Source organism: Streptomyces sp. AB3(2024) (assembly GCF_041862025.1).
Lineage (GTDB): Bacteria > Actinomycetota > Actinomycetes > Streptomycetales > Streptomycetaceae > Streptomyces.
This window is the reverse complement of sequence record NZ_JBGWAB010000021.1, coordinates 1-56612: the sequence shown is the minus strand read 5'-3', so window position 1 is coordinate 56612 and position 56612 is coordinate 1. Positions and strand designations below refer to the sequence as shown.

Sequence of the window (56612 nt, the reverse complement as noted above, 5' to 3'; positions counted from 1 at the left end):
TCCACGACGACTGCCGGTGGGCCGAGGGCCCGCTCTACCTGCCGGCCTGGCGCCAGCTGGTGTGGAGCGACATCCCCAACGACCGGATGCTGCGCTGGGACGAGGCCACCGGCGCGGTCTCCGTCTTCCGCTCCGCGGCCGGGCACTCCAACGGCAACACCCTGGACCGGGAAGGCCGCCTGATCACCTGTGAACAGGGCAACCGGCGCGTCACCCGCACCGAGCCCGACGGCCGGATCACCGTCATCGCCGACCGCTACGACGGCAAGCGGCTCAACAGCCCGAACGACGCGGTGGTCCGCTCCGACGGCTCGGTCTGGTTCTCCGACCCCGACTTCGGCATCACCAACGACTACGAGGGCCGGCGCGCACCGAGCGAGATCGGCGCCTGCAACCTCTACCGCGCCGACCCGGCCTCCGGCGAGGTCCGGCTCGTCGCGGACGGCTTCCTCGGCCCGAACGGCCTGGTCTTCTCCCCCGACGAGAGCGAGCTGTACGCGGCCGACACCCGCGCGGGCCACATCCGCGCCTTCAAGGTCGGCGACGACGGCACCCTCGGCGGGGACCGGGTCTTCACGGCCTGCCCCTCGGTGGACAACATCCGCTTCGACGACGAGGGCCGGCTCTGGGCGGCCGCGATGGAGTCGGGGGTGCACTGCTACGCGGCGGACGGCGACCTGATCGGCCGCCTGCGCGTCCCGGAACCCGTCTCGAACATCGCCTTCGGCGGCCCGAAGAACAACCGCCTCTTCATCACCGCCACCACCTCGCTCTACTCCCTGGTGATGTCGGTGACGGGCCTGCCCCGCGTCCTGCCCGCCCGGCCGTAGGGGGCCGTCGCGGTCGGCGCCGGGAGCCACCCGTCACCCGGACGGCCCCCGGCAGCCGCCCGCCGGGGCCAGCGGGCCACGAACTGCGTCAGGATCGCCTGCACCTCGTAGATGTCCACGCCCTTGGTGAAGGTCTTCTCGATCGGTGCCGCACTGCCCGATATCCAGATCTTCAGCCCTTCAAAGGTTCAAACGACCATCTGACCGCGAAAGCTGTCGACCGGGGTGTGAGGACAACGCAAGAGGCCCCCCGGTGAACCGGGGGGCCTCTTCGGCTGTGCACTCGGCAGGATTCGAACCTGCAACCTTCTGATCCGTAGTCAGATGCTCTATCCGTTAAGCTACGAGTGCTTGGGCTTCCCGGTGTTTTCCGCCCGGTTGGCCTTGCGAGAACAACAATACATGGACCTCGCCGGGACGCGAAATCCATTAGCCACATGGCATCTGACCTGCGAAAACGCCCCGGAAGAAGATCGTCCGCCCGGATCCTCGGCCGGTCTGGAGCCCGCCGGGTTACCCACCGGGGGCAGCCCGAAACCCCGAACCTCCGAGCCCGGCGGTACGGGCCCCGCGTCCGAGCCCTGAACGCACCGAAGCCCCGGTCCGTGAGGACCGGGGCTTCGTGAGTGCGGAGGCGGAGGGATTTGAACCCTCGATGGGGTGTAAGCCCCAAACCGCATTAGCAGTGCGGCGCCATAGACCGGACTAGGCGACGCCTCCAGCACACCCTCGCGTACGAAGGTGCGTGCAGATGATGACACAGCCGCGGGGCCGGTCACCAATCCGCTCCCACGGTACAAGGCGCCGGGCCCACAGGGCAAAGCCTTAAAACACGAAACGTCGGAGCGGGCGCGTCGTTGGTGAGGCGTACGACGTACGGACGACCTGGAGTGCCCCATGCTGCGTCTCGCCGCCTTCGCCGTCACCTCCGCCCTGGCCACCGCGGCCGTCGGCCCGCTGCCACCGCTGCCCCTCGGACGGCTGCTGGCGTCCCCCGACCGCCTCACCGTCGCCGTGTCCGACACCGGCAACCGCCGGATCGACGGCGAGTACCGGCTGGAATGCCGCCCGGCCGGCGGCGACCACCCCGAGGCCAAGGAGGCCTGCGACCGCCTGGAGCAGCTCTCCCGGGAGGGCAAGGACCCCTTCGCCGCCGAACCCGACCGCCGGCTCTGCACCTTCCAGGACGGCGGGCCCGCCAAGGCCCGCATCACGGGAACCTGGCACGGACGGAAGGTGGACAGCACGTTCCACCGGAAGAACGGATGCGACATCGCCCGTTGGAACGACCTGGAACCTGTGCTTCCGAGTGCGCGTTCCTGACCTGGGAGGATGCGGCGGATGCACGGTTTCCCCCGTCCATCCGCCACCTCGCCGCGGGACGGTGCCCTTAGACTCCTCCCGTGACATGCCGGTAGTCGTGGTCAGGGAGGAAGCTCGTCGTGAGCAGCAGGCCATCCCGAGGCGCTGCTCGCCTCGCAGCAATACTCGACGCGCTTCCGGACGCGCTGTTGCTCGTCAACGCCAACGGCACGGTCGTCAACGCGAATTCGATCGCCCTTGAGGTCATGGAGAGCCCCGGCACGGGTCTCGTCGGCCGTGGGGTGCTCGATCTCCTGCCGGAGTTCGACTCCAAGCTGATCCCCGGTTCGATGCGCCGTCCCGGTGACGACGAGGACGGCCGCGCCCGGCCCAAGCGGATGACCGCGCGCCGCACCGACGGCAGCGAGTTCCCCGTCGAGGTCACCAGCGCCCACCTCGACGGCCGTGACGCCTACCGCGAGCCCCAGCCCGCCTACACCGGCGACGAACTGCTGATGCTCGTCGTACGGGACCTCTCCGAGACCGTGGACACCGAGGCCGAGCTGGCCCGTTCCCAGCGGCAGACCGAGATGATCCTGCGCGCCGCCGCCGAAGGCGTCGTGGGCACGGACACCGACGGCCGGGTCGTCCTGGTCAACCCCGCCGCCGCGCAGATCCTCGGGTACCGCGCCACCGACCTCGGCAACCGCGAGCTCCACGGGCTGATCCAGCACTCGCGCGCCGACGGCTCCCCCTTCCCCTTCGACGAGTCCCCGCTCGCCGACACCCTGCGCAGCGGGCGCAAGCACCGGGTCCGCGGCCAGGTGCTGTGGAACAAGGCCGGCCAGCCCGTCGCCGTCGACATGACCACCTCGCCCGTCCGGGACGGGGAGCTGCTCGTCGGCGCCGTCATGACCTTCACCGACCGGCGCCCCTACGACGCCCTCGCCGCGCGCCACGCCCAGCTGACCGCCGTCCTCGGCGAGTCGCTGCGCGGCCCGCTGGAGGAGCTGCGCGGGGAACTGGCCACCCTGGCCGCCGACGACGCGGGACAGCTGTGGCCCGAGGCCAACCAGCTGCTGCACCATCTGGCCGCCGGCTACTCGCGCATGACCACCCTGGTGGACAACGTGCTCGGCTACCAGCGGCTGGACGCGGGCAGCGACAAGCTCAAGAAGAAGAACGTCCTGATCAACACGGTCGTCGCGGCCGGGATCGACGGGGCCGTCGAGCTGATCGGCCCCGGGCGGGTGCAGTTCGCCGTCCACGCGCCGACCATCGAGGCCGAGGTGGACGCGCAGCGGATCTCCACCGCCCTCGCGCACCTGGTCGCGGACGTCGCGGGCGTGGACGCCACCGGCAAGACCCCCCAGGGCAGCGGCTACACGGACTCCACGATCGTGGTGGCCGCCGCGCAGCGCGGCGACGTCGTACGGATCGAGGTGCGCGGCCCCTACGAGGGCGGCGACCCCGTGCACGAGCCGATCGTGCGGGGCGTCGTCGCCGCGCACGGCGGGGTCCTGCAGACGGTGGAGGTGCCGGGCGCGCCCGGCGGGGCGTTCGTACTCGAACTGCCGCTGGGTTCGGGAGCCGGGACGGTGACCCTGCCCGAACCGGAGCCGAAGCCGGAGCCGGACGCGGCCGACGGCCGCGAGGAGGCCTCCGGGGAGGGCGGACCCGGCCGGACCGGTGACCCCGCCGGACGGCGGGCCCGGCGCGGGGTGGACGCCTTCCTGGAGGACGACGGCGACCGGGAGGAGCCCTCCGGGGCCCGTGAGCCCGGGGGCGCGCTGGCGCTGCCGTCCGGGCGGCGCCGCGCCGACGGCAGCCCCGCCGAGGCCCCCTCCGGCCCCGCGGAACTCGCGCAGTCCCCGGTGAACCCGGCCGGGCTCGGCACCGGGCGCCGACGGGGCCGCGACGGCGATGGCAGCGAGACCCCGGGCGGGCTCGAACTGCCGGGCGCGGGGCGTCCCGTACCGCCGCAGGGCACCGCCATGCCGGCGCTGCCGCCGGTACCGGCCGTGCCTCCGGTTCCGGTGACCGAACATCCCGCCGGGCGCCGCCGGGCGCTGGGGACCGCCGCCGCGTCGGCGCGGCCCGGCACCGGTCCGGTGCCCGCCTCCGGGCTCGGGGCTCCCGTCGCGCAGCGGCCGGTCGCTCCCGAGGGCGGCTTCGCGCTGCCCGCGGGTCCGACTCCGGCCGGCCCTGCCGGCCCTCCCGCTTCTGCTTCCCCTTCTGCTTCCGCTTCCGCTTCCACTCCCGCGGCGGCGTCCCCCGGCTCCGGTGAGGCCGACGGGGACTCCGACGGCCCGGGCGGGCGTCGGGGCCGACGGGTGCTCGGCGCGCCCGGCGGCAGCGAGCCGCAGACCCCCGCCGCCACCGCGGACGAGGGCGGGGCCGTACCTCCGACCGGGCGTCGGCGTGCGCTGCCCGCGGCCCCCGCGTGGCCCGTTCCGGCGGCCGGGACCGCCCCCGAGGACACCGACGGCGCCGGCCGGCCCGCGGCCGTTCCCGCCGCCCGGCAGGCCGCTGACGCCCCGGCGGGCGCGGGGCAGCCGATCAGCGTGCGCGCGCTCGGCACCCTGGGCCAGGGCATCTCCGTGGACCCCTCCGCCTCGGGCACCGGTGGGTCCGGGTCCGGCCGTCGGCGCCGGCTCTCCGAACCGGCCCCCCAGGGACGCACCTTCGCCATAGGGGCCCCCGAGGCGGGCTCCGCCGAGGGGCCCGAGCCGCTGGACGGCCCCGGTGGCGCCGTCGAGGTGGTCAGCCGTCCCGTTCCGCTTCCCGTGGACGACGAGCTGCCGCCCGAGCCGCTGGACAACCCGCGCCGGCTGCTGGTGTGGCCCGCGCCGGACGCCCAGACGCAGCAGGCGCTCAGCGACCGCGGCTACCGCCCGGTGATCGTGCACTCCCGCGAGGAAGTGGACGCGCAGATCGCGGCGTTCCCCGCCGCGCTGTTCGTCGACCCGCTGACCGGGCCGATCACCCGGACCGCCCTGCAGTCCCTGCGCCAGGCCGCGGTGGCCGCCGAGGTGCCCGTACTCGTGACGGCCGGGCTGGGACACGCCACGCGGGAGGCCGCGTACGGCGCCGATCCGGCCGTGCTGCTGAAGGCCCTCGCGCCCCGCGACAGCGAGCAGCACCCTTCCCGGGTACTGCTCATCGAGGAGCACGAGGAGATCGCGACCGCGCTGACCGCAGCGCTGGAGCGGCGGGGCCTGCAGGTCGCGCGGGCCGGCGCGGACACCGACGCCGTGGAGCTGGCGACCCGAATGCGGCCCAACCTGGTGGTCATGGACCTGATGCAGGTGCGACGGCGGCGGGCCGGAATCGTCGACTGGCTGCGCGCCAACGGGCAGCTGAACCGCACCCCGCTGGTCGTCTACACGGCCACCGGGATCGAGCCGGACCAACTGCCGCGGCTGGCCTCCGGCGAGAGCGTGCTGTTCCTCGCCGAGCGGGCCACGACGGCCGACGTGCAGGGCCGCATCGTGGACCTGCTGGCCAAGATCGGGACCAACTAGTCATCCTGGTCCGATGGCCATCACCAGCACGTCCGAGCAGACCGTACCCGCCGACAACGGAGAGGTGAACCTGCTCATCGCGCGGCAGGTGGAGCCCGGGCACGAGGAGGCGTTCGAGGCCTGGGCCCACGGGATCCTGGAGACCGCCGCCGGTTTCCCGGACCACCTCGGGTACGGACTCTTCCGGCCCGCGGCGGAGGGCGGGCCCTGGTTCCTGGTGCACCGCTTCCGCAACCAGGCGGCGTTCCAGCGCTGGCAGGACTCCCCGGAGCGGGCGCAGTGGTTCTCGAACTGCCTCGGCCACCACCACACCGAGATAGCCCGGCGCGAGCTGCAGGGCATGGAGACCTGGTTCGCCAAGCCGGGTACGACCCGGCCCGCGCCGCCGCGCTGGAAGATGGTGATCAGCTCGGGGCTGGCCATCTTCCCGATCTCGCTCGCGGGCAACGCGGTGCTCGGGCCGTACCTGGTGGACGTGAACTTCGTGCTGCGGACCGCCGCCTTCGCGGTGGTCTTCAGCACCCTGATGACCTACGTGGCCATGCCCGCGGTCAGCAGGCTGCTGCGGCCCTGGCTCACGCGCGGCTGATCAGGCCAGGGTGGTGACGTCGAGGTCGCCGTCGGCGTACTGCTTGCGGATCACCTTCTTGTCGAACTTGCCGACGCTCGTCTTCGGTACCGCCTCCACGACCGTCCAGCGCTCCGGCAGCTGCCACTTGGCGATCGACTCGGAGAGGAAGGCGCGCAGTCCCGCGTAGTCCACCGTGGCGCCCTCCTTGAGGACCACCGTGGCCAGCGGGCGCTCGCCCCACTTCTCGTCCGGGACCGCGACGACGGCGGCCTCGGCCACCTCGGGGTGCGCCATCAGCGCGTTCTCCAGTTCCACGCTGGAGATCCACTCGCCGCCGGACTTGATGACGTCCTTGGCCCGGTCGGTCAGGGTGAGGAAGCCGTCGGGGCTGATCACACCGACGTCCCCGGTCTTGAGCCAGCCGTCGGCGCTGAACTTGTCGTCCGGGCGCAGGGGTTCCCCGGCCGCGCCACCGTAGTAGGTGCCCGCGATCCAGTTGCCGCGCACCTCCAGCTCGCCCGCTGCCTCCCCGTCCCAGGGCAGGCGGTCGCCTCCGGGGCCGATGAGGCGGGCCTCGACGCCCGCCGGGAAGCGGCCCTGGGTGACCCGGTACGGCCACTCCTCCTCGGCGCTCAGTCCGGCCGGCGGGTGCGCCATGGTGCCGAGCGGTGAGGTCTCCGTCATGCCCCAGGCGTGGCAGAGCCGTACGCCGAGCTTGTCGTAGGCCTCCATCAGGGAGGGCGGACAGGCTGCGCCGCCGATGGTGACCTGCCTCATCGAGGTCAGGTCGCGCGGGCGGGCGGTGACCTCGGCGAGCAGGCCCTGCCAGATGGTCGGGACGGCCGCGGCGTGCGTGGGCTTCTCCCGCTCGATCATCTCGGCGAGCGGGGCGGGCTGCAGGAACCGGTCCGGCATCAGCATGTTGATGCCGGTCATGAAGGTGGCGTGCGGCAGGCCCCAGGCGTTCACGTGGAACTGGGGGACCACGACGAGGCTGGTGTCCCGGTCGGTGAGGCCCATCGACTCGGCCATGTTGACCTGCATGGAGTGCAGGTAGATGGACCGGTGGGAGTAGAGGACGCCCTTGGGCTCCCCGGTGGTGCCGGAGGTATAGCACATGGCCGCGGCCTGGCGCTCGTCCAGCTCGGGCCAGTCGTAGTGGTCGGAGCGGCCCTCCAGGAGCTCCTCGTACTCGTGGACCCGTACGTCGAGTCCGTCGAGGGCGGAGCGGTCGCCGATACCCGTGACCACCACGTGCTCGACGGTCGGCAGGTGCGGCAGCAGGGGGGCCAGCAGCGGCAGCAGGGTGCCGTTGACCAGCACGACCCGGTCGGCGGCGTGGTTGACGATGAAGACCAGCTGCTCGGGCGGGAGCCGCAGGTTGAGCGTGTGCAGGACGGCGCCCATGGACGGGATCGCGAAGTACGCCTCCACGTGCTCCGCGTTGTTCCACATGAGGGTGGCGACCCGCTCGTCCTGCCGGACGCCGAGTTCGTCGCGGAGTGCGCCCGCGAGCCGGGTGGCGCGGACACCGATCTCGGCGAAGTTGCGGCGGTGCGGCTCGGCCTCCCCGGTCCAGGTCGTGACCTGGGACTTCCCGTGGATCGTCATCCCGTGCTGCAGTATGCGGGTGACGAGGAGTGGTACGTCCTGCATGGTGCTCAGCAAAGCGTCCTCCCGGTGAGCGCTGCGGCGCTGCGGCGGCTGTCGGATGCTGCCGATTCTGTGCACATACCGGTCGGCATGTCACTACCCGGAAGTACACCAGCGGGACGGATCACTGTCCGGGGCCGCGGGCGGATCGGTGTTTCACGTGAAACATCGCGGGGCCGGGCGGGTCGGGGTCAGCGGACCGGGGTCAGTTCCGGGTCCTCGCGGAGCTTGACGAGCGCGCGGGAGACGGCGCTCTTGACCGTTCCGACCGAGACCCCGAGGAGCTCCGCGGTCTGCGCCTCGCTGAGGTCCTCGTAGTAGCGCAGGACGACCATGGCCCGCTGCCGGTCGGGCAGCCGGGTCACCGCGCGCCACATCGCGTCGCGCAGCGCCTGGGCCTCGGCGGGGTCGGCGGCCGGCGGCTCCTCGACCTCCGGGATCTCGTCGCAGACGAACTCGTCGACCTTGCGCTTGCGCCACTGCGAGGTCCGGGTGTTGACCAGGGCCCGCCGGACGTAGCCGTCCAGGGCCCGGTGGTCCTCGATCCGGTCCCAGGCGACGTAGGTCTTGGCGAGGGCCGTCTGGAGCAGGTCCTCGGCATCGCAGGGATTGGCGGTGAGGGACCGCGCCGTGCGCATCAGGACCGTGCCGCGCGTCCGGACGTACGCCGAGAACGACGGGTACGGCGTCGGGTTCGAGGCGAGTGTGCACACAGGCGTGGTCATGACTCCACGCTAGGAGCGGACGGCGCCCCTGGGATCGGCCGCAGGTGCCGAAGGCGGGTCCATCTCAGGTTGTAGGACCGGGCCGCGACCTACCTCCTGTAGGTGGAGGAGGCGGGCGCAGACCGGGACCTCGGTCAGGCGTCGGCTCCCAGGATCAGCCCGGAGGTGGGCACCCCGGTTCCGGCCGTGACCAGCACGTGCCCGGCGCCGGTGACCTGGTTGACGGAGGTGCCGCGCAGTTGGCGGACGGCCTCGGCGATGCCGTTCATGCCGTGCAGGTACGCCTCCCCGAGCTGGCCGCCGTGGGTGTTGAGCGGGAGCGCGTCGGCGGCGACGAAGTCGGCGGCCTCGCCCGGTCCGCAGAAGCCGAACTCCTCCAGCTGCATGAGCACGAAGGGGGAGAAGTGGTCGTAGAGGACGGCCACGTCGATGTCCGCGGGGCTCAGGCCACTGGTGCGCCACAGCTGACGGGCGACCACGTCCATCTCCGGGAGCCCGGTGAGGTCGTCGCGGTAGAAGGAGGTCATCGCCTCCTGGCGGCGGCCGGCCCCCTGCGCGGCCGCGGTGATCACGGCGGGGCGTTGGCGCAGGTCCCGGGCCCGCTCGGCGGTGGTGACGACGAGGGCCTGGCCGCCGTCCGTCTCCTGGCAGCAGTCCAGGAGCCGCAGGGGCTCCACGATCCAGCGGGAGGCGGCGTGGTCGGCGAGGGTGATGGGCTTTCCGTGGAAGTAGGCGGCGGGGTTGTTCGCCGCGTGCCGTCGGCCGGTGACCGCGACGTGGCCGAAGGCCTCGGGGGTCAGGTGGTGGGCGTGCAGGTAGCGCTGGGCCGCCATGGCCACCCAGGAGGCCGGGGTGAGCAGGCCCCAGGGCAGGGCCCAGCCGAGGGCCGCGCCCTCCGCCGAGGGCTCGCGCTGCTGGACCCCGGAGCCGAAGCGGCGCCCGGAGCGCTCGTTGAAGGCGCGGTAGCAGACCACCACCTCGGCCACCCCCGTGGCGACGGCGAGGGCGGCCTGCTGGACGGTGGCGCAGGCCGCGCCGCCGCCGTAGTGGATGCGGGAGAAGAAGGAGAGGTCCCCGATGCCGGCCGCCTGGGCCACCGTGATCTCGGGGCTGGTGTCCATCGTGAAGGTGACCAGGCCATCGACGTCGGCGGGGGTGAGACCGGCGTCGTCGAGGGCGGCGTGGACCGCCTCGACCGCGAGCTTGAGCTCGCTGCGGCCGGAGTCCTTGGAGAACTCGGTCGCGCCGATGCCCGCGATGGCGGCGCGGCCACCGAGGCCGTCCCGGGTGCGGACGCTCATGCCCCGGCCCCCATGGTGACGGTCACGGTGCCCGTGACGTGGTGGCCGATGCGGTTGGCGCCGACGACCCGGATCTCGGCCGTGTCCCCGTCGAGGGCGCTGACGGTGCCGGTGAGGGTCATGGTGTCGCCCGGGTAGTTGGGGGCGCCCAGTCGGATGGCGACCTTGCGCAGGACGGCGTGCGGGCCGAGGTGGTCGGTGACGTAGCGGCCGACCAGGCCGTTGGTGGTCAGGATGTTCATGAAGATGTCCGGGGAGCCCTTCTCGCGGGCGAGTTCCGCGTCGTGGTGCACGTCCTGGTAGTCACGTGAGGCGATGGCGCCCGCGACGATCAGGGTGCGGGTGACCGGGATCTCCAGGGGCGGCAGTGCGTCGCCGACGTTCATGCGCTCTCCTCCTGCGTCGCGGCGAGGGTGTCGCCCAGCTCGGCCAGCAGTGCGCTGCCGCAGCCCAGGTAGGCGTCCAGCTGGCGCCCCCACAGGAAGTGCCGGTGGACGGGGTGGTCCAGGTCGGCGCCCATGCCGCCGTGCAGGTGCTGGCCGGTGTGGACGACCCGCTTGCCCGCTTCCGAGGCCCACCAGGCCGCCGTGAGCGCGTGCTCGCGGGCCCCGAGCCCCTCGTCGATGCGCCAGGCCGCCTCGTACGCGGTGACCCGGATCGCCTCGGTGTCCATGTACGCGTCGGCGGCGCGGAGCATGACGCCCTGGTTCGTGGACAGCGGCCGGCCGAACTGCTCGCGGGTGGAGGTGTACTCGACCGCACGGGCCAGCGAGCCGGCGCAGACACCCGCCTGGAGGCCGGCGAAGGCGGTGCGGGCGCCGGCGAGCACCCTGTCGTAGGCGTCCTCGCCGCCGAGGCGCTCCGCCGCGGCTCCGGTCAGGGTCAGCCGGCCCGCCGACCAGGGGGCGGTCGTCTCCACCGGCGCCGTGGCCACGCCGGGCGCGTCCGTCCGTACGATCCACAGGGCCCGCTGCGCGTCGGGGACCAGGACGTGCGTGGCGTCGCGCAGCCAGGGGACGGCGGGCGCGGTGCCGGTGAGCCGGCCGTCGGGCGTGGCGGTGATCCGGCCGCGGTCCGGGAACGCGCCGGTGGCGACGGCCTCGCCGGAGCCGAGGGCGGGCAGCAGGGCTGCGCGCTGGGCGGGGCTGCCGTGGGCGGCGACCGGCAGGATGCCGTACGCGCAGGTGGCGGCGTACGGGACCTGCGCGGTGGTGCGGCCCTGTTCCTCCAGCAGCAGGACCAGGCCGAGGAGGCCGACCTCCTCGACGGCCGCGGTCAGTCCGGCGGAGGTGAGGGCCTTCCACAGCTCGGGGTCGCTGCCGGTGCCCGCCGCGGCGAGGCGTTCGTGGGTGGCCAGGTCGCGGAAGATGCGGGCCGCGAGTCCGGCCGCCGCGGTCTGTTCCTCGGTGGGGTGGAAGTCCACGTCAGCCCGCCTCTCCGCGGAAGACGGGGAGTTCGAGCGTGTCGTCGACGCGCAGGAACTCCAGCCGGACGGGCAGGCCGATGCGGACCTTGTCGTAGGGGACGCCGGTGATGTTGCCGATCACGCGGACGCCCTCGGCGAGCTCGACGAGGGCCACCGCGTACGGCGGGTCGAAGGCGGGGAAGGGCGGATGGTGCATGACGACGTAGCTGAAGACCGTGCCGGTGCCGGCCGCCTCGACGGTGTCCCACGCGGGGGAGGCGCAGGCGTTGCAGCCGGGCAGCCAGGGGAAGCGCAGGGTGGCACAGGCGGTGCAGCGCTGGATCAGCAGCTTGTGCTCGCGGACGCCGTCCCAGAACCCCTGGTTGTCGCGGTTGATCACGGGACGGGGGCGCGGCGGCTTGGGCGGGGCCTGTGGGGGCGCGGCGGCCGGGGCGTACTTGAGGATGCGGAAGCGGTGCGTACCGGCGGGCTCGCCGTTCGCGTGGACGTCCGTCCTGGTCGTCACGAAGTGCCCGGTGCCGAGTCTGGTCGTCTTGCGCGGGGAGACCGATTCGATGACGGCGTCGAAGGTCACCGTGTCCCCGGGTCGCAGCGGGCGCAGGTACTCCTGCTCGCAGTCGGTGGCGACGACGGAGGTGCAGCCGGCCGCGTCGAGGAGCGAGAGGAGCTCGTCATAGGCGGAGGAGCGGTCGGTGTGACCGGAGAGCCCGCCCATGATCCAGGCCTGGAGCATGGTGGGCGGGGCGATGGCATCCGGGCCGGCGTAGGCCGGGTCGGTGTCTCCCATCGCCTCGCACCAGTGGCGGATCATCGGCTCGTTGACGGCGTCCTTGGCGCGGCCGGCGGTGGCGGCGGGGCGCCCTTCGAAGGTCTTGAGCAGCTGGTGGAACCGGCTGTCGTCCCGCTCGGGGCCCCCGGTCGCCGCTTCCCCGGTCGCCACTTCCCCCGTCATCGCTTCCTCCCCTTCATGCCGAGCCGCATCATGGCGACGATCTCCCGCTGTACCTCGCTGACGCCGCCGCCGAAGGTGTTGATCTGGGCGGCCCGGTTCATCCGCTCCAGCTCGCCGCCGGCGAACGCGTCCGGGCCCCTGAGCAGGGCTTCCTCGCCCACCACCTCCTGGCAGATCCGGTACACCTCGACGGTGGACTCGGTGCCGAGGAACTTCACCCCGCTGGCGTCGCCGGGGGCCAGGGTGCCCGCGCCGACGTCCTGGACGAGGCGCCAGTTGAGGAGGCGTACGGCGGCCAGGCGGGCGTGGGCCTCGGCCAGCCGGGACCGTACCCAGGGCCGATCGGCCGAGCGCTCGCCGGTGGCGGGATCGGGGGTGCGGGCGTGGGCGAGCGCCCCCGCGTAGAAGTCCTCGGCCTGCATGCCGATGGCGGCGAGGGCGACGCGTTCGTGGTTGAGCTGGTTGGTGATCAGGCCCCAGCCGCCGTGTTCGGGGCCGACGAGGTGACCCACGGGGACGCGGACGCCGTCGTAGTAGGTCGCCGTGGTGGTGAGGCCGCCGACCGTCTCGATGGGGGTCCAGGCGAAGCCGGGGCTGTCGGTGGGCACGAGGACGATGGAGATGCCCTTGTGCTTGGGCGCCTCGGGGGCGGTGCGGCAGGCCAGCCAGATCCAGTCCGCGTTCTGGGCGTTGGAGGTGAAGATCTTCTGCCCGTCGATCACCCAGTGCCCGCCGTCGCGGACGGCGCGGGTGCGCAGCGAGGCGAGGTCCGTGCCGGCCTCGGGCTCGGAGTAGCCGATGGCGAAGACGATCTCGCCCCGCAGGATCCGGGGGAGGAAGTAGTCCTTCTGTTCCGGGGTCCCGTACTTCATGAGGGTGGGGCCGACGGTGTTCAGGGTGACCATGGAGACGGGGGCACCGGCCCGGTAGGCCTCGTCGAAGAAGACGAACTGTTCGTCAGGGCCGCGGCCCCGGCCCCCGTACTCGACGGGCCAGCCGAGGCCGAGCAGGCCGTCGGCGCCGATGCGGCGCAGGAGCGCGCGCTGGGCGTCCGGGTCCTCGGGCACCCCGTCCGGCAGCAGGTTCCGGAAGTACTCACGCAGTTCGGTGCGGAGCCTCAACTGGCCTTCGGACGGGGCGAGGTGCACGGCACTGGCCTCCCGGCATCGCGTCGGACGAGTGGATCTGACTGTCCGTCAGATCTACTGCCGATGTCAAGGTCGGGAGGGGCCGGGACCGGCGCACGCGGAAGGGCACCCGCATCACCGGACCCCAGCCGGTCCGGTCGTACGGGCGCCCTCGTCGGTCGGCGCTACTCAGCCGACTCCTACCACCAGGGGCGGAAGTTCACCGCAATGTTGGAGCTGGCCTGGTGGATCGCCGTGAGGGCCGATCCGTTGACCTGCGCGCTGTTGTTCTGGTTCGAGGCACCGGATCCGGTGGCCACCTGCTGCGAGGTGGAGGAGTTGCCCTGGTTGTTGCCGCCCACACCGCTGCCCACGATGTCGGCGACGCTCGCATTCGATCCGTCGTTCGCGAACGAGCCGTTGTCGGCCGAGGCCACGCCGCCGAACAGGGCGACGGCGAGGGGGAGAGCGGCGACGGCGGCGATGACGCGGGCGGTACGGATGCTTGCCATGTCTGAATCCTCCAGAAAACCGAAGTCGGGTGTTCCCCGAGGCAGTTGGCCGACCGCCTCGGTCGTTCCGTGGTGCGGACGACGTCGCGAGACCAGAGTTGCCCACCGAATCCCCGGCGAACCACCCCGCAGCCAGCCATTCCCCCGCAAGCATGACCAACATTGGATAAACCCGATTCGCGCCCCTGCTGCCCCACATCAGCACACGCGTCCCAGCCGAAACCCTTGCCACATGGAAGGCGAATCGTTCCGTCAAACCGGCCCGTCCCGGACATGCCGAAGAGGGCCGCGTCGTCCGGGAACCCCGCCGTCTCCCGGTCCTACGGCCCTGCCCTACCAAGCTTCACGCCCCCCGCACGCCCCCGGCGCCCGCCGGGGCCATTCCACCGTGCCCCACTCCCGGGGGCACTCCGCGGCGCGATCCACGGCCACGACGACCGGGCTCCAGCGCCTGCGCACCTACGTCTCGTACGTTCCCTACCGGCCGTACCGGCCGTACCGGCCGTACCTGTCCCGCCTGCCCTGCCTGTCCCGCCTGTCCCGCCGGGCCACCGCAGGTCCCGCCACTACGCCGCGAGCGCCATCCGCCCCTGCTCCACGCCACCACCGCGCACACGCACCACATCCGCGCCCACACCCGCACCCACACCCGCACCACTCACACCGTCAGCACGTACCGCGTCGGCCGCGAGCGCTGCCGCGGTGGTGGAACGCCGGACGGAAGGGTTCTTGCCGTGCGCCTCGGCGCGGATCCGCTGCTTGATGGTCGGCGGGAGCGAACCGCCCCGCATCATCGCCCGCCACGTCCGTCGCGCCACCGGAACCGGCGGGCGCACGGCGGGGGCCATCGGAGTGGTGACGGCGGTGGCGGCCTCGACCGGGGCCGCCTTCCCGCCGAAACCGAGGGCGGTCAGGACCGCCACGAGTGCTGCGAGGAGGGTGGTCCAGATCGACGTGATGCTGCTGCGGTGGGTCATGACGAGCGCCTCATTCCTCGATGTTCCGACGGGCGGATCTGCATACATTCGTCATGATGTGGTCGCAACCGCACCGCCCCCACCACGCGCGCCGTTCTTCTGACAAACACCACTCGTATGAACCAAAGCCGCGTTCCGGCCGCTGAAAGGATCATGCGAAAACCAGCACCACCGGAACGCGCAGAGGGCGGGCCCCACGCCGGGGCCCGCCCTCTGACCTGGGGATCAACCGCCAGGGAACTCGGAAGGGTGGAGGAACCGCGGGGCCGCCCCCGCACTACGGCTGCGGCGGCTTGTCTTCCCCTTCGGGGCGCCCCAGCTGGTCCTTGATCTTGTCCTGGGCCGTGTCGACCTGCCCGGCGTACTTGCCCTGGGTCTTCCCGTCGACGTAGTCACCGGCCTTGTCGACGGCCTGGCCGGTCTCCTTCTCGTGGCCCTTCAGCATCTGCTTGAGCTTGTCCATCATGGACATGGATGCTCCTTCCGCTGTGTTCCGTCCCCTCCAGCATCACGGCCCACCCCGCACACCGCATCCGCGCGACACCCCGCCCGACGGCGTGCCCGGAAGCGCCCCGCCATGAAGACCGACCTGCTCATTCACGGCTCTCTGTGCTGTTCTCCTATGACTGCGGTCCACACCTGGCCCAATGGACTGTCGGCGCCCGATGCGTTCTGGGGCGACTGGCCGGTTCCCTTGTGTATGGCTGGCCGCCGGCTCGCGGTCGGGCCCGAAGCCGGCTGTCGTTAAGTCTGGCTCTGCGATGCTGGAGGCCGATCGAGAGGGGTCTCGGCGATGCGATGGAAGATCCACGGGGAACGTCCGATCTACGAAAACAAGTGGGTGAACCTGTGGCTCACCGACATCGAGACGCCGGATGGGCACCGCTGGGAACACCACGTCGTCAAGCTCCGTCACCTGGCCGTGGCTGCCGTGCTCAACGATCGCCAAGAGGTCCTGCTGCTGTGGCGCCACCGCTTCATCACGGATGTGTGGGCCTGGGAGCTGCAGGGATGATCAGGAACAGCATTCACGGCCGTCGTCCGCGCTTCCATGACGCGGACCGGGGAGCCCCACGGGGTCAGAGGCTGTCCCGCTCTACCAGCGAGCCGTCAGGGCCAATCGTGTAGATCCGCGGCGGCCCCATTCTTTCCATGGCCTTCTGCAGTGCCGCTTTCGTCTCCGCGGGGTCGGGAGCCTTCGGGTCCGACATGCGAAAGCCGAGCATTTCGACCCTGTCGGCGTCCACGTCCTCCGGCTCGGGACGGCCCTCCTGGATGAAGCCGCAGAGCGAACGTAGCGCGTCTTCTCCAAGCTCCAGGGGGTGGAAGGGCAAGGCGTACGGCTCCTCTTCCTCACCAGGCCAAGGAATGATGTCCGCCGGGCGGTCCCCAGCCCAGTAGGGAAGCTCGAAGGAGAGCGGTTCCCCGATGTTCTCGATGATTCCGTGGTCCGGGGACAGGCTCAGAGAGCGGATGAGGCGTCCGTCCTCCCAGACGGCGAACGCCAGCCAGTCGACCACGCTGTGCATGGCGTGCAGGACCAATCGTCGGCCGGCACTTGCCGCCACAAGGTGCTCGGGAAGCTGTGATGGCAAATCGATCATCACGCGCCGATCGCATATGACCTCTACGCCCGGCCAGCTCGCCGCATAAGTCGTTCCGTCGGGGGGATAGACGCCGTCACCCAGGATCGAACCCCGGGCCTCTTCGATCTCACAGCCGGGATACAGGCGCCGCACCATGCGGGACGTCTGCTCCAAGCCCGCCTCACCCACCTGTCGCAGCAGGCCCGGCACATCGCCGTCGGCATACACGAGCAGACCGGTCTTGGCTCCCAAGGTCCCTCCCCCAAACACCACGCTCAATCGTGGCTGCACCGTATCCCCCGGCTCTGACAGCAGCAGATCAGCGGGGGGCGTGCCCTTCCCGTGCCCGTTCGACCGGGGAGCAGCGGGGAGCAGCGGGGAGCAGCGGGGAGCAGCGGGGAGCAGCGGGCAAGACAACTGGAACGGCCCCTGACCGGATTTCCCGGTCAGGGGCCGTTCTCATGCGGTGGGTGTGGGATTTGAACCCACGGTGACATCGCTGCCACGACGGTTTTCAAGACCGTTCCCTTAGGCCGCTCGGGCAACCCACCTGGCCGGTACAGAGTACCGGGATGTGGAGGTGGGTGGGGTGGGTGTTTCCGGGGCGTTGGGGGCGGGCGGGATCAGGAGGTCTGGGCCTTGTCGTAGGCCGCTTTCGCCTCGTTGCCGAAGTAGGGGCCGAACATCCGGTTCGGCAGGAAGTTGTAGCCGAAGCTGTTCACCGACACCTGCGTGCCCAGGCCGGTCGCCTCGTCGAAGTCCTGGAGCCAGGGGCCGCCGCTGGAGCCGCCCGTCATGTTGCAGCCCAGGCTGTGGTCCTTGGTGAGCAGGAAGTCCTTGCCCGTGGTGCCGCTGCAGTAGACGAGCCTGGTGCCGTCGTAGGGCGCGGCCGCCGGGAAGCCGAAGGAGTACATCTTCTTGGTGTAGCCGCCGTTGAAGAGGATGCCCTGGGCGCCGACGACCTCGCTGAGCTTCCGGCCGTTCGACGGGGCCACCACCGCCAGGCCGACGTCCATGTTCATGTCCTCGCTCGCCGCCCACTGGTCGGTCGCGAGGGTCTTGGTCGCCGGCCACTGGCCGTAGGGGGCGTTCCCGTTGTCGTAGGCGGGGACGAAGACCCAGTTGGTGTGCCAGGCGCCCTGGTACTTCACGCAGTGCCCGGCCGTGATGACGGTGCTGCCGTTGGCGCTCGTGATCGAGTCGCCGGAGCAGGAGGCCGTCCGGTCGCCCATGGTGAAGAAGACCCGGCCCGACGTCCTCACGATCGCCCCGCCGCCGGTCCAGGCCCCGCCCGCCTGCGGGAACGAGGTGGGGGAGGCCGCGGTGGGGGCCACCCGGAGGGTGGGGCCGGGCGCGGCCGGGGTCGTACGGGCGGCGCCGGGGGTCGCCGTCACGTCCAGCGGGGTGGCCTGCCGCATCCGCTCCGGCGTCCAGAAGCCGGCCGTCTGCGACGGCCGGAACGAGGCGGGCGGCTCCGCGGCGGCCGAGGGGGAGGCCGCCGTCAGGGCCCCCGCGAGCAGGGCGCCCGCGGCGAGGAGAACGGACACGGCCGTGCGATGACGATTCACGCAGGACTCCTTCTGCCGTGCCCGGACCCGTGTGACCCGGGCAGGGTGGGGTGAAGAGCTGTCGGTGCGGATCGGCTGTGCGGCTGTGCGGCTGTACCGGTGAGCGCGCGTGCGGGGGCACCGTCGCACGCGCGCCCCGAAATGTCAGCGGGCAGTCCGGACGTTCGGTCGGTTCCGGCCAGGAAATGGCCAACTCCCGCCGGGGCAAGGGGTCATACGGTGAGCAGGACTCCGAGGTACGAGACCCCGGCCACCATCACCCACGCCCCCAGCCCCAGCAGGGCCGCGCGCCCCCCGGTCCGGGCCAGGGTGGGGAGGTCGACCGCGCTCCCCAGCCCGAACAGGGCCGCCGCCAGCAGCAGCCCCTGAGCGGTGTGCGCCCATTCCAGGGCCACGTCGGGCAGCACACCGGTGGCGCGGAGCGCGGACGCCGCCAGGAACCCCGCCACGAACAGGGGCACCGGAGCGGGCCTGCGCCCCGAGGAGGTGCGCACCCCGCGCCGCCGGGCGCGCATCGAGAAGGCCACGGCCGCCACCAGCGGAGCCAGGAGCGCCACCCGCATCAGCTTGACCAGTACCGCCTCGCCCAGCGCCCCGGGCCCGGCGGTCTGGGCCGTCGCCACGACCTGCCCGACGTCGTGGACGCTGGCCCCCACCCATCGCCCGAAGGCGAGGTCGGAGAGCCCCAACGGGCTCTGGAGGAGGGGGAGCACGGCGATGGCGAGCGTCCCGCAGAGGGTCACCAGAGCCACCGAAGTGGCCACGTCCTCCTCGTCGCTGCCGGACACCTCGCTCACCGCGCCGATGGCCGAGGCGCCGCAGATCGAGTAGCCGGTGGCGATCAACAGGGGCTGGTCCCCTGGGAGTCCGAGGCGTCGGCCCAGCCAGACGGTGCCGAAGAAGGTGGCCGCGACCACGCCGCTCACCATCGCCACCGTCGCCCAGCCCAGCCGGACCACCTGGTCCAGCCCCAGGGCGAGGCCCAGCAGGACGATGCCGATGCGCATCAGGCGCCGGCCGGCCAGCGACAGACCCGGGCGGCCCGGTCCGCGCACCACGCCCCGTAGACCGGGAAGGTGGGCCGCCGCGATACCGAGCACCACCGAAGCGGTCAGCATCGGTACCGCCGGGACCACCTCGTGTACGCACCACGCCACCAGGGTTCCGGCGGCGGCCAGGCCCAAACCCGGCCAGGAGGTGGATGTTTCACGTGAAACACGGGGCAGTCGGGGCCGCACCGGTCGGTGGACGGTGCGGTTCAGGAGGGCCATCAGCCGGTCGGTTCCGGGTAGACGCGGCGGACGCTGCTGCCCAGACGGCCCACGTCGGCCCCGTAGACGTGCAGGGATATCGCCGTCGAACGACAGGAGTTGCGCACCTTGTGGATGTCACCGGGCGGGGCGAACCCGCAGACGTCCCCCTGGCCGTTGAGCACTTCCTCGGTCGCCACGAGCCGCGCCGCGCCCCCGGGTGCCGTGGCGGGGGCCAGCCGGTAGCGGACCTCGCTCTCAGCGCCCTCGTGCACCCCGGCCACGCACCAGGAGACGTGATCGTGGATGGCGGTCTCCTGGCCGGGCAGCCACACCAGGGCCACCACGGAGAAGCTCCCGTCGGGCTCGGTGTGCAGGATGTGCTGCCGGTACCGGTCGGGGTGCCCCTCGCGCTGTGCGGGAGTGAGCAGCTCGGGCTCGCCCAGGTGCGGGGCGAGGCGCTCGCCGACGAGGTAGGCGGTCAGGTCGGGGGCCAGCCCCCGGTCCACGACCGTGCGGATCTCACTGACGAGGGCGGCCATCCTCGCGGTCGTACGGGCCGGCGTGGTGGTGGTCATGGGAGCAGCGTCCGTCGCCGCATCCATCACGTCCAACGACAGTTCTTCCCTGAAATCCCAAGCTGAGCTTATGGATCGAGGGTGGGTGGAGCCGGAGGCTCAGCAGCCGACCCGGTTCGCGGCGACGCGCTTCAGCTCGTCCAGCACCACGGCGGTCGCCGGGATCCGCAGGTGGTCGCGGTAGACGTAGGCGGCGATGTGGCGGCGGGCCGCGGGCTCCAGCACCCGCCCGCAGACACGGCTGAGGGAGAGCGACGGCAGCACCAGCGCGGGCATCATCGCGACGCCCAGCCCCTGCGCGACGAGGCTCTGGACCACCAGGTTGTCGTCGGTGGCGAACCTGATGTCGGGGACGAAGCCCAGCTCGGCGCATTCGTGCAGCAGGTTGGCGCGACATCGGGGGCAGCCCGCGATCCAGCGTTCCTCGGCGAGGTCGGCCAGGTGCACGGCGCGGCGCCGGGCGAGAGGGTGGCCGGTCGGGAGCAGCACGGTCAGCTGGTCCTCCAGGAGCCTGACCTCGGCCACCTCCTCCGGGATCTCCTCGTGCAGCCCGGGATAGGTGAAGGCGAGGGTGATGTCGCACTCGCCGCGCTGGAGGCGGCGCAGCGACTCCGGGGGCTCGCCCTCCAGCAGCTCGACCTGGACGCCCGGGTGGTCCTTCGCCAGCCCGCTGAGGGCCTCGGGAACGAGGGTGACGTTGGCGCTGGGGAATCCGCAGACCCGGACCCGCCCGGTGCGCAGCCGGGTGTACGCCTTCAGCTGGGCCTCGGCGGCCGAGAGGGAGCCGAGGATGGACTCGGCGTGCCGGGCCAGGGACTCTCCGGCCTCGGTGAGCTTCATCTTTCGGCCCACGCGGGTGAACAGCGGGGTGCCGACGGCGCGTTCGAGCGCCTTCATCTGCTGGGTGATCGCGGGCTGGGTGTAGCCCAGGACGCGAGCGGCCGCCGAGTACGAACCCGCGGCGACCACTTCATGGAATGTCCGTATGTGCCGTGAATCGAACACGAGCGAAGCATAAGCAGATATTGGGAGGGGCCGTAGACGGAATCCCGCCCGCGGCCCCTCCCATCAAGCCAGTGTCGAGCGGCTACTTGTCGCCGACCCGCGAGCCGAGGGTGATGTCGACCGTGGTGGGCTTGCCGTCCCGCAGGTAGGTCAGCTTCACGGTGTCACCCGGCTTGTACGTCCAGATGAGGCTGATCAGCGTCGGACCGCTGTCGACCTGCCGGCCGCCGAACTCGGTGATCACGTCGCCGGGCTTGAGGCCCGCCTTGCCGGCCGGGCCGTTGGGGTCGACCAGCTCGTTGGCGGCCGCGCCCTGCTCGGAGATCTTGGCGCCGTCGGTCTTGGCCTGGAGGTCGACGGAGACCGAGATCACCGGGTAGACCGGCTTGCCGGTCTTGATCAGGGAGTCGGCGACGTTCTTGGCCTGGTTGATCGGGATGGCGAAGCCGAGGCCGATCGAGCCGGCCTGTCCGCCGCCGAAGCCGCCGTTGCCTGCGGACTGGATCGCGGAGTTGATGCCGATGACCGCGCCGCGGCCGTCGAGGAGCGGACCGCCCGAGTTTCCGGGGTTGATGGAGGCGTCCGTCTGGAGGGCGCTCATGTACGAGCTCTTGCCGCCGGAGCCGTCGCCGGAGGCCACCGGACGGTTCTTCGCGCTGACGATGCCGGTGGTGACCGTGTTGGACAGGCCGAACGGGGCGCCGATGGCGATGGTCGAGTCGCCGACCGCGACCTTGTCGGAGTCACCGAGGGCCAGCGGCTTGAGACCCGTGGGCGGGTTCTTCAGCTTGAGCACGGCAACGTCGTAACCCTGGGCGCGGCCGATCACCTCGGCGTCGTACTTCTTGCCGTTGGAGAAGGTCGCCGAGAGCTTGCCGCCGTTGGCGGCGGAGGCCACCACGTGGTTGTTGGTGAGGATGTGGCCCTGCTCGTCGTAGACGAAGCCGGTGCCGGTGCCGCCCTCGCCGTCCCCGGCCGAGGCCTCGATGGTGACGACGCTGGGCAGCGCGGACGCGGCGAGGCCGGCGACGGAGCCGGGCTCGCGCTTGACGTCCTTGGGGGTGCTGGCGGTGATGGTGGTCGAGCCCGAGGCTTCGTCGCCACGCTGGGCCGCCCAGTAGCCGACGCCACCGCCGATGCCGCCCGCAAGGAGGGCCGCCGCCAGGACGGCGGCGACCAGGCCGCCCCTGCCCTTCGGCTTGGGCTGCGGAGCGCCGTCGGTGTGCAGCGGGGTGCCCCAGCCGCCGCCGTGGCCGCCCTGGCCGCCGTACGCGGGCACCGCGGGCGGCGGCGGGGGCCAGCCCTCGGCGCCGTACGCCGTCGGGGCCCCGGCCGGGGGCTCGGGCCGGGGCTGCGGCTGGGTGTGCCCGTAGGCCGGGGGCTGGTCCTGCGGCTGGGCGTACGCCGGGGCGTCGGCCGGGGTGGGCGGGAGCTGCTGGGTCTGCTCGGTGCCGGGCACGGGCTGCGCGGAGGACGGGGCCGGGTCGGGGGTGGAGGCGGCCACGGGCACGGGGGGTGCGGACGGGGCCGCGGGGGGTGTCGGGGCCGCGGTGCCCTCGTTCTCGGTGCTCACAGCGCTCTCTCCTCAGTCACACACGGCCTACACGGCTACTGGAAATCAGGCGATCCCGGGCCCTTTCACGGGCCCGGCACCGGTCCGACTGAACGTTCGACGTGCCGCACAAGTTCCAGGGGGAAGCCTTTCCCATGCCCCGTCAGAGCACTGTAAGCCGGACCTGTGCGTCTCCCCCCATCCTTTATCTCCGACATATCAGGCGCATCCTCAGGACTCACCCCGACGCGGGACGGCCCCTCGGTGGCACCATGACCAGGTGACCCACGCAATGCCGCGCCCCATCCAGGTCGTCGCCCACCGCGGCGCCTCGGAGGACGCCCCCGAGCACACCCTGGCCGCCTACCGCAAGGCCATCGAGGACGGCGCCGACGGCCTCGAATGCGACGTCCGGCTGACCGCCGACGGCCACCTGGTCCTGGTCCACGACCGCCGGGTGAACCGCACCTCGAACGGCCGCGGCGCCGTCTCCGCCCTGGAGCTGGCCGAACTCGCCGCCCTCGACTTCGGCTCCTGGAAGGACCGCGAGGAGTCCCCCGACTGGGACGCCGACCCCGAGCGCACCTCCGTGCTCACCCTGGAGCGGCTGCTGGAGCTGGTGTCCGACGCCGGCCGCCCCGTCCAGCTGGCGATCGAGACGAAGCACCCGACCCGCTGGGCCGGACAGGTAGAAGAACGCCTGCTCTTCCTGCTCAAGCGCTTCGGACTCGACGCCCCGCCCGCCGAGGGACCCCACCCCGTCCGGGTCATGAGCTTCTCCGCCCGCTCCCTGCACCGGGTGCGGGCGGCCGCCCCCACCGTCCCGACCGTCTACCTGATGCAGTTCATCTCGCCCCGGATGCGCGACGGGCGGCTGCCGGCCGGCGTGCGGATCGCCGGGCCCGGCATGCGGATCGTGCGCAACCATCCGGGCTACATCCGCAAGCTCCAGGCCTCCGGGCACTCCGTCCACGTATGGACCGTGAACGAACCCGAAGATGTTCAGCTATGCGCTGATCTGGGTGTGGAAGCGATCATCACGAACAGGCCACGGCAGGTTCTGTCACAGCTGGGACGCTGACGTCCCGATTTGCGCACCAGTCACACGCACCCCGCACGTGACAGGGTGTGCCCCGGCGCATCCGCTCCGCGTTCACTGGTCATGAATGCGTCAGAGGCCCTCGTCAGGGCGGTTTCCGGTCCAGGCCATTGGGGCATCCAGACCATGGCGTGGGGCTAAGGAGGTTCCGGGGGTGACGTTGGTGATGGCACAGGAAGTGCCCACGTCGTCGTGCATGGACATTCGCCATGGGCCGGCGGGCGTGGGCGAGGCGAGACACCGCATGCGCGAACAGCTGCGCATCAGCGGCCTGTCCGAATCGGTCGTGGACGATGCCGTGCTGATCCTTTCCGAACTGCTCAGCAACGCCTGCCGGCACGGCCGGCCGCTGGGCGCACGGGAGGTCGGCGACGGGGAGATACGCGCCGCCTGGCGCGTCGACAAGGCGGGGCGGCTGACGGTCGAGGTCACGGACGGCGGCGGTCCCACGCGCCCCGTCCCGTCCACGCCTTCGGTCACCGCGCGCGGCGGCCGGGGGCTGAACATCATCAGCGCCCTGGCCCAGGACTGGGGTGTCCGGGACGGAGCGGCGGGTGAGGTCACCGTGTGGGTGATCGTGGCCCACGGGCCCCGGCACGACGATTTCGCTACGCGCGTCACTGCCCCGGCGATCGACTTCGTATCGGCCTTCGACGACCTGGATCCCTGAGACGGATCCCCGGTCCGGAACCCGGCCGCGGCACGGGTCATCCGTACGGGCGTCCGTCCGGGAGCGCACGCCGACCGTGCTCCCGGCCGCACCCCACCGGTTCCGGCGGTACGAACGGCTAGGCTCGCGCCAGAGACACCGCCGTACCGCCGCAACCGGGAGACACCCACGATGGCCAAGAAGCGCCCCGCCGCGAAGACCGCGAAGCCGCAGATCCAGAACGGGGAAATCCCGGTGGTGGGCGCCCGCGAGCCCTGTCCCTGCGGATCCGGGCGCCGCTACAAGGCCTGCCACGGCGCAGCCGCCTCGCACGCGGTGACCGAGCACGTGCAGCGCCCCTTCGAGGGGCTGCCGGGCGAGTGCGACTGGGTGGCGCTGCGCGAGCTGGTCCCCGCGGCCACCATCCCCCTGACCCTCAAGGGCGGCCTGCCCGAGGGCGTCCCCTCCGTCACGCTGGTGACCGTACTGCCCATGGCCTGGCCGGCCCTGCGCCGCGAGGACGGCTCCGTCCTGATCGGCCTGCAGAACGACTCGTCCTCCGGGGACCTGGCCCGCGACATGGCCGACACCCTGGAGCGCGCGCTCGTCGCGGAGCCGGGCACCCCGGTTCCGGCCCGGCGGGTTCCCGCCGAGGGCAGCCGACTTCAGGATCTCCTGGACCTCGACGGCGTTTTCGAGCCGGTTGTGCACAGCGGCTTCGAATTCTGGATTCCGGAGTCGGAGAACGCCCAGAACGCCTCCCCGGAGATCGCCGCCTCGCTGGAGCGGGCCAACGCCGCCGCCATCCCCACCGTCAAGCTGGCCTCCGTGGACGCGGCCTACTGGTGCGAGACCCCGGACAAGAACCACCTGCGCTGGGTCATGCCGCACCCCGAGGAGAAGCTGCTCGACGCCCTCGCGCGGCTGCACGCCGCCGGCACCTCCTCGCTCGGCGAGGGCACGAAGCTCGTCGGCTCCTTCCGCGCGCACGGCCTGATGGTCCCGGTCTGGGACCTGCCCACCGGGGTCACCGCCGAGGACGTGGAGAAGCCCGCCGCGGAGTTCGCCGAGCGGCTGGCCGGGGCCCTCGCCGCGGATGCCCCGCTGACCACGGAGGAGCGCCGGGCGCGCGGCGGTCTCACCAACCGCCAGGTGACGCTCAGCTGACGTCCGCACAGCCTGCGAGGCCGGTGACCGGAGTCACAACTCCCGCTAATCGCCTGCAAATCGATGTCTGAATATCAGAGATCGAATTTGCGAACAGGCGATCTCTTGTTACCGTTCTTGTAGCCCGGTCGCTGGTGCATCCCCCGTCGCCAGCGACCGGGCGCTTCCTTTTCAGGTGGCGCTCAACCCTCGCGCGGTGCCGGTGAGTTGCTCCCGGACCGCAGCAGCAGTCGCCCTTCATCATCCGGAACTGCAAACTCCGCAACGGCCGAGTAGGCGTCGGGCGCACCCACCGATTCGCCCCGAGGCGTCTCGCACAGGCCCGGCTCGTCCCCCGGACCGACCGCGCAGCGGATCTGCACGGTGCGGCCGGCCGGTCCCATGACGGTCAGTACGGCGTCCAGGGCCCGCCCGCTCGTGTTGCGGTAGTAACTGCGGCCCCAGGTCTGTCCGTCACCCTCCAGCACGCAGGTCTGCGCCTCCAGACCCTGCGGAGCGGTGAGCTCGGGTCCGCAGTGGGAGTCCGTGCGGGGCTGTTCGGCCGGCCCGGGGCTCGCGGCGCGGTCCGCGGCGCGCGCCGCCGCGTCCGGCGTCCGGGAAGAACCCGACAAGCCGAGCGAGGAGAGCAGCCCTCCGCCCTTCCCGTCGCCCTGACCGGCGAAATCCGGCCCGGCGATCGCTCCGGCCAGGGGGAGCGACAGGATGGTCAGCACACCGGCACCGATGGCGATCAGACGGAGATTCATTCGCCGAAGATAGCGACGCGGGAATGGGGCCCGGAGATCCCCGCGCCCAATTCCCTTGGAAACCCGTCGCACTCACACCCGTACGAGTGACTCAGTACGCGAGCCGGCTGCCCCCGCCGGGAGCCCCGCTGCTGGCCTCGACGAGCGCGTCCACGACCGCCTCGACCTCGGGCAGCCACAGGCCGTCGCGACCCGCCGCGGGCTCCCGCTCCCAGCGGACCTGCCCGCCACCGGAGGCCGCCGAGGGCGGCAACAGCAGGTACCCGCCCTCTCCGTGGAAGCGCAGCGAGGACGGGACGTGGTCCTTGGCGTAGAGAAGTTCGCCGAGCCGCTCCAGCGAGTACGGCGCCACCAGCAGGGACCAGCGGGTGGGCGTGGCGACGATCGGGCCGAGCCGCAGGCCCAGCGCGTCCAGCCGTACGACGGCACGCGCGGCCGCCCCGGCCGGCAGGCTCACCGCGCACGGTGCGGTCCCGCCGGTGGCCAGCAGCACCGGGGCGGCGGGCCGCCGGGCCCACCACCAGGCCACCATCCGGGCGTCGGCCGTCGCCGCCAGCAGCCCGGGATCGAAGGGATGGGCTCCGGGCACCACGCAGTCGGGGTCGGGGCAGGCACAGCGGGTGCTGTCCGCACCGGCCCGGCCGACGCCGGGCAGTACGGGCCACTGCCAGAGGGTGGCGCAGGTCAGGGCGCCGTCGAGGAGGGATACGGCCGCCGCGTCCGCGGCCGCCGCGGTGGAGCGGGGGGCGGCGCGCGGGAATTTGAAGCGATCGCGGAGCCGCTGGAGACGCCTTCCGAGGATCTCGCGCATGAGCGCTCGTTCCTTTCCGTTGAACGCCGAGGGCCACATCACACCATGTAACCGGTGTTTCACCACACGTACACGTTTCGCGTCACTGTCCGCCGGAAGCAGGTTCACACGGTTCGTGCAGTTTTCTCATCGGGTCCGTCAAACGTCCGGCGGGGTCCGGTGTCAACGCCCCGGACGGCCCGCACCGGTAACGGGACCGGCTGCCGCCGCTAAGGACGACGGCCCGCACCGGGCGGTTCCCGGCGGTGCCGGAGGCGCCAACTGGCCCCGGCCACAGCCGATTACGTACCCGGAGTGCCCGTGACGCCCGCCCAGTCGATCGCAAAAACCGTCCGCTTCCCGCGTTTTCCGGCCAAGTTTTAGCCCTGGCTCGACCGTGAGTTGCCGTCCCACGGACACCAGGATTCCCGCCTGGGCAATGCTGGACATCGCTCCTCGTGTGCGTGTAGATGTGGATCCATCGATGGCGGCGCAGCACGATCTGGGGGTTTGCGATGCTATATGGCGAATCGCACCAGGTGGAAAGGCGGACGCCATGAGCGCTCCGCATCTGCCGAAAGTGGCTGGAATCGATCCAGCAGTTACAGCGTCAGCGCACACTCCGGCGCCCACGCCCGTTTCCACCTCACCCTCCACCCCGCCTCGAACCGCCCCCGCCCAGGCCGTACCGCCTGCCGCGAGCAGCGTCATCCAGGACCGGCTGGCGGGCATGGTCTCCGACCTCACCACCCTCCACGAGCTCACCGAACGCCTCACCCGCGCCAGTGACCTCGCATCCTCCCTCCAGGAGTTCCTGCGCGCCGGCGCCGCACTCGTCGGCGCCCGCCGCGGACTCGTCGTCCTGGAGCCCTCCGACGGCCTCGGCCCCGGCACCACGATCGGCCTCGGCCTGGGCCGCGCGGACCTCGGACACATCGAGACGGTGCCGCGCAGCGCCACCTCCTACGGCCGCATCCTCGACGGACTCCCCGACGCCCACGGCGGCTCCGAGGTGCTCCCCGAACCCGGCGCCCCGGTGCCGTCCCCCGCGGCCGGCGGCCACGAACCCACCGTCGACCCCCGCCACCGCGAGGTCGCGGCCCGGCTCGGCTACGCCGCCAGCTACGCGCTGCCGCTGACCGCGGACGCCACCGGCCGGCTCGGCGCCGCCGTCTGGCTCTACGACGAACAGGCCGAACCGGACGACCGCCAGCGCGACCTCGTCGGGCTCTACGTCCGGCACGCCGCCGAGCACCTGGCCCGGATGCTGGAGGTGGAGCGCTCCCGCGCCCGGCTCGCCACCGTCTCCGAGGAACTGCTGCCCAGCCGGCTGCCCCGGATCCCCGGCGTCCAGCTCGCCGCCCGGCACCACACCGGGCCGCGGGGCGGCGGCGACTGGTACGACGCGCTCCCGCTGCCCGAGGGCGCCATGGGACTGGCCGTCGGCTCCGTCACCGGCTCCGGGCCGAGCGCAATCGCCGCGATGGGCCGGCTGCGGGCCTCGCTGCGCGCGTACGCCGTCATGGAGGGCGAGGACCCCGTCGCGGTCCTGTCCGACCTGGAGCTGCTGCTGCGGCTGACCGAACCCGCGCGCTCGGCCACCGCGCTCTTCGCGTACTGCGAGCCCGCCGCCCGGAAGATCATCCTCGCCGGGGCCGGGCACACCCCGCCCCTGCTCATCGGCGAGCGGCGCACCGAGTACGTGGAGACCTCCCTCTCCGCGCCGCTGGGCATGCTGGCGTGCTGGGAGGCACCGAGCGTGGAGATCGAGCCCGCACCCGGAGAAACGGTGCTGCTCTACACGGACGGCCTGCTGCGGCGCACCGGCGACCCCATGGACCGGGCCTACGCCCGGCTGCACGCGGCGGCCGCGGGGGTCCCCCGTAGCGCCCGGGACGACCCGGCGGCCCTCTGCGACCACATCCTGCGCACCGTGCTGCCCGGGGAAGACCCGGACGCCGTGGCGGCCGACCCGGCCGAGGACATCGTGCTGCTCGCGGCCCGGTTCGACTGACGCGGGGCCCACGGAAACGCCGCCGTCGGCTCCCGGCACCGGGCCGGCCGGGGCTCGTCGCCCGGTATGACTGATATGTCACAGCCATCGCCGGGCGCCGCCTCCCCCCACATACGATGAACGGGGTCCGTACCCGGACCCTGCATGTCGTAGCGGCTGAGGAGAAGACGTGGCGGACGAGCTCACCCCGGAGACCCCGGCAGAAGAGCAGCCCCAGAAGAAGCACAAGCAGCGCAAGAACGCGCTGTACCCGGGCGTCAGCGAGGAACTCGCGGAGAACATGCGCACCGGCTGGGCCGACACCGAACTGCGCGGCCTGGAGCCCATCGCGCAGGCGGGGCACACCGCCGACCGCCGCGCCGCGCTGTCCGCGCGCTTCCCCGGCGAGCGCCTGGTCGTCCCGGCCGGCCGGCTGAAGACCCGCTCGAACGACACGGAGTACCCCTTCCGCGCGTCGACCGAGTACGCCTACCTCACCGGTGACCAGACCGAGAACGGCGTGCTGGTCCTGGAGCCCACGGGCCCGTCCGGCCACACCGCCACCATCTACCTGCTGCCCCGCTCCGACCGGGAGAACGGCGAGTTCTGGCTGTCCGGCCAGGGCGAGCTGTGGGTCGGCCGCCGGCATTCCCTGGCCGAGGCCGAGCAGCTGCTCGGGATCCCCGCCAAGGACGTGCGCGAGCTGGCCGACGCCCTCACCGAGGCCGAGGGCCCCGTGCGCGGCGTGCGCGGCCACGACGCCGTCATCGAGAAGGCGCTGACCGACAAGGTCACCGCCGAGCGCGACGAGGAACTGCGGGTCTACCTCTCCGAGGCCCGCGCGGTGAAGGACGAGTTCGAGATCGGCGAGCTCCAGAAGGCCTGCGACTCCACCGTCCGCGGCTTCGAGGACGTCGTGAAGGTCCTCGACAAGGCCGAGGCCACCTCGGAGCGCTACATCGAGGGCACCTTCTTCCTGCGCGCCCGCGTCGAGGGCAACGACGTCGGCTACGGCTCGATCTGCGCCGCCGGCCCGCACGCCTGCACCCTGCACTGGGTCCGCAACGACGGCGACGTCCGCGCCGGCGACCTGCTGCTGCTCGACGCCGGTGTGGAGACCCACTCCCTCTACACCGCCGACGTCACGCGCACGCTGCCCATCAACGGCACGTACACCGAGATCCAGCGCAAGATCTACGACGCGGTCTACGAGTCCCAGGAAGCCGGCATCGCCGCCGTGAAGCCGGGCGCGAAGTTCCGCGACTTCCACGACGCCTCCCAGCGCGTGCTCGCCGAGAAGCTCGTCGAGTGGGGTCTGGTCGAGGGTCCCGCCGAGCGCGTCCTGGAGCTGGGCCTGCAGCGCCGCTGGACCCTGCACGGCACCGGTCACATGCTCGGCATGGACGTCCACGACTGCGCCGCCGCCCGCACCGAGGCCTACGTCGACGGGACGCTGGAGCCGGGCATGTGCCTGACCGTCGAGCCCGGTCTGTACTTCCAGGCCGACGACCTGACCGTGCCCGAGGAGTACCGCGGCATCGGGGTCCGGATCGAGGACGACATCCTCGTCACCGAGGACGGCAACCGGAACCTGTCGGCCGGTCTGCCCCGCACCTCGGTCGAGGTCGAGGCCTGGATGGCACGGCTCAAGGGCTGACGCGTTCCTCATGTGCCGGTGGGCGGGAACCGGACGGTTCCCGCCCACCGGCGCGAGCGGGGGGGCGTGCCGCCTGCCGCCTGCCGCCTGCCGCCTGCCGCCTGCCGCCTGCCGCCTACGACACCTTCAGGAGCGCGTCGCCGCGCCACTTCAGCATCTTGTCGAAGCTCACCACCGCTCCCCGGCCCGGCCGGTTGCGGAGGCGGACGTGGTCGGAGAGCTCGGCGATCAGTCCCAGGCCCCGGCCGTGCTCGGCCAGGGAGGGTCTGCGGCGGGACACAGTGGCCGGCGGGAACCCGGGCCCCGAATCGGTCACCTCGATGCGGCAGCGGTCCCCGTCCAGATAGGCCGTGACGTGGTACGCCTCGGTCCCGTCCGGGACACCGACGGCACGGGCGCCCCCGCCCGAGGCCCCGCCGTGACCGCCGTGATCACGGTGGTCTCCTTGGCCACCACCGTGTTCCACCGCGTTCGCACAGGCCTCGGTCAGGGCGACCGACAGGTCGAAGGAGATGTCCGGATCCACCCCCGCGGTCTCCATGGCTCCCAGCAGCAGTCGCCGTGCGAGCGGCACGCTCGCGGCTTCGCGCCTCAAGTGGAGAGACCACCAGATGCTCATACGGATACCTATTGCCGCCCACGGGCGGGCGTAAGCCCCCGAGCGCCGGGAGAGCCCGCATTCGGCCGATGCGACACTCCCGGGCACCGGTGTATGCCCGGCCGGGACGCCGTTTCCGGCCCTCCGCTGACTACGCACTGTGCCCGCGCTGACGGCACGCCGTGCGCGCGCTGACCTTGGACCGGAACCCTACGGTCCCTCCAGTACCTGCCGTATGCAGGGCTTAAGCGCAGTGCGATGATGGCCCGGCCATGACTACCACCCACACGACACGCGCCGGAGCAGACCTCCGGACGACCCGGGCCGCGGTGTTCACCGCGGTCTGCGTCGCGCTGTCCGCAGCCGGCCACGCCGTGGCCTCCTGCGCAACCGTGCCGTGGTGGGCACTGGCCCTGGCCTTCGTCGCCGTCTTCGCGGTCGCGGCACCCCTCGCGGGGCGCTGCCGTCCGCTGCCGGGCATCGCCGCCGGGCTCGTCGTCGGCCAGCTCGCACTGCACACGCTGTTCGGACTCGGCCAGCACGGCGCCGCTGCCGCCCAGGCCCCGGCCGAGGGGGCCGACGCCTCGCTCGCGGCGCTCGCCGCCCGGCTGATCTGCGGGGGCAACTCCGTACCGCTCAGCCCGGCCGACGCCCGGCAGATCCTGGAGACCGCCGGACTGGACCCGGCCGCCCTGGCCGGGGAGGCCGCCGCGCAGGCCCACATGGCCCACGCGCACATGGCATCCGCCTCCGCGGAGCCCTCGATCGGCCTGTTCAGCCCGGCCATGCTGGCCGGCCACCTGCTGGCCGCACTCGCGGCCGGCTGGCTCCTGGCCCGCGGCGACGCCGCACTGTTCCGGCTGATCGAGCTGTCCCGGCTGTCCCGCGAGGCCGATCCGGTACGTCCGCTGCGCGCCGCGCTGGCCTTCGTACGCGCCCTCGCGGCCGGACTCCCCGGCGCGCCCGCCCGTGGCCCCCGGGCCCGCCGCACCACAGCGGCACCCGCCGTCGCGACCGGCCTCGACGCGCTCCTGCACACGGTCATCAGGCGCGGACCGCCCGCGGCGGCGTTCACCCTCGCAGCCTGACGCGGCACCCCACTCCCCGTACGCACAGCGGGAGCACCGGTGCCGCGACCTCCGCGCGCGCCCGTGCCCGGAGAGACCGTCACCCCGCATCCTGGAGTGTCCCGCCGTGAAGACCTCTCGCGTCTCCCTCGTCGCCGCCCTCGCCGCCGGCGCCGTCCTCGTCCTGTCCGGTCCCGCCTTCGCGCACGTCAGCGTGCAGCCCTCGGGCGAGGCGACGAAGGGCGGGTACGCGGTCATCAACTTCAAGGTGCCCAACGAGCGCGACAACGCCTCGACCACGCAGCTCGAAGTGAACTTCCCCGTAGACCAGCCGCTCACGTCCGTGATGCCGCAGGACATCCCGGGCTGGACCGTCACCGTCGAGAAGAGCAAGCTCGACAAGCCGCTGACCGTGCACGGCAAGCAGGTCAACGAAGCCGTCACCAAGGTGACCTGGACCGGCGGCAAGATCGAGCCCGGCAAGTTCCAGCAGTTCCCGGTCTCCGTCGGCAAGCTCCCCGACAACGCCGACCAGATGGTCTTCAAGGCCATCCAGACGTACGACAACAACGAGGTCGTGCGCTGGATCGAGGAGAGCAAGCCGGGCGCGGCCGAGCCGCAGACCCCGGCCCCCGTGCTGAAGCTGACCGCCGCCAAGGCGGCCGACGACCACCACGACGACGACGCCGCCAAGCCCGCCGCCGGGGCCACCGCCACCGCCGGCGACAAGAAGGACGCGCACGACGAGGCCGCCGCCAAGAGCGACTCCGACACGACGGCCCGTGCCCTCGGCATCGCCGGCATCGTGATCGGCCTCGGTGGCGTCGCCTTCGGCATCGCCTCGCGCCGCCGCGCCTCCTGACACCGCGCGCCCACGGGCGCTGTCGTTACGAGTACGTCCGCATCATCCCCGATCCCAGGGACACCTCTTCATGCGCACCACACGTGTGACGGTCGCCGCCCTCGCGGTGGCCACCGCCCTCGCCCTCACCGCCTGCGGCAGTGAGACGGCCAAGAACACCGGGACGGTCACGCAGATCTCCGGCCAGAAGAAGGCCGGAGCCGCCACCGTCCTCGACCGCCCCTTCGACAAGCCGGAGCTGGTCCTCACGGACACCACCGGCAAGCCGTGGAACCTGCGCGAGCAGACCAAGGGCCGCCCGACCCTCATCTACTTCGGCTACACGAACTGCCCGGACGTCTGCCCCCTGACGATGAGCAACATCGCCGTCGCCAAGAAGGCGCTCCCCCAGGCGGACCGGGACAAGCTCCAGGTCGTCTTCGTCACCACCGACCCCGAACGGGACACCCCCGACTCCCTCGGCGCGTGGCTCAGGGCCCAGGACCCGTCCTTCACCGGACTGACCGGGGACTTCGCCACCATCCAGGCCGCCGCACGCTCACTCGGCATCGGTATCGAGGCCCCCAAGAAGGAGGCCGACGGCAGCGTCGTCTCCATGCACGGGGCCCAGGTCATCGCGTTCTCGCCCAAGACCGACGAGGGCTACGTCCTCTACGGCGAGGGCACCACCGTCGATGACTACACCAAGGACCTGCCGAAGATCGTCAAGGGAGAGAACCCGTGAACACCCGCACCACCCGCACCCTCGCCGTCGCCCTCTCCCTGACGGCGGCGCTCGCGATATCCGGCTGCTCGTCCTCCGGCTCTTCCGGCTCTTCCGGCTCCTCGGACACCGCCGGGGAATCGGCCAAGCCGAAGATGACGGTCAGCGGGGCCTTCATGCCCGAACCGGTCAACGACAAGATGGCCGGCGCTTTCATGGTCATCAAGAACGACTCGAAGACGGCCGACAAGCTGACCGCCGTCACCAGCCCGCTCTCGGACGATCTCCAGATCCACGAGACCAAGGACCAGAAGATGCAGCAGGTCCAGGCCATGGACGTGCCCGCGAACGGTGAGCTGAAGCTGGAGCGCGGCGGCAGCCACGTCATGTTCATGGGTCTCAAGAGCACGCCGAAGGTCGGTGACAAGGTCACCGTCGAGCTGCGTTTCGAGAAGGCCGACCCCGTCAAGGTCGAGCTGGACGTCAAGGAACGGACGTACAACGCGCAGAACTCCAATGCCCACTGACGGACCGAGGAACTGACACGCCATGACGGCCACCGCCCCCGCTCCTTCACCGGCCCGCGCCGCCCGTGCCACGGCATACCTGCCGCGGCTGGCGCTGGTCCTCGCAGCCCTGCTGGCATCCCTGTTCACCGCGGCCTCCCCGGCCACGGCACACGCCGCACTCACCGCGAGCGACCCCAAGGACGGGGCGGTGGTCGCCACGGCACCCGCCCAGGTCACCCTCTCCTTCTCGGAGCAGGTCGCCATGGGTGACGACTCCATCCGCGTCATGGACCCGCAGGGCAAGCGGGTCGACACCGGGGAACTGCGGGACATGTGCAGCGGATCGACCGTCCGCTACGGCACGGCCCTGCACACCGGCCTGCCGAACGGCACCTACACCGTCGCCTGGCAGGCCGTCTCCGCCGACAGCCACCCGGTCTCCGGCGCCTTCACCTTCTCCGTCGGCGCCCCGTCGGCCACCAGCGTCTCCCTCCCCGACCGGCAGGTGGGCGGCGGGCCCGTCGGCGTCGTGTACGACATCGCCCGCTACGCCGCCTACGCCGGGTTCACCGTCCTCGTCGGCGGCGGCGCCTTCATCCTGCTGTGCTGGCGCCGGGGCTCAGCCGAACGGCCGCTGCAGAAGCTCGTGGTGCGCGGCTGGGTCACCCTCACCGCCGCCACGCTGGCGATGCTGGTGCTGCGGACCCCGTACACCGGCTCCGGGAAGTTCGCGGACGTCTTCGACCTCGACGGGCTCCAGGCGGTCCTGGAAACCAAGACCGGCGCCTCGTTCGTCTCCCGGCTGCTGCTCCTCGGCGCGGCCGCCCTGTTCATCGCCGTGCTCTTCGGGGCCTACGCCCGGCGCCAGAAGGTTGCCGCCGAAGCCGGGCCCGTCGCGAGCGACGGCACGGACGGCACCGACACCGCCCGTTCCGCCTCCGCCTCCGCCTCCGCCTCCGCCTCCACAGAAGCCGACGAGGCTGCCGAAGCCGAAGCCGCCGACGAGGCGAAGAAGGAGACGAGCGACCTCGCCTTCGGGCTCGCCATCGGCGGCACCGTCGTGGCCGGCGGCATCGCCGCCACCTGGGCGCTCGCCGAACACGCCTCCACCGGAATCCAGCCCGGCATCGCGATGCCCGTCGACATCCTGCACCTGCTCGCCGTGGCCACCTGGCTCGGTGGCCTGGTCGCGCTGCTGGTCGCGCTCCACAAGGTGCCGGACATCGAGCGGGAGGCCGTCCAGCGCTTCTCCAAGGTCGCCTTCATCAGCGTCCTGGTCCTCGCCGTGACCGGCGTGTACCAGTCCTGGCGCCAGCTCGGCAGCTGGTCGGCCCTGACCGGGACCAGCTACGGCCGGCTCCTCATCATCAAGGTCTCGCTGGTCGCCGTCCTGGTCGCGATCGCCTGCCTTTCGCGGAAGTGGACGGGGCGGCTCGGGGAGGTCCGTTCCACCGGGGACACCGAGGCCGGGGCACCCGTGGAAGAGCCCGCCGAGGTGCTCGCGGGGGCCGATGTTTCACGTGAAACATCGAGCGGATCCGACACCGACCCCCGACGGGCCGCCCAGCTGGCACGTCAGCGCGCCGCCCGTGAGAAGGCCCGGGAGAAGCAGGTCCGCGACGCCGATCCCGGCCGCGCGGGGCTGCGCCGCTCGGTGCTCGCCGAGGCCGGTGTGGCCGTGGTCCTGCTGGCCGTGACCACCGTCCTGACCAGCACCGAGCCCGGCCGCGCCGCACAGCTGGAGACCAACCGCAGCACGGCAGGCCCGGCGGTGCCCAACCGGCCCGTCAAGATCACCCTGCCGTTCGACACCGGTGGCCAGAACGGCAAGGGCACCGTCCGGCTGGAGCTCGACCCGGGCCGGGTCGGCGCCAACACCCTGCACCTGTGGGCCGACGGCGAGGACGGCCAGCCCCTCGACCTCCCCGAGATCAAGATCGCCTTCACCCTCCCGGCCAAGGAGATCGGCCCGCTGCCGGTCGCCCCGGACCGCGACGCTCCGGGACACTGGAGCGCGTCCGGGGTCCAGCTGCCGCTCGCGGGGGAATGGCGCATCGACGTGACCGTCCGTACCTCGGACATCGACCAGACGACCGTGCAGAAGAACGTGAAGATCGGCTGAAGAGCGTGACCGAAAGCACCGGGAGCAACCCCGACATCGAGATCTCCCGGCGCCGGCTGCTGGGCACCGTCGGCGCCGCGGGCGCCGCCGGGCTCGCACTCGGCGCCACCGGCGGCGCCCTGGTGCATTCGGCGGTCTCCGACTCCCCGGCCGGCACTTCGGGGGCCGCCGGGTCTCCCGGCTCCCTCGGGGCAACGCGGGTCGCCTTCGAAGGAGACCACCAGGCGGGCATCACCACCCCACTCCAGGCCAAGGGGCACGTCCTCGCCTTCGACCTCGCCCCGGGCGCCGGGCGCAAGGAGGCCGCCGCGCTGATGCGCCGCTGGTCCGACACCGCACGGCGGCTCATGGCCGGCGAGACCGCCCCGACGTCGGACAGCGGGATCGCCCTCGACGCGGGGCCGTCCTCCCTGACCCTCACGTTCGGCTTCGGGCACTCCTTCTTCGAGCGCACCGACCTCGTGGCGCGCCGCCCGGCCGCCCTCGACCCGCTGCCGGACTTCTCCTCCGACCGCCTCGACGCCCAGCGCAGCAACGGTGACCTGTGGGTGCAGATCGGCGCCGACGACGGACTCGTCGCGTTCCACGCCCTGCGCGCGATACAGAAGGACGCCGGGGAGGCCGCCCGGGTGCGGTGGCAGATGAACGGCTTCAACCGGTCCCCCGGCGCCACCAGCACCCCGATGACCGCACGGAACCTGATGGGACAGGTCGACGGCACCGGGAACCCCAAGCCCGCCGATCCCGACTTCGACCGGCGGATCTTCGTCCAGGGCGCCGGCCCCGGGCCCGCGGAACACTCCTGGATGGCCGGCGGCTCGTACGCGGTCGTCCGCCGGATCCGGATGCTGCTCGACGACTGGGACAAGCGGTCCCTGGCACAGCAGGAGCAGGTCATCGGCCGGACGAAGGCCACCGGGGCACCCCTGACCGGCGGCAGCGAGACCACGAAGCCCGCCCTGGACAAGCTCGGCCCCGACGGCAAGCCGGTCATCGCCTCCAACGCCCACGCCCGGATCTCCGCCCCGGAACAGAACGGTGGCGCCGCGATGCTGCGCCGGCCCTTCTCCTTCCACGACGGGATCGCCCCCGACGGCACGCCCGACGCCGGACTGCTCTTCATCTGCTGGCAGGCCGACCCGCTGCGCGGATTCGTGCCGGTCCAGCGCAAGCTCGACCGCGGCGACGCGCTGTCGGAGTTCATCCGGCACGAGTCGAGCGGCCTGTACGCCGTCCCGACCGCGCCGCGCAGCGGGGAGTACGTGGGGCAGCACCTGCTCGAAGGGTGAACAGCCCCACGGAGGCGGGTGCCCCGGCATTAGGCTGATCGCATGTCGGCCACCCGCTTCACCTATCTCGGTCCCGAGGGCACGTTCACCGAAGCCGCCCTGCGCACCCTGCCGGAAGCCGCCACCCGGGAGCTCGTCCCGATGGTGTCGGTCCCGGCCGCCCTGGACGCCGTGCGGAACGGCGAGGCCGCCGCGGCGCTGGTGCCGATCGAGAACTCGGTGGAGGGCGGGGTCACCGCCACCCTCGACGAGCTGGCCTCGGGCGAGCCGCTGATGATCTACCGCGAGGTGCTGCTGCCGATCGCGTTCGCGCTGCTGGTGCGGCCCGGGACCAAGCTGTCGGACGTCAAGACCGTCACCGGGCACCCCGTGGCCCAGCCCCAGGTGCGCAACTGGCTGCGGACCCACCTGCCCGACGCGGTGTGGGAGTCGGCGGCCTCCAACGCCGACGGTGCACGGCTCGTGCAGGAGGGCCGCTTCGACGCCGCCTTCGCGGGCGAGTTCGCGGCCGCCACGTACGGGCTGGAGGCGCTGGTCACCGAGATCCACGACGCGCAGAACGCCGAGACCCGCTTCGTGCTCGTCGGCCGGCCCGCCCGGCCGGCTGCGCCCACCGGCGCCGACAAGACCTCCGTGGTCCTGTGGCTCGGCGACGACCACCCCGGTGCGCTGCTGGAGCTCCTCCAGGAATTCGCCGTGCGCGGGGTGAACCTGATGCTGATCCAGTCCCGCCCGACCGGAGAGGGCATCGGCAACTACTGCTTCGCGGTCGACGCCGAGGGCCACATCTCCGACCGCCGGGTGAGCGAGGCGCTGATGGGCCTCAAGCGAACCTGCCCGCAGGTGCGCTTCCTGGGCTCCTATCCGCGGGCCGGGGTCGCTGTGAGTGAGGTGCGGGCCGCGCGGCCGGGAACCTCCGACGGCGACTTCACGGAGGCCTCCGACTGGCTGACGCGCTGCCTCGACGGCCGGGCGTAGGTCGTCGTCCACTGTCCACAGAGTTATCCACAGGCCGAGATGGGGACCTGGGGACAAGTCGACAGAGCGGCGCGACAAGGTCGACAAATCGGCCGGGTGGCCCAGGTTTCGCGCTGGGGAGCGGTAGGTGAACGGCGTCACCCCTGCATCGCCGATCAACTCTTTGGAGCGAGCCATTCCCACCCGAATGAGTGTGTGAGGGCGGTTTGAACCCTGATCGACCCCGACCGCTTGCCGCTCCCTATTGATCTCATTCCGTGTCCACAGAACCGGCGCACAGCCTGTGGATAAGACGGCTCCAGGGGGAATTCCTGTGGACAAGGAAGCCCCCGTGCGGCTGCTCGGGCCCCGGCCACCGCCCGCCGTTGTGCCCCTTTTCGGGGAATGGGGCCGGTTTTATCGACCGGCCCGCGGCGGCCGGATCCGGCCGCCGGACAAGAGTTTTCCATTCATACCAATTGGGACATAGCGACACGCAGCGTGATATCGATGTGATCCCGGGAAGCCCAGCCCGGTAGCCTGGAGGGGTGATTGACCTTCGGCTGCTCCGTGAAGACCCTGACCGTGTCCGCGCCTCGCAGCGCGCCCGTGGAGAGGACGTCGAGCTCGTCGACGCACTCCTCTCCGCCGATGAGCGGCGCAGGTCCTCCGGCATGCGCTTCGACGAGCTGCGCAACGAGCAGAAGTCCCTCGGCAAGCTCATCCCCAAGGCCTCTCCGGAGGAGCGGGCCGAGCTGCTGACCAAGGCCGAGCAGCTCAAGCAGGACGTCAGGGCCGCCGAGGCCGAGCAGAACGAGGCTGACGAGGCTGCCAAGAAGCTCCTGCTCCAGCTCGGCAACATCGTCCACAGCGACGTCCCGGTCGGCGGCGAGGAGGACTTCACCGTCCTGGAGACGCACGGCACGATCCGCGACTTCGCTGCCGAGGGCTTCGAGGCCAGGGACCACCTGGAGCTGGGCGAGTCCCTGGGCGCCATCGACGTCGAGCGCGGCGCCAAGGTGTCGGGTTCGCGCTTCTACTACCTCACCGGTGTCGGCGCCCTGCTGGAGCTGGCCCTGGTCAACGCCGCGATCGCGCAGGCCACCGAGGCCGGCTTCATCCCGATGCTCACCCCCGCGCTGGTCCGCCCGCGCGCCATGGAGGGCACCGGCTTCCTCGGCCAGGCCGCGGAGAACGTCTACCACCTGGAGAAGGACGACTACTACCTGGTCGGCACCTCCGAGGTCCCGCTCGCGGCGTACCACATGGACGAGATCATCGACGCCGACAAGCTGCCCCTGCGTTACGCCGGCTTCTCGCCGTGCTTCCGCCGCGAGGCCGGTACGTACGGCAAGGACACCCGCGGCATCTTCCGCGTCCACCAGTTCGACAAGGTCGAGATGTTCTCGTACGTCGCGCCGGAGGACGCCGAGGCCGAGCACCAGCGCCTCCTCGACTGGGAGAAGCAGTGGCTGACCAGCCTGGAGCTGCCGTTCCAGGTGATCGACGTCGCCACCGGCGACCTGGGCTCCTCCGCCTCCCGCAAATTCGACTGCGAGGCCTGGATCCCGACCCAGGGCAAGTACCGCGAGCTGACTTCCGCCTCCAACTGTGACGGCTTCCAGGCCCGCCGCCTGTCGATCCGCTACCGCGAGGGCAAGAAGACCGCGCCCCTGTCCACGCTGAACGGCACCCTGTGCGCCGTCCCGCGCACCATCGTCGCCATCCTGGAGAACCACCAGCAGGCCGACGGCTCGGTGCGGGTTCCCCCGGTGCTCCGTCCGTACCTGGGCGGCCGCGAAGTGCTGGAGCCGATCGCCAAGTGAGCCCGGCCCCGTTCCCCTACAAGCTCGTCGCGACGGACCTCGACGGCACGCTGCTGCGTGACGACGACAGCGTCTCGGAACGCACCCGTGAAGCGCTCGCCGCGGCCACCGCGGCGGGCGCGGCGCACATCGTCGTCACCGGCCGGGCCGTGCCCTGGACCCGGCACGTGCTGGACGACCTCGGCTACAAGGGGATCGCCGTCTGCGGGCAGGGCGCCCAGGTCTACGACGCCGGGGCGCACCGGCTGCTGACCTCGGTGACGCTGGACCGGCAGCTGGCCGGACTGGCGCTGTCGAAGATCGAGGCCGAGGTGGGTCCGCTGGCCCTGGCCGCCAGCCGGGACGGGGTGGACGGCGAGGTCCTGTTCGGCCCCGGCTACCAGGTGCAGGAGGGCCTCCCCGCGCAGTACCTGGAGGACACCTCGGCGGTCTGGACGGCACCGCTGAACAAGCTGTACATCCAGCACCCGGGGATGGGCGAGGACGAACTGGTCAAGGTGGCACGGGCGATCGTGGGCAACCTGGTCGACATCGTGATGGCCGGTCCGGGGATAGTGGAGATCCTGCCGCTGGGCCTGAGCAAGGCCACGGGCCTCTCGCTCGCCGCCCGCCGACTGGGTGTGAAGGCCGCCGAGACGATCGCCTTCGGCGACATGCCCAACGACATCCCGATGTTCGGCTGGGCCGCGCACGGCGTCGCGATGGCCAACGCCCATGCGGAGCTGAAGGCCGTGGCCGACGAAGTCACCACCTCCAACCAGGAGGACGGCATCGCGGTGGTGCTGGAGCGCCTGCTGGGCGCCGCGTAGCACGACGTGTAGGGGTACGAGAGGTCCGGGACGGCCCGCGCCGCGAGGCGCGCTCGAAGTGGCTGCCCCGGACCTTTTGTTGCTCCCCGCACCCCTCACTCTGCCGGGGGCGCAGGACCCGTACCAGCGAATTTCCCGGCGGCGCGGAGGGCGGAGCCGGTGTTTCACGTGAAACATCGGCCGGACGTCAGGAGGCGGCGGCTGCCGGGCGGGGGTCCGGGTGCAGGGTCAGCGGCCAGGCGAGCAGCCCGACGGCGAGCGAGATGGCGTGGCCGAGGTCGGTGAAAGTACCGCCGGTGAGCAGCGGGAGGCCGAAGAAGGCCACGGCTCCGGCGAGGTACAGCCATCTCCAGGGGCCCGGGAGCCGGTAGGTCAGAACGCCGACGGAGGCCGCGATGCCGTAGCTGACGCCGATGTCGACGACGTGGGTCATGCTGTGCGGCGCACGGTTGTCCTGGATGGCCATCAGGAGGAACTTCTGGCTGACGAGGGTGGCGACGACGTGGGCGGTCGCGACGATCACGAGCCAGCGCAGGGTTCCGAGCCAGCGCTCGACGGTGGCGTGGAAGAGCTCGAAGAGCACGGCGTACAGGGCGAGGGAGGCCGGGTCCTCGATCCAGAAGGCACTGCTGATCAGGGCCCGTATCGGGTGTTTGACCAGTTCGTGGATGTTGCTGCTGTTGCGGTGGAGCAGGACGTGCTCGACCCGGTCGGGCGCGATCACGACGACGACACTGGTGACGGCGATGATGAGCAGCCAGATGTGGGTTCCGGGCGAGGCACGTATCCAGGACCGCAGGGGCCTGGACGGCTCGGGCTCGGTGTGCTCGATCATGCATCGATGATGCCGTGTACGACGGTGCCCCGCCTGGCCGGTGGGCCGGGCGGGGCACGGGTTGCGCGGGGGCCCTACTCCTCGCCGGCGAGGGTGAGGCGGCGCAGCTTCTGGCCCGCGTACGCGGTGGCGCCGACGGTGACCACGATCAGCAGGACCACGGCGGTGGGCAGGCCGACGCTCGCGTCCACGTACCCCTGTCCGGCCACCTTCTCGGCCAGGGCGAGGGACCACTGCTGGACGCTGAGGGTCTTGGCCCCGGAGACCAGGCTGCCGAAGAGGGACTCCCAGATCAGGGCGTAGACCAGGCCGAAGACGACCGCGTGCCGGCTGACCGTGCCCAGCAGCAGGAACAGGGCGCTGTAGGCGATCGAGGCGACGAGCGCGGCGACCGTGTAGGCCACGGCGATCTGCTGGCCGTTGCCGTTGAGGATGAAGCCCGCGATCAGGGTCGGGATGGCGGAGAAGGCCATCGTGACGGCGATCGCGACGATCAGCTTGGTCAGGATGATCGTCGGGCGCTTCACCGGCTTGGAGAGCAGGTAGACGATCGATCCGTCGTCGATCTCGGGTCCGATGGCTCCGGTGCCGGCGATGACGCCGATCAGCGGGACCATCGTCGCGAGGGCGAAGCCGCCGAGCAGGTCGGCCGCCACCTTGTCGTCCACGCCGGTGAAGCCGCGGACCGCGACGGCGATGACGATCAGCAGGGCGGGCAGCGCGAAGAGGATCAGCGCTCGGCGGCGGCCGAGCAGGGCCCGGTAGGTGAGCCGGGCGACGGTGGGGTTGTACATGGGTGCCAGCTCCTTCAGGCCGCGACGAGGTAGGAAAAGACCGACTCGAGGGACTCGTCGGAGGGCGAGACCGTCAGCAGCCGGATGCCGTGCGCGCGGGCGACCTGCGGCAGCAGCTCGGTGAAGCGCCCGAAGTCGACGGCCTGGACGCGCAGGGCGCCTTCCTTCAGGTCGACCTCGATACCGGCCGTGGACGGGTCGGCGATCAGGGCCGCGGCGAGGGCCCGGTCGTCGGAGGAGCGGATGAGGTAGCGGTGGGGGCGGTCCGTCATCAGGCGGCGGATCTTGCGGAAGTCGCCGGAGGCCGCGTGCCGGCCGGCGACCACCACCTCGATGTGGGAGGCGAGCTGCTCGACCTCCTCCAGGATGTGGGAGGAGAACAGCACGGTGCGGCCCTCGTCGCCCATGCGCCGCAGCAGGTCCATGAGCTGCATGCGCTGGCGCGGGTCCATGCCGTTGAAGGGCTCGTCGAGGAGTAGGACCGAGGGGTCGTGGACGAGCGCGGAGGCCATCTTCACGCGCTGGCGCATGCCCTTGGAGTACGTGGAGATCTTGCGGTCCTGCGCGTACTCCATCTCGACGGTGGCGAGCGCCCGCTGGGCGTCCGCGGCGTCGAGCCCGTGGAGCTCGGCGTTGGCGACGACGAACTCCCGGCCGGTGAGGAAGTCGTACATCGCCTCGCGCTCGGGGACGACGCCGATCTGCTTGTAGACCTGCTCGTTGCGCCAGATCGGCGCGCCGTCGAGGGTCACGGTGCCCGTGGAGGGGGCGAGGAAGCCGCCCATCATGTTGATGAGGGTGGACTTCCCGGCGCCGTTGGGGCCCAGCAGGCCGGTGACGCCGGGACCGATGCGCATGGTCACGTCGTTGACGGCGACGACGTTCCCGAACCAGCGGGAGGTGTGGTCGATGTCGATGATGGTCACAGCCCGGCCTTCCGGTATCGGGCCATCAGGGCGGCGTATGAGCCGACGATGAGGCCGAGGGCGACGAGCAGGTAGACGGCGCCGACCCCGGCGGAGGGGCCCTCGCCGCCGGGGAAGGCGGAGGTCGCGCCGAGGAAGGCGGTCTGCACGCCGTCGATCAGGGTGATGGGGGAGAACAGGCCCATCCAGTCGATGGCCGCGGTGTGGCCGGTGTTGTAGGCCACGCCCTGCACCGCCGTGACGGCGCCGTAGGGAATCAGGAGCAGGCCGATGACGGCGGCGACGCCGAACCCGCGGCGCGGGGTGAGCGCGGCCATGACCAGGCCGAGTCCCGCGAAGAGCAGCGACAGCAGCAGTACGGACACCAGTCCCTGCCCGAATCCCTTGGTCTGGTCGGCGAAGTCGAACTTCGCCAGCAACGAGCCGATCCACATGATCAGCAGCGGGGTGGCGGTGAGGATGAAGAGGGCCGAGGCCATGGCCGCGTACTTGGCCACGACGTAGTCGACCCGCTCGATCGGCCGCGAGAAGTACAGCGGCACGGTCTTGAAGCGCAGGTCCCGGGAGACCGACTGGGGTGCCTGGGAGGCGAGGTAGAGGCCGATGATCACCTGGGTGGTCAGGGCGTACGTCGTGTACTTGATCGGCAGGTCGGTGGAGCCGGGAACGGCGATCGCCACCGCGACGATGATCAGCGCGGGGACGCACATCACCGCGAAGAGGATCATCGGCAGCACCTTGGACTTGGCGGAGCGGCCGAGTCCGTACGCGCCCCGGAGGGACTGCGAGAAGAGGGAGGTGCGGGCGTAGGCGCGTCCGAGGCGAGGGCCGTCGTAGGACCGGTAGCCGATGTTGTGGATCTGGGTCGAGGTGTCAGGCGCCATCGGAACCGGCTCCCTTCTGCTGGGTCTGGAACTGCGGGACGGGCACGGCGGCCGCGGCGGCCTGCGCGGCCCGGTCGCCGTCGCGGAAGACCTCGGCGATGTGGTGGCGGCGCTGCTCCATGCGGACCAGGCCGAGCCCGAGGTCGGCGACGGTGTCGCGGACGGTGTCGTACGTGTCCTCGCCGGTGGCCTCGACCAGGAGGATGTGGCCGGCGCCGGGCAGGCCCTGCTCCTCGCCCGCGTGCAGGACGATGCCCGCCGCGGTGAGCGCCGCACGCACGGCGGCGGAGCCATCCGGGTGCACGTCGGAGTCGGTGACCTCGACCGCCAGGGTGGTGGTGGTCTGGGTGAAGTCGCTGGTGGAGCTGGAGCGCAGCAGCTTGCCGCCGTCGACGACGACCACGTGGTCGCAGGTCCGCTCCAGCTCGCCGAGGAGGTGGGAGGTGACCAGGACGGAGATGCCGAAGTCGGTGTGGATGCGGCGGATCAGGCCGAGCATCTCGTCGCGGCCGACCGGGTCCAGACCGTTGGTCGGCTCGTCGAGGAGGACCAGCTGCGGGTCGTGGACGAGCGCCTGGGCCAGTTTGACCCGCTGCTTCATGCCGGTGGAGTAGCCGCCGATGGGGCGGTAGCGCTCCTCGTACAGCCCGACGTGGCGCAGGGTGTCGGCCGTGCGCTCGCGGGCCGCGGTCGGCGGCAGCCCCGACATGCGCGCCATGTGGACGACGAACTCCGTGGCGGAGACGTCGGGTGGCAGGCAGTCGTGTTCGGGCATGTAGCCGACGCGTTCACGGATGGCGCTGCCATGCGTGGCGACGTCGAGTCCGAGCACGGCGGCGCGGCCCTCGGTGGCGGGGGACAGTCCGAGCAGGATCTTGATCAGCGTGGACTTGCCGGCTCCGTTGGCGCCCACAAGCCCGGTCACTCCGGGCCCGATGTCCAGGGAGAGCCGGTCGAGGGCGGTCACTCGGGGGTACCGCTTGCTCAGGCTTTCGGTCGCGATGACAGTCACGCGTTCGACGTTAGTGCCGCGGACGGGCCGGATCGTCAGACCTGGAGCGGGATCACGTATCCGCCTTGAGGACTACGGGCCCTGACCCAAGGCTGATGCCGGCCCGGCCGCCGGCGGGCACCGTGGGCGCTTGGGCATGGCCCGGACAAGTTTGTCCACAGGTCCGTGCACGGGCCTTGACGTGATCTCCGGTCATTGTCACATTCATCAGTGTCAAGTTACGGGCGCGCACGCCTACAGGACGGACGGCTGGCATGGCTGGGGAAACCAAGCAACGCACCGCGCACGACCGGGCAGGACTCTCCGACGGACTGCGCGGGTTCAGAGAGGTCCAGCGCCTCGCCTACGAGTGCGCCGAGACCGTGGCGGCGCAGCTCCGGCCCGGCGTGACCGAGCGGGAGGCGGCCCGGATGCAGCGCGACTGGCTGCGCGAGCGCGGGGTGCGGGACTGGTTCCACCTGCCCTTCGCCTGGTTCGGCGACCGCACCGCCTTCGCGAACTTCAAGATCCCCCTCCAGTTCTTCCCGACGGGGCGGAAGCTGGAGCCGGGCATGCCGTTCATCCTCGACATGGCCCCCGTGTACCGGGGATACGCCGCCGACATCGGGTACTCCGGCAGCCTCGGCCTGCACCCCGTGCAGGACCGGCTGATGTCCGACCTGCGCCCGCACCGGGAGCTGATCCTGGAGCAGGTGCGCGAACGCCGTTCCCTCCGGGAGATCTACGAGAACGTCGAGCGGCTGATGACCCGCCAGGGGTACGCCAACCGCCACCGGGCCTACCCCTTCGGCGTCATCGCGCACAAGATCGACCGCGTCGCGGAGCGGCGCTGGTCCCCGACCGCGTTCGGGTTCGGTACGCAGTCCCTCAGGGGACTGGTCTCGGACGCCCTGCACGGGCACCGCGAGGGCTGGTCCCCGCTGTGGAGTCCGTACCACTTCTCCGACCACCCGCCGCAGCCCGGCCTGTGGGCGGTGGAGCCGCACCTGGGCTTCCGGGGGACCGGCGCGAAGTTCGAGGAGATCCTGGTGGTCACCGACTCCCGGGACCCCGAGGAGAGCGCGTTCTGGCTGGACGACGACCTGCCGCACGTGCGGCGCTGGGCTGAGGAGAAGGCGGCATGAGCGCGATGAGCGGTACGGCACTGGCGGGCGCCCGGGAGCGCTGGGTGAGCACCGGCGGCATCGAACTGTGCGTCGCGGAGCTCGGGGAGACGGACCGTCCGACCGTGGTGCTGGTGCACGGCTACCCGGACAGCAAGGAGGTCTGGTCGGAGGTCGCGGAGCGGCTCGCGTCCCGCTTCCACGTGGTCCTGTACGACGTACGCGGGCACGGGCGCTCCTCTGCGCCGGTGCCGCTGCGCGGGGGCTTCACCCTGGAGAAGCTGACCGACGACTTCCTGGCCGTGGCGGACGCGGTCAGCCCGGACCGCCCGGTGCACCTGGTCGGCCACGACTGGGGCTCCGTACAGGGCTGGGAGTTCGCCACGGTCGCCCGCACCGAGGGGAGGATCGCCTCCTTCACCTCCATGTCGGGCCCCTCGCTCGACCACTTCGGGCACTGGATCAAGAAGCGGATGACGCGGCCGACCCCGCGGCGGGCCGCCCAGCTGCTGAACCAGGGCGTGAAGTCCTGGTACGTCGGCATGCTGCACACCCCGGTGCTGCCGGAGCTGGCCTGGCGCGGGCCGCTCGGCAAGCGCTGGCCGAAGATCCTCCAGCGGACGGAGAAGCTCTCGGACAGCTCCTATCCGACCGCCTCGCTCCGCGAGGACGCGGCGCACGGAGCCTGGCTCTACCGCGACAACGTCCGGCCGCGGATGCGCCGGCCGCGCACCGACGCCTACGCGCACGTACCGGTGCAGCTGATCGTGCCGACCGGGGACGCGTTCCTCTCCGAGCGGCTCTACGACGACACGGAGCTGTGGGCCCCGGACCTGCTGCGGCGGACCCTGCCCGCCAAGCACTGGATCCCGCGGACCCGGCCGGACCAGGTGGCGTCGTGGATCTCCGAGTTCGTGACCGCACGGGAGGAACCGGCCGCGCGGGCACCGCGGCAGAAGGCCCCCGGCCGCCACTCCGACCGGTTCGGCGGCCGGCTGGTGCTGGTCACGGGCGCCGCCAGCGGCATCGGACGGGCCACCGCGTTCGCGTTCGCCGAGGCCGGGGCCCGGGTCGTGGCCGTGGACCGGGACGCCGAGGGCGCGGCGCGCACCGCCGAGATGGCCCGGCTGGTCGGTGCGGCCGACGCCTGGGGCGAGTGCGTCGACGTCAGCGACGAGCAGGCGATGGAGAAGCTCGCGGCGAAGGTCGCCACCGAGTACGGCATCGTCGACGTCCTCGTGAACAACGCCGGGATCGGGCTGTCGGGCTCCTTCCTGGAGACCACCTCCGAGGACTGGAAGAAGGTCCTCGACGTCAACCTGTGGGGTGTCATCCACGGCTGCCGGATCTTCGGGAAGCAGATGGCCGAGCGCGACCAGGGGGGCCACATCGTCAACACCGCCTCCGCCGCCGCCTACCTGCCCTCCCGGACCCTGCCCGCCTACAGCACCTCCAAGGCGGCGGTGCTGATGCTGAGCGAGTGCCTGCGCGCGGAGCTCGCCGGCAAGTCGATCGGCGTCTCGGCGATCTGCCCGGGAATCGTCAACACCAACATCACCGCCACCTCGCGGTTCGCCGGGGTGGACGCGGCCGAGGAGAAGCGCCGTCAGGAGCGCTCCTCGCGGCTGTACGGGCTGCGCAACTTCCCGCCGGAGAAGGTCGCCGACGCGATCCTGCTGGCCGTGGTGAAGAACCAGGCGGTGGTGCCGGTGACCCCGGAGTCCAAGGGCGCCCTGTGGATGTCCCGTTTCGCGCCGCGCGCGCTGCGGCGGATCGCGAGGGTGGAGCCCCGGCTGTGAGCGGGGACGGACGGGGCCGGGCCGCGGCCGGGGGAGCGAGCCCGGCGTGGAGAGAGCCGGGCACGGCCATACCCCGCTCCTCCCGGCGGTCGTACCATCCCTCGCAGGAGGGCTCGCTGCGCAGGGCGGTCGAGTGCCTGGCGGCGTCTCCTGCCGCCCGGACCGCGGCGGGCGCGGTCGGGCGAGCCGCCATGTCGTAGGGAGCCGGGATTGTCCGATCAGGCGGTAGCCGAGTACCGGATCGAGGATCTGGCCCACCACAGCGGAGCGACGGTACGCACGATCCGGGCGTACCAGGACCGCGGTCTGCTTCCGAAGCCGGAGCGCCGCGGCCGGTCCAACGTCTACCGGGACACGCATCTGGCGCGGCTGCGGCAGATCGCGGACCTGCTGGACCGCGGCTACACCCTGGCCTCCATCAAGGAGTTGCTGGAGGCCTGGGACGCGGGGCGCGGACTGGGCGGCGTACTCGGCCTGGTGGCCGAGGTGCACGGACCGTGGACCGACGAGGAGGCGGCCCGCATCAGCCGGGCCGACCTCAACGAGCGGTTCGGGGGCCGGCCCGACGACGACGCCGTGGACGAGGCCTGCGAGCTGGGGGTGCTGGAGCGGATCGCGGGGCGCCCGGACGAGTTCCTGGTGCCGTCACCGCAGGAGCTGGCGGTCGCGGCCGAGCTGTACGCGGCCGGGGTACCGCTGGTGGCGATCACCGGACACCTGCGCGAGCTGCGCGGGCAGGTCGAACACATAGCCTCCCGCTTCCTGGAGTTCACCACCGAGCACGTCTTCGCCCGCTACCTCGGTCAGGTGCCGCCGACCGACGCGGACGCGGCGGAGGCGGCGACGATGGTGCGCAGGTTGCGGCCCCTGGCCCAGCAGACGGTGGATGCCGAGCTGGCGCGGGCGATGCGGCTCTTCGCGACCCGGCACCTCCAGCGGCACCTGGGGGCCGCCGGCGGGGCGCAGCCCTCGGGCCCGGCGCCGGTGGCCCTGCCCGCCGAGACGGTGCGGGCGGTGCAGGAACTGGTGGGGTCCGCGCACGTGGCGGAGTTCGTCCGGGCCGCGACGGAACGCGAGCTCCAGGCACGGACCATGAACGATCTGGTCAGCAAGGGCGGCCGATAGTGCTCGATCAGCAGTCCACAGGGCGAATCACACCCTTGTCACCGAAACCCACCGAAACAGCTGTGGACAACTCCCGTTCGGCTGTGGGGAACCCGGCCTGATCCTCAGACCACGGCCTCGAAAGCGGGGCCGGTGCGGGTGATATCGGCCACCGGTTTCTCCTCGTCCGGAGCGAGCGGTCCGGCCGGTCCGGTGGCCTGCACGCGCTCGGCCGACCGGGCGCCGCGGTCACGTCCGTAGAGGAGGGTGGCCAGGGCGAGGCCTACGCAGCCTCCCAGCAGCTGGGCCGCGACGAAGCCGGGCAGCGACTGCGGGGCGATGCCGGTGAAGGAGTCACTGAAGGCCCGCCCGACGGTGCCCGCGGGGTTGGCGAACGACCCCGAGGAGGTGAACCAGATCGCGGCGGCGATGTACGCGGCGACGGCGGACGGGATCAGCCGGGACCGTCCAATGCGGCCGAGCCCCTGGATGACCAGGACCAGGCCGGCGGTGGCGACGGTCTCCCCGATCAGCAGGTGACCGCCGTCGCGGACCTGTGTGGAGAACTCCCCGGGGGTGCGGCCGAACATCACCTCGGCGAGCACTGCCCCGCCGATGGCCCCGGCGGTCTGGGCGGTGGCGTAGACGAGGGCCTCCCGGACGTCGAGCCCCTCGCCGCCGGTGCGACGGGCCCACCACGCCGTCAGGGTGACGACCGGGTTGAGGTGGGCTCCGGACAGCGGCCCGAAGAGGGTGATGATCAACCCGAGGCCGATGGCGGAGGCGAGCGAGTTGGCGACGAGGGCCACTCCCGTGTCACGGCTGAGGGACGCGGCCTGGATGCCGGAACCGATCACCACCACGAGCAGGCTCGCGGTGCCGATGAGCTCAGCAGTCGCGCGCCGTAGCAGTGAAGCCTTATTTGTCATAGTTTCTCCCTGTGGGCAGCAGTTCAGCGGAAAATGTATTCCGTATCTTGGAAACGCGATAGAGGGGGTCCGCGTTCAACGGGGCGGCCAAAAATCGCTGCTCTTGTCCGTCCCGACCCCGCAAGCTGGGGCCATGGACGACAAACGCACCGTGAAGGTGTCCAAATACGTCTCGAAACACCTGCGGCATCAGCCGGATCGCATCGGACTGGTGCTCGATACCCAGGGGTGGGTGGAGATCGACGATCTTCTGCACGCCGCCGCGGCCCACGGATTCCGCTTCACCCGGGCCGAACTCGACCACGTGGTCGCCTCCAACGACAAGCAGCGCTTCGCCGTCGACGGCACCCGCATCAGGGCCAGCCAGGGGCACACGGTGGCGGTGGACCTGGGCCTGCCGGAGGCCGAACCGCCCGCGTACCTCTACCACGGCACCGTCGCCACGGCCCTGGACGCCATCCGCGCCGAAGGCCTGCGCCCCATGGCCCGCCACCACGTGCACCTGTCACCCGACCGCGAGACAGCGACGCGCGTGGGGGCACGCCGGGGCCGGCCCGTGGTGCTGACGGTGGACGCCGGCGCGATGCGCGCGGCCGGGCACGTGTTCCGCATCAGCGCCAACGGGGTGTGGCTGGCGGACGCCGTGCCTCCGGAATTCCTGCGTTTTCGATAACCCTGCACAAGTAGGAGCGGGCGAGCGGGAATTCACGGGATGACTGTCGGATCATCCCCCTAATCTGTTCTCGTTCCGGGATCAGTGAGGGGGGCACCTCGCGATCACCGACCATCCCTGTGACCACGCGAGGTGACACTCCATGACGTCCGACTCCCTTTCCTCATCGGACCTCCCCGGCGGCACGAAAGCCGCCGCTCCGACCGCAGCCGCGACCGCGACCGCAGCCGAGGTGAACAACTTCCAGGTCGACCTGCGCGGCCTGGTCGACCTGCTCTCCCACCACCTCTACTCCAGCCCCCGCGTCTACGTCCGCGAACTCCTGCAGAACGCCGTCGACGCCGTCACCGCCCGCCACGCCCACGAACCCGACGCGCAGGTCCGCATCCGCCTGTCCGCGTCCGCCGACCACGTCACCATCGAGGACTCCGGCATCGGCCTGACCGCCGCCGAGGCCCACTCCCTCCTCGCCACCATCGGCCGCAGCTCCAAGCGCGGCGGCAACGGCACCGACCCCGACATCCGCGGCCTGGAAACCACCCGTCAGGAGTTCCTCGGCCAATTCGGCATCGGCCTGCTCGCCTGCTTCGTCGTCGCCCGCCAGATCAGGGTCGTCACCCGCTCCGCCCGCGACCCCCTGGCCGCTCCCGTGGAATGGCTGGCCACGGACGACGGCTCGTACACCGTGCGCGAACTGCCCCACGAGGCCCGCCCGGAGCCCGGCACCACCGTCCACCTGGAGGCCCGCCTCGGCGCCGAGGAGTGGACCGAAGCCGCCAGGGTCGAGCGGCTCGCCCGCGACTACGGCTCCCTCCTTCCCTACGAGATCACCTTCGACGACGGCCTCGGCGGCGCCCCGCGCCCCGTCACCGACCGGCCCGCCGTGTGGGACCGCGCCTTCCCCACCCCGGCCGCCCGCCGCGTCGCGCTCGCCGGACACTGCGCCGCCCTCTTCGGCTTCACCCCCCTCGACAGCATCGACCTCGACCTGCCGGTCGCCGGGATCCGCGGCGTCGCGTACGTCCTGCCCGACCCGACCAGCCCCGCCCACCGGGCCGGACACCGCGTCCACCTCAAGGGCATGCTGCTGACCGACCAGGCGGACAACCTGCTGCCCGACTGGGCGTTCTTCGTCCGCGTCGTCCTCGACACCGACACGCTGCGCCCCACCGCCTCCCGCGAGAACCTCTACGACGACGAGACCCTGGCCGCCGTACGCGAAGCCCTCGGCGCCCGCATCCGGGCCTGGCTGGCCGAGCTCGCCGCCGGCGAACCCGAGCGGCTGGCAACCTTCCTGAGCGTCCACCACCTCGGCGTGAAGTCGCTGGCCAGGCACGACGGCGAACTGCTCGCGCTGATGCTGCCCTGGCTGCCCTTCGAGACCAGCGACGGCTCGATGAGCCTTGAGGAGTTCGCGGCCGCCCACGCCGACATCCACTTCACCCGCACCGTCGAGGAGTTCCGCCAGATCGCCCCGATCGCGGCGGCCCACGGCCTCGGCGTCATCAACGCCGGCTACACCTACGACGCCGACCTGCTGGCGCTGCTGCCCTCCGTACGCCCGGACCTCAAGGTCACCGAGCTCGACGCGGGGGCCGTCACCGAACGCCTCGACCCCGTCGCCACCGAGGTCGAACTGGCCCTCGCCGGCTTCCTGGCCACCGCCCGCACCCGCCTGGAGTCCCAGAGCTGCGACGTGGTGCTGCGCGCCTTCCAGCCCGTGGCCGTCCCCGCCCTCTACCTCGACGACCGCCAGGCCCGCCAGGAACGCGACCGCACGGCCGCGCTCGACAACGCCGACTCCCTGTGGAGCGGCATCCTCGGCTCCCTGCGCGGCTCCGGCCCCCGGGCCCGCCTGGTCCTCAACCACAACAACCCGCTGATCAGGCGCATCGCGGGCCTCCCCGACCCCACCCTGACCGGCACGGCAGTCGAATCCCTCTACGGGCAGGCCCTGCTGATGTCCCAGCGGCCCCTGCGCCCGGCGGACTCCACCCTGCTCAACCGGGCCTTCCTCGGGCTCCTGGAATGGGCGACCCACTCCACCCCGGACCAGGAGGACGGCAAGTGACCGCCATGACCAACGAAGAGATCCGGCAGGGACTGCAGCAGAACCGCGGCCTGCCCCACGGTGCGGCCCGCAACGCGCAGGCCGAGGCCCTCACCGCGGCCGCCGAGGTCAGCGGGGACCCCGCGCTGTTCCGCCACGCGCTGATCACCCAGATCGACGCCTACGAGTACAGCGCCGAACGCACCCGCATGGTCATCCCGTTCGCCCGCCTCCTCCAGGAGTACGACCGCGACCCCGCGGCCTTCGACGGCTCCGCGGCCCACTCCCTGTTCTGGCGCTTCAAGTGGGTGGCCGGCCGGATCGTCGAATCCCCCGAGATCCCCATCGAGACGGTCACCCGCTGGCTCGACGACATGGAACGGCGCTACCGGATCGCCGGGTACAGCGAACGCGCAGTGCGCCAGTCCGAGTTCTACCTCGCCCACGCCACCGGCGACCGCGAGCGGGCCGAACGGGCCATCGCCCGGTGGCGGGCCGCCGACCGTGACGCCATGAGCGACTGCCGCGCCTGCGAGACCCACACCCAGGGCTGGTTCTGGGCCGACCGGGGCGAGGACGCGAAGGCGATCGAGGTCTGGGAGCCGGTCCTCGGCGGCGGCCAGACCTGCATGGAGGAGCCGCACCGGGTCCTCGCGCGCTCCCTGCTGCCCCTCGTCCGGCTCGGCCGTGCCGACGAGGCCCGCTCCCACCACCTGCGCGGATACCGCCTGGCCCGGGGCAAGGAAAGCCTGCTGCGTTCCATCGGCGAGCACATCGAGTTCTGCGCCCTGACCGGCAACGAGGCCCGCGGCCTGGAGATCCTCTCCGAACACGCCGTCCACCTCGTCCCGCTCGCGGACGTCGACACCCAGATGGAGTTCTTCGGCGGGGCGCTCGTCCTGCTGCACCGGCTGAACCGGATCGGGCACGGCGCGGACCTGTCCGTCCCCTACGAGGGCACCCCGCGCACCGTCGACGAGCTGTACGGCATCCTCCACGGCCAGGCCCTGGCGATCGCCACCCGCTTCGACGCCCGCAACGGCAGCAGCCGGGTCTCGGACGAGCTGCGCGAGCGGATCGGGCGGGAACCGCTGCTCGGCGTCCTCCCGCTGGGGGTGCGAAGCGCCGGACTGCCCCGGGCCGTGCCGGTGACCCCCGCGCCGGCCGTGGCCCCGGCCCGGCCGCAGCCCCCCGGGGCCGGTCTCGACGCCCTCGTGGAGCGGGCCCGCACCGCACGCGACTCGGGTCACCCGGGGGCGGACGCCCTGTGGGCGGAGGTGGCCCTACGGGTCTGCGCCCTCCCCGAATCGGAGGCGGACCCGCTCGTCACCGCCGACGTGGCCGACCAGCAGGCCCTGGCCGCCGCGCGGGCCGGCGCGAAGGAGGCGCCGCAGCTGCTGGCGGACGCCCGCGACCGGTACCGGGCGCTGGGACGGGCGGAGCGCGTGGCCCTCGTCGAGCTCCGGCTGGCGACCGTCGCCGCCCAGTCCGGGGAGGAGCCGGGGCGGGTCCGGGAACTGCTGGCGACCGCCCTGCGCGCCGCCGAGGCACTGGACCCGGCCGAACCGCTGCGGACGCGGCGGATCGCGCTCGCGGAGCTGTCCTCGATGCGCGTGGAGTCGTACCTGCGCACGGTCGAGGCCACGCGCACGCAGGACCACGGGCACGGCGACGGCCACGAGCACGGGCATGGCCACGACCACGGGCACGGGGAGGAGCACGGCCACGAGGTGCTGGTGGCCGAACTCGGCGCGTTCGTCGCCGCCTACGGTCCGGACCTCGCGGACCTGACCGCCGAGGCCGAGGAGATGCTGGGCCGGCTGGCACTCTCCGGGGGCGACACCGACCGGGCCCTGCCCCTGCTGGCCTCCGCCGCGGCCCGGGTGGTCGAGGCCGACCGTCCGTGGGAGGCCGTGGACCCGCTCGTGCTGCGGGCCGGGGTACTGGTGTCGCTGGAGCGGCCCGAGGAGGCCGAGCAGGCGGCGCGGTCCGCCCTGGAGCACGCCGCCGAGGTCGTCGACGCCGAGCAGCAGGGCATCGTACGGATCACCCTCGCGGACGTCCTGCTGCGCCGGGGCTCGGCGGCGGAGGCCGCCGAGCACGCCCTGACGGCGGCGCACTGGTTCGACCAGGCCGGCCTGACCTCCGAGGGGGGCGCCCAGGCCCGGCTGCTGCTGGCCCGGGCCTACGCCGGGGAAGGCCGGACCGCCGACGCGGCGGAAGTGCTCCAGTCCACGCTGGCCGATCTGCTCCAGCACGGTGAGGGCCAGGCCGTCTCGGCGCGGGACTTCCTGGGCAACCTGCTGCGGGAGCTGCGCGATGCGCGGGGCGCGGCGGAGCAGTTCCTGCTGGCGGCGGAGCTGGTGCAGGGCTGGGAGGACCCGCGTCCGCAGGCGGGCTTCGCCCAGGCGGCCGCCGACTGCCTCTCCGACGCCGGTCTGGCCGAGGAGGCCGTCGCCGCCTACGAGCGCGCCCTGGAACTGCGCCGGCTGACCGGGGAGGCCGTCATCTCCGAGGCCAGGATCCTGCGTTCGCTGGCCTGGCTGGGGCTGCGCGAGACCGTCACGGACGCGACGACGGCCGCCGCCCGGACCCGGATGGACGAGGCGGCCGGGGTCCTGGAGGGCGCCCTGGCCCTGGACCCGGAGGATCCGGAGCTGCGGTCCGAGCTGGCCCAGACCTGGCACCAGCTGGCACAGGTGCTGGACCGGCGGGTCACTGCCGAACTCCCCGACGGGGACGGGGACGGTGCCGAAGACGGCCGGGAAAGCCAGGAAGGACGGGAAGGACGGGACGGAAGCGGCGGCTCCCCGGCCCGGGGCACGCTGGGCGCGGCGGGCATCGAGGCGCTGCGGCTGGAGGAGGTCGGGCTCTGGGAGCGGGCGGCCGCGCTCTACTGCGCGCTCGGGACCGCGTACCTCCAGGAACGCTTCCAGTGCCTGAACAACGCCGCCTGGACGGATCGGGAGCTGGGACGGCCTGCGACGGGCGCCGCCCGGATCGCCGCGCTGATCGAGGAGGTCGGGGCGCTGCCCGAGGGGACCGCTCCGGAGTGGCTGCTGCCGCAGGCGGAGCGGGTCGTCACGCACCTGACGGCCTGAGCACACGACCGGCCCGGGGGGGGGGGGGGGGGGGGGGGGGGGGGGGGGGGGGGGGGGGGGGGGGGGGGGGGGGGGGGGGGGGGGGGGGGGGGGGGGGGGGGGGGGGGGGGGGGGGGGGGG

General features: G+C 72.1%; 49 protein-coding genes, 3 tRNA genes and 2 pseudogenes (1 of these 54 running past the window's edge). 25 read left to right on the top strand and 29 right to left on the bottom strand.

Annotation, left to right across the window (positions count from 1 at the left end; translation table 11 throughout):
- Positions 1–830: the 3' portion of an SMP-30/gluconolactonase/LRE family protein gene (locus ACEPPI_RS12055; protein WP_373915220.1), read on the top strand. The gene continues 94 nt to the left of window position 1, outside the view; 830 of the gene's 924 nt are visible here — the last part of the coding sequence; its start codon lies off the left edge, out of view; its stop codon occupies positions 828–830.
- Positions 831–901: 71 nt separating this feature from the next.
- Here ACEPPI_RS12055 and ACEPPI_RS12050 read toward each other — a convergent pair.
- The 3 genes and pseudogenes from ACEPPI_RS12050 to ACEPPI_RS12040 form a co-directional block, all read right to left on the bottom strand.
- Positions 902–1006: pseudogene (locus ACEPPI_RS12050) on the bottom strand (PH domain-containing protein); the annotation flags it as partial.
- Between the two features lie 102 nt (positions 1007–1108).
- Positions 1109–1181: transfer RNA gene (locus ACEPPI_RS12045), tRNA-Arg, on the bottom strand.
- A gap of 278 nt (positions 1182–1459) precedes the next feature.
- Positions 1460–1550, bottom strand: a tRNA-Ser gene (locus tag ACEPPI_RS12040).
- 177 nt (positions 1551–1727) lie between these two features.
- Between ACEPPI_RS12040 and ACEPPI_RS12035 the strand changes: the two genes are divergently transcribed.
- The 3 genes from ACEPPI_RS12035 to ACEPPI_RS12025 all read left to right on the top strand — a co-directional run bounded on the left by ACEPPI_RS12035 (position 1728) and on the right by ACEPPI_RS12025 (position 6245).
- A complete protein-coding gene (locus ACEPPI_RS12035) occupies positions 1728–2153 on the top strand; it encodes an SSI family serine proteinase inhibitor (protein WP_373915218.1) in 426 nt (141 codons plus the stop codon).
- A gap of 119 nt (positions 2154–2272) precedes the next feature.
- A complete protein-coding gene (locus ACEPPI_RS12030) occupies positions 2273–5656 on the top strand; it encodes a PAS domain-containing protein (RefSeq protein WP_373915217.1) in 3384 nt (1127 codons plus the stop codon).
- A 13-nt stretch (positions 5657–5669) separates the two neighbouring features.
- Positions 5670–6245 carry an antibiotic biosynthesis monooxygenase gene (locus ACEPPI_RS12025; RefSeq protein ID WP_371677559.1) on the top strand — a complete coding sequence of 192 codons (576 nt, stop codon included), beginning with the start codon at positions 5670–5672 and terminating at the stop codon, positions 6243–6245.
- Here the strand turns inward: ACEPPI_RS12025 and ACEPPI_RS12020 are convergent, their stop codons facing one another.
- The 10 genes from ACEPPI_RS12020 to ACEPPI_RS11975 all read right to left on the bottom strand — a co-directional run bounded on the left by ACEPPI_RS12020 (position 6246) and on the right by ACEPPI_RS11975 (position 15372).
- Positions 6246–7895 carry a long-chain fatty acid--CoA ligase gene (locus ACEPPI_RS12020; protein ID WP_373915216.1) on the bottom strand — a complete coding sequence of 550 codons (1650 nt, stop codon included), beginning with the start codon at positions 7893–7895 and terminating at the stop codon, positions 6246–6248. It abuts the gene before it with no gap.
- Positions 7896–8071: 176 nt separating this feature from the next.
- On the bottom strand, positions 8072–8605 hold the full coding sequence (locus ACEPPI_RS12015) for a SigE family RNA polymerase sigma factor (protein ID WP_285538689.1): 534 nt from the start codon (positions 8603–8605) through the stop codon (positions 8072–8074).
- Positions 8606–8739: 134 nt separating this feature from the next.
- On the bottom strand, positions 8740–9906 hold the full coding sequence (locus tag ACEPPI_RS12010) for a lipid-transfer protein (protein ID WP_373915215.1): 1167 nt from the start codon (positions 9904–9906) through the stop codon (positions 8740–8742).
- Complete coding sequence (locus ACEPPI_RS12005) at positions 9903–10292, bottom strand: MaoC family dehydratase (protein WP_373915214.1); 390 nt, start codon at positions 10290–10292, stop codon at positions 9903–9905. Before ACEPPI_RS12005 ends, ACEPPI_RS12010 begins: the two co-directional genes overlap by 4 nt.
- Positions 10289–11329, bottom strand: a complete 1041-nt coding sequence (locus ACEPPI_RS12000) for an acyl-CoA dehydrogenase family protein (protein ID WP_373915213.1) — start codon at positions 11327–11329, stop codon at positions 10289–10291. The genes ACEPPI_RS12005 and ACEPPI_RS12000 overlap by 4 nt, the downstream gene beginning before the upstream one ends.
- A 1-nt stretch (position 11330) precedes the next feature.
- A complete protein-coding gene (locus tag ACEPPI_RS11995; RefSeq protein ID WP_373915212.1) occupies positions 11331–12284 on the bottom strand; it encodes a bifunctional MaoC family dehydratase N-terminal/OB-fold nucleic acid binding domain-containing protein in 954 nt (317 codons plus the stop codon).
- On the bottom strand, positions 12281–13432 hold the full coding sequence (locus ACEPPI_RS11990) for an acyl-CoA dehydrogenase family protein (protein WP_373915211.1): 1152 nt from the start codon (positions 13430–13432) through the stop codon (positions 12281–12283). The genes ACEPPI_RS11995 and ACEPPI_RS11990 overlap by 4 nt, the downstream gene beginning before the upstream one ends.
- A 179-nt stretch (positions 13433–13611) precedes the next feature.
- Positions 13612–13923: a hypothetical protein gene (locus ACEPPI_RS11985; RefSeq protein WP_373915210.1), complete on the bottom strand. Its 312-nt coding sequence runs from the start codon at positions 13921–13923 to the stop codon at positions 13612–13614.
- Positions 13924–14489: 566 nt separating this feature from the next.
- Positions 14490–14900, bottom strand: coding sequence for a DUF6344 domain-containing protein (locus tag ACEPPI_RS11980; protein ID WP_373915209.1), 411 nt, complete (start codon positions 14898–14900; stop codon positions 14490–14492).
- A 277-nt stretch (positions 14901–15177) separates the two neighbouring features.
- Complete coding sequence (locus ACEPPI_RS11975; protein WP_373915208.1) at positions 15178–15372, bottom strand: antitoxin; 195 nt, start codon at positions 15370–15372, stop codon at positions 15178–15180.
- Positions 15373–15693: 321 nt separating this feature from the next.
- On the opposite strand from ACEPPI_RS11975, the pseudogene ACEPPI_RS11970 reads away from it, so the two are divergent.
- A pseudogene (locus tag ACEPPI_RS11970) lies at positions 15694–15906 on the top strand (NUDIX hydrolase); the annotation flags it as partial.
- Positions 15907–15979: 73 nt separating this feature from the next.
- Here ACEPPI_RS11970 and ACEPPI_RS11965 read toward each other — a convergent pair.
- The 7 genes from ACEPPI_RS11965 to ACEPPI_RS11935 form a co-directional block, all read right to left on the bottom strand.
- Positions 15980–16738, bottom strand: a complete 759-nt coding sequence (locus tag ACEPPI_RS11965; RefSeq protein WP_373915207.1) for a hypothetical protein — start codon at positions 16736–16738, stop codon at positions 15980–15982.
- A gap of 212 nt (positions 16739–16950) precedes the next feature.
- A tRNA-Ser gene (locus ACEPPI_RS11960) sits at positions 16951–17037 on the bottom strand.
- A 72-nt stretch (positions 17038–17109) separates the two neighbouring features.
- Positions 17110–18054, bottom strand: a complete 945-nt coding sequence (locus ACEPPI_RS11955) for a serine protease (protein ID WP_373915206.1) — start codon at positions 18052–18054, stop codon at positions 17110–17112.
- A 212-nt stretch (positions 18055–18266) separates the two neighbouring features.
- Positions 18267–19325: a YeiH family protein gene (locus ACEPPI_RS11950; protein ID WP_373915205.1), complete on the bottom strand. Its 1059-nt coding sequence runs from the start codon at positions 19323–19325 to the stop codon at positions 18267–18269.
- Positions 19325–19882, bottom strand: coding sequence for a cysteine dioxygenase (locus ACEPPI_RS11945; RefSeq protein WP_373915204.1), 558 nt, complete (start codon positions 19880–19882; stop codon positions 19325–19327). Before ACEPPI_RS11945 ends, ACEPPI_RS11950 begins: the two co-directional genes overlap by 1 nt.
- Before the next feature lie 99 nt (positions 19883–19981).
- The gene (locus ACEPPI_RS11940) at positions 19982–20887 is read right to left on the bottom strand and encodes a LysR family transcriptional regulator (protein ID WP_351823157.1); all 906 of its coding nucleotides are present in this window, start codon (positions 20885–20887) and stop codon (positions 19982–19984) included.
- Positions 20888–20969: 82 nt separating this feature from the next.
- Positions 20970–22460 carry a trypsin-like peptidase domain-containing protein gene (locus tag ACEPPI_RS11935; protein WP_373915203.1) on the bottom strand — a complete coding sequence of 497 codons (1491 nt, stop codon included), beginning with the start codon at positions 22458–22460 and terminating at the stop codon, positions 20970–20972.
- Positions 22461–22731: 271 nt separating this feature from the next.
- Between ACEPPI_RS11935 and ACEPPI_RS11930 the strand changes: the two genes are divergently transcribed.
- From ACEPPI_RS11930 to ACEPPI_RS11920, 3 genes are all read left to right on the top strand, one after another.
- Positions 22732–23520, top strand: a complete 789-nt coding sequence (locus ACEPPI_RS11930) for a glycerophosphodiester phosphodiesterase (protein ID WP_373915254.1) — start codon at positions 22732–22734, stop codon at positions 23518–23520.
- Positions 23521–23605: 85 nt separating this feature from the next.
- A complete protein-coding gene (locus ACEPPI_RS11925) occupies positions 23606–24208 on the top strand; it encodes an ATP-binding protein (RefSeq protein ID WP_373915202.1) in 603 nt (200 codons plus the stop codon).
- A 171-nt stretch (positions 24209–24379) separates the two neighbouring features.
- Complete coding sequence (locus ACEPPI_RS11920) at positions 24380–25354, top strand: DUF5926 family protein (protein WP_373915201.1); 975 nt, start codon at positions 24380–24382, stop codon at positions 25352–25354.
- 182 nt (positions 25355–25536) lie between these two features.
- Here the strand turns inward: ACEPPI_RS11920 and ACEPPI_RS11915 are convergent, their stop codons facing one another.
- Together ACEPPI_RS11915 and ACEPPI_RS11910 are read right to left on the bottom strand one after the other, a co-directional pair.
- Positions 25537–26100, bottom strand: a complete 564-nt coding sequence (locus ACEPPI_RS11915) for a hypothetical protein (protein WP_373915200.1) — start codon at positions 26098–26100, stop codon at positions 25537–25539.
- A 91-nt stretch (positions 26101–26191) separates the two neighbouring features.
- Positions 26192–26911 carry a bifunctional DNA primase/polymerase gene (locus ACEPPI_RS11910; RefSeq protein WP_373915199.1) on the bottom strand — a complete coding sequence of 240 codons (720 nt, stop codon included), beginning with the start codon at positions 26909–26911 and terminating at the stop codon, positions 26192–26194.
- 418 nt (positions 26912–27329) lie between these two features.
- On the opposite strand from ACEPPI_RS11910, the gene ACEPPI_RS11905 reads away from it, so the two are divergent.
- Both ACEPPI_RS11905 and ACEPPI_RS11900 read left to right on the top strand, forming a co-directional pair.
- Positions 27330–28904, top strand: a complete 1575-nt coding sequence (locus ACEPPI_RS11905; protein ID WP_373915198.1) for a PP2C family protein-serine/threonine phosphatase — start codon at positions 27330–27332, stop codon at positions 28902–28904.
- Positions 28905–29073: 169 nt separating this feature from the next.
- Positions 29074–30540, top strand: a complete 1467-nt coding sequence (locus tag ACEPPI_RS11900) for an aminopeptidase P family protein (protein ID WP_373915197.1) — start codon at positions 29074–29076, stop codon at positions 30538–30540.
- 115 nt (positions 30541–30655) lie between these two features.
- On the opposite strand, the gene ACEPPI_RS11895 is transcribed toward ACEPPI_RS11900, so the two are convergent.
- Entirely contained in the window at positions 30656–31159 is a 504-nt protein-coding gene (locus tag ACEPPI_RS11895; protein ID WP_373915196.1) for an ATP-binding protein, read from the bottom strand.
- 251 nt (positions 31160–31410) lie between these two features.
- On the opposite strand from ACEPPI_RS11895, the gene ACEPPI_RS11890 reads away from it, so the two are divergent.
- From ACEPPI_RS11890 to ACEPPI_RS11850, 9 genes are all read left to right on the top strand, one after another.
- On the top strand, positions 31411–32226 hold the full coding sequence (locus ACEPPI_RS11890) for a hypothetical protein (protein ID WP_373915195.1): 816 nt from the start codon (positions 31411–31413) through the stop codon (positions 32224–32226).
- A gap of 106 nt (positions 32227–32332) precedes the next feature.
- Positions 32333–33067, top strand: coding sequence for a YcnI family protein (locus ACEPPI_RS11885; protein WP_373915194.1), 735 nt, complete (start codon positions 32333–32335; stop codon positions 33065–33067).
- Between the two features lie 70 nt (positions 33068–33137).
- Positions 33138–33791, top strand: coding sequence for an SCO family protein (locus tag ACEPPI_RS11880; RefSeq protein WP_266840422.1), 654 nt, complete (start codon positions 33138–33140; stop codon positions 33789–33791).
- Positions 33788–34297, top strand: a complete 510-nt coding sequence (locus tag ACEPPI_RS11875; RefSeq protein WP_373915193.1) for a copper chaperone PCu(A)C — start codon at positions 33788–33790, stop codon at positions 34295–34297. The genes ACEPPI_RS11880 and ACEPPI_RS11875 overlap by 4 nt, the downstream gene beginning before the upstream one ends.
- A 22-nt stretch (positions 34298–34319) precedes the next feature.
- Positions 34320–36401: a copper resistance protein CopC gene (locus tag ACEPPI_RS11870; RefSeq protein ID WP_373915192.1), complete on the top strand. Its 2082-nt coding sequence runs from the start codon at positions 34320–34322 to the stop codon at positions 36399–36401.
- 5 nt (positions 36402–36406) lie between these two features.
- Positions 36407–37690 (top strand): iron uptake transporter deferrochelatase/peroxidase subunit, encoded by a 1284-nt coding sequence (gene efeB / locus ACEPPI_RS11865; RefSeq protein WP_373915191.1) that lies wholly within the window; start codon positions 36407–36409, stop codon positions 37688–37690.
- A 42-nt stretch (positions 37691–37732) separates the two neighbouring features.
- Positions 37733–38668 carry a prephenate dehydratase gene (gene pheA / locus ACEPPI_RS11860; protein WP_373915190.1) on the top strand — a complete coding sequence of 312 codons (936 nt, stop codon included), beginning with the start codon at positions 37733–37735 and terminating at the stop codon, positions 38666–38668.
- Positions 38669–39195: 527 nt separating this feature from the next.
- Positions 39196–40473 carry a serine--tRNA ligase gene (gene serS / locus ACEPPI_RS11855; RefSeq protein ID WP_356212165.1) on the top strand — a complete coding sequence of 426 codons (1278 nt, stop codon included), beginning with the start codon at positions 39196–39198 and terminating at the stop codon, positions 40471–40473.
- The gene (locus tag ACEPPI_RS11850) at positions 40470–41282 is read left to right on the top strand and encodes an HAD family hydrolase (RefSeq protein ID WP_373915189.1); all 813 of its coding nucleotides are present in this window, start codon (positions 40470–40472) and stop codon (positions 41280–41282) included. The genes serS and ACEPPI_RS11850 overlap by 4 nt, the downstream gene beginning before the upstream one ends.
- A 187-nt stretch (positions 41283–41469) precedes the next feature.
- Here the strand turns inward: ACEPPI_RS11850 and ACEPPI_RS11845 are convergent, their stop codons facing one another.
- The 5 genes from ACEPPI_RS11845 to ACEPPI_RS11825 all read right to left on the bottom strand — a co-directional run bounded on the left by ACEPPI_RS11845 (position 41470) and on the right by ACEPPI_RS11825 (position 45733).
- Positions 41470–42117: a rhomboid-like protein gene (locus ACEPPI_RS11845; RefSeq protein WP_373915188.1), complete on the bottom strand. Its 648-nt coding sequence runs from the start codon at positions 42115–42117 to the stop codon at positions 41470–41472.
- A 74-nt stretch (positions 42118–42191) separates the two neighbouring features.
- Positions 42192–42911, bottom strand: coding sequence for an ABC transporter permease (locus ACEPPI_RS11840; protein WP_373915187.1), 720 nt, complete (start codon positions 42909–42911; stop codon positions 42192–42194).
- A gap of 14 nt (positions 42912–42925) precedes the next feature.
- Positions 42926–43837 carry an ABC transporter ATP-binding protein gene (locus tag ACEPPI_RS11835; RefSeq protein WP_280919800.1) on the bottom strand — a complete coding sequence of 304 codons (912 nt, stop codon included), beginning with the start codon at positions 43835–43837 and terminating at the stop codon, positions 42926–42928.
- A complete protein-coding gene (locus ACEPPI_RS11830; RefSeq protein WP_373915186.1) occupies positions 43834–44721 on the bottom strand; it encodes an ABC transporter permease subunit in 888 nt (295 codons plus the stop codon). Before ACEPPI_RS11830 ends, ACEPPI_RS11835 begins: the two co-directional genes overlap by 4 nt.
- Positions 44711–45733: an ABC transporter ATP-binding protein gene (locus tag ACEPPI_RS11825; RefSeq protein ID WP_373915185.1), complete on the bottom strand. Its 1023-nt coding sequence runs from the start codon at positions 45731–45733 to the stop codon at positions 44711–44713. Before ACEPPI_RS11825 ends, ACEPPI_RS11830 begins: the two co-directional genes overlap by 11 nt.
- A 254-nt stretch (positions 45734–45987) precedes the next feature.
- On the opposite strand from ACEPPI_RS11825, the gene ACEPPI_RS11820 reads away from it, so the two are divergent.
- The 3 genes from ACEPPI_RS11820 to ACEPPI_RS11810 all read left to right on the top strand — a co-directional run bounded on the left by ACEPPI_RS11820 (position 45988) and on the right by ACEPPI_RS11810 (position 49760).
- Entirely contained in the window at positions 45988–46857 is an 870-nt protein-coding gene (locus ACEPPI_RS11820; RefSeq protein ID WP_373915184.1) for a M24 family metallopeptidase, read from the top strand.
- 5 nt (positions 46858–46862) lie between these two features.
- The gene (locus ACEPPI_RS11815) at positions 46863–48635 is read left to right on the top strand and encodes an SDR family oxidoreductase (protein ID WP_373915253.1); all 1773 of its coding nucleotides are present in this window, start codon (positions 46863–46865) and stop codon (positions 48633–48635) included.
- Between the two features lie 210 nt (positions 48636–48845).
- Positions 48846–49760 carry a MerR family transcriptional regulator gene (locus ACEPPI_RS11810; protein WP_371677595.1) on the top strand — a complete coding sequence of 305 codons (915 nt, stop codon included), beginning with the start codon at positions 48846–48848 and terminating at the stop codon, positions 49758–49760.
- Positions 49761–49864: 104 nt separating this feature from the next.
- Here ACEPPI_RS11810 and ACEPPI_RS11805 read toward each other — a convergent pair whose 3' ends face one another.
- Positions 49865–50668, bottom strand: a complete 804-nt coding sequence (locus ACEPPI_RS11805) for an aquaporin (RefSeq protein WP_373915183.1) — start codon at positions 50666–50668, stop codon at positions 49865–49867.
- A 133-nt stretch (positions 50669–50801) separates the two neighbouring features.
- Here ACEPPI_RS11805 and ACEPPI_RS11800 point away from each other — a divergent pair, with 133 nt between their 5' ends.
- From ACEPPI_RS11800 to ACEPPI_RS11790, 3 genes are all read left to right on the top strand, one after another.
- A complete protein-coding gene (locus ACEPPI_RS11800) occupies positions 50802–51341 on the top strand; it encodes an RNA 2'-phosphotransferase (RefSeq protein ID WP_373915182.1) in 540 nt (179 codons plus the stop codon).
- A gap of 142 nt (positions 51342–51483) precedes the next feature.
- Positions 51484–53412, top strand: coding sequence for an HSP90 family protein (locus ACEPPI_RS11795; RefSeq protein ID WP_373915181.1), 1929 nt, complete (start codon positions 51484–51486; stop codon positions 53410–53412).
- Complete coding sequence (locus ACEPPI_RS11790; protein WP_373915180.1) at positions 53409–56492, top strand: tetratricopeptide repeat protein; 3084 nt, start codon at positions 53409–53411, stop codon at positions 56490–56492. The genes ACEPPI_RS11795 and ACEPPI_RS11790 overlap by 4 nt, the downstream gene beginning before the upstream one ends.
- Positions 56493–56612: the final 120 nt, after the last annotated feature.

What these genes read in the sequence shown, in the direction of transcription:
- ACEPPI_RS12035 (WP_373915218.1), top strand. Translation starts at nt 1,728, where the DNA reads ATGCTGCGTCTCGCCGCCTTCGCCGTCACCTCCGCCCTGGCCACCGCG.
- ACEPPI_RS11805 (WP_373915183.1), bottom strand. Translation starts at nt 50,668, where the DNA reads ATGACAAATAAGGCTTCACTGCTACGGCGCGCGACTGCTGAGCTCATC.
- ACEPPI_RS11910 (WP_373915199.1), bottom strand. Translation starts at nt 26,911, where the DNA reads ATGCGCGAGATCCTCGGAAGGCGTCTCCAGCGGCTCCGCGATCGCTTC.
- ACEPPI_RS11895 (WP_373915196.1), bottom strand. Translation starts at nt 31,159, where the DNA reads ATGAGCATCTGGTGGTCTCTCCACTTGAGGCGCGAAGCCGCGAGCGTG.
- ACEPPI_RS11930 (WP_373915254.1), top strand. Translation starts at nt 22,732, where the DNA reads ATGCCGCGCCCCATCCAGGTCGTCGCCCACCGCGGCGCCTCGGAGGAC.
- ACEPPI_RS11870 (WP_373915192.1), top strand. Translation starts at nt 34,320, where the DNA reads ATGACGGCCACCGCCCCCGCTCCTTCACCGGCCCGCGCCGCCCGTGCC.
- ACEPPI_RS11815 (WP_373915253.1), top strand. Translation starts at nt 46,863, where the DNA reads ATGAGCGGTACGGCACTGGCGGGCGCCCGGGAGCGCTGGGTGAGCACC.
- ACEPPI_RS11980 (WP_373915209.1), bottom strand. Translation starts at nt 14,900, where the DNA reads ATGACCCACCGCAGCAGCATCACGTCGATCTGGACCACCCTCCTCGCA.
- ACEPPI_RS11880 (WP_266840422.1), top strand. Translation starts at nt 33,138, where the DNA reads ATGCGCACCACACGTGTGACGGTCGCCGCCCTCGCGGTGGCCACCGCC.
- ACEPPI_RS11820 (WP_373915184.1), top strand. Translation starts at nt 45,988, where the DNA reads ATGGCTGGGGAAACCAAGCAACGCACCGCGCACGACCGGGCAGGACTC.
- ACEPPI_RS12015 (WP_285538689.1), bottom strand. Translation starts at nt 8,605, where the DNA reads ATGACCACGCCTGTGTGCACACTCGCCTCGAACCCGACGCCGTACCCG.
- ACEPPI_RS11995 (WP_373915212.1), bottom strand. Translation starts at nt 12,284, where the DNA reads ATGACGGGGGAAGTGGCGACCGGGGAAGCGGCGACCGGGGGCCCCGAG.
- ACEPPI_RS11795 (WP_373915181.1), top strand. Translation starts at nt 51,484, where the DNA reads ATGACGTCCGACTCCCTTTCCTCATCGGACCTCCCCGGCGGCACGAAA.
- ACEPPI_RS11915 (WP_373915200.1), bottom strand. Translation starts at nt 26,100, where the DNA reads ATGAATCTCCGTCTGATCGCCATCGGTGCCGGTGTGCTGACCATCCTG.
- ACEPPI_RS11920 (WP_373915201.1), top strand. Translation starts at nt 24,380, where the DNA reads ATGGCCAAGAAGCGCCCCGCCGCGAAGACCGCGAAGCCGCAGATCCAG.
- ACEPPI_RS11830 (WP_373915186.1), bottom strand. Translation starts at nt 44,721, where the DNA reads ATGGCGCCTGACACCTCGACCCAGATCCACAACATCGGCTACCGGTCC.
- ACEPPI_RS11945 (WP_373915204.1), bottom strand. Translation starts at nt 19,882, where the DNA reads ATGACCACCACCACGCCGGCCCGTACGACCGCGAGGATGGCCGCCCTC.
- ACEPPI_RS11890 (WP_373915195.1), top strand. Translation starts at nt 31,411, where the DNA reads ATGACTACCACCCACACGACACGCGCCGGAGCAGACCTCCGGACGACC.
- ACEPPI_RS11985 (WP_373915210.1), bottom strand. Translation starts at nt 13,923, where the DNA reads ATGGCAAGCATCCGTACCGCCCGCGTCATCGCCGCCGTCGCCGCTCTC.
- ACEPPI_RS11845 (WP_373915188.1), bottom strand. Translation starts at nt 42,117, where the DNA reads ATGATCGAGCACACCGAGCCCGAGCCGTCCAGGCCCCTGCGGTCCTGG.
- ACEPPI_RS12010 (WP_373915215.1), bottom strand. Translation starts at nt 9,906, where the DNA reads ATGAGCGTCCGCACCCGGGACGGCCTCGGTGGCCGCGCCGCCATCGCG.
- ACEPPI_RS11950 (WP_373915205.1), bottom strand. Translation starts at nt 19,325, where the DNA reads ATGGCCCTCCTGAACCGCACCGTCCACCGACCGGTGCGGCCCCGACTG.
- ACEPPI_RS11905 (WP_373915198.1), top strand. Translation starts at nt 27,330, where the DNA reads ATGCTGGACATCGCTCCTCGTGTGCGTGTAGATGTGGATCCATCGATG.
- ACEPPI_RS11975 (WP_373915208.1), bottom strand. Translation starts at nt 15,372, where the DNA reads ATGTCCATGATGGACAAGCTCAAGCAGATGCTGAAGGGCCACGAGAAG.
- ACEPPI_RS11840 (WP_373915187.1), bottom strand. Translation starts at nt 42,911, where the DNA reads ATGTACAACCCCACCGTCGCCCGGCTCACCTACCGGGCCCTGCTCGGC.
- ACEPPI_RS12025 (WP_371677559.1), top strand. Translation starts at nt 5,670, where the DNA reads ATGGCCATCACCAGCACGTCCGAGCAGACCGTACCCGCCGACAACGGA.
- ACEPPI_RS11800 (WP_373915182.1), top strand. Translation starts at nt 50,802, where the DNA reads ATGGACGACAAACGCACCGTGAAGGTGTCCAAATACGTCTCGAAACAC.
- ACEPPI_RS12005 (WP_373915214.1), bottom strand. Translation starts at nt 10,292, where the DNA reads ATGAACGTCGGCGACGCACTGCCGCCCCTGGAGATCCCGGTCACCCGC.
- pheA (WP_373915190.1), top strand. Translation starts at nt 37,733, where the DNA reads ATGTCGGCCACCCGCTTCACCTATCTCGGTCCCGAGGGCACGTTCACC.
- ACEPPI_RS11925 (WP_373915202.1), top strand. Translation starts at nt 23,606, where the DNA reads ATGCGTCAGAGGCCCTCGTCAGGGCGGTTTCCGGTCCAGGCCATTGGG.